We start from the raw sequence: 57671 nt of genomic DNA, 5'->3' as shown, positions 1-57671 counted from the left end.
GATCTTTTTCATCGGCTACTTTATTTTCGAGGTGCCATCGAATCTGTTGATGACGCGTGTCGGCGCGCGCCGCTGGATCGCCCGCATCATGATCAGCTGGGGGCTGATCTCGGCGGCGCTGATGTTCACCAACGGCGCCCTTGGTTTCTATGTGCTGCGCTTCCTGCTGGGGGTGGCCGAGGCTGGCTTCTTCCCCGGCATCATCCTGTACCTGACCTACTGGTATCCGGCGCGGCGGCGTGCGCGCATGGTGGCGCTGTTCATGAGCGGCGTGGCGGTGGCTGGCGTGATCGGCGGTCCGCTATCGGGCTGGATCATGAAGAGCTTCGCTGGCGTGTATGGGTGGAATGGCTGGCAATGGCTGTTCCTGCTGGAGGGCTTGCCGTCGGTGGCGATAGGCGTATGGACCTTGTTCTACCTGGATGACGGCATCCGCAGCGCGCGCTGGCTCAGCGAGGCGGACAAACAGCTGCTGGAACGTGACATCGCCGCCGATGTACGCCAGCATCAGCACCTACCGCTGGCGCAGGTTTTCCGCAGCGGTAAAGTGTGGCTGCTGGCGCTGGTGTACTTCCTGTGCGTGATGGGTTTGTATGGCGTCAGCTTCTGGCTGCCGCAGCTGATCAAAAACAGCGGCGTCAGCGATGTGTTCGATATCGGCCTGCTGTCGGCGGTGCCGTATTGCGTGGCGGCAGTGACCATGGTGCTGGCGGCGCGCCATTCCGACCGCAGCGGCGAGCGTCGCTGGCATATCGCGGTGGCGGCGCTGGCCGGCGCGCTGGGCCTGCTGCTGGCCACGCTATACAGCGATAACACCGTGATCGCGCTGGCGGCGCTGAGTGTCGCCACGGCGGGCATCCTCAGCACTTTTCCGATTTTCTGGAGCCTGCCGACCGCCATGCTGGGCGGCGCGGCGGCGGCGGCCGGGATTGCGATGATCAACTCAATCGGCAACCTGGCCGGTTTTGTCGCGCCCTACCTGGTGGGGGCGATCCGCGACGCCACCTATAGTACCGCCGCCGGCATGGCGCTGATTGCTGCCAGCCTGCTGGCCGGCGCGGTGCTGGTGGTGAGTGCGGTCAGGCTGCGCTAGCGCGGTGGCGGCAGCGCGTCGAGGATGTCGCGCGTGCCGTCGTGGAACAGCCGCTGGGCGATGTCGGCGCCGAGGTAGCGTTCGTAGAATCTCTGCATGGTCCCGTCGAGCACGATCGAGCGCAGCGCGTCCGCATAGCGCTGCACTGTTTCCGGCGGTACTTGCCTGGACACATACAGTCCCACCATCGCGCGCGGCGATTCGGTCACCGTGACCGCGCGCATGCGGGCGCTCATGCCGAAGCGGCGCTGGTTCAGCAGGTGAATGGTGGGTGGCGCGAACGTGCCGTCGGCGCGTCCCGCCTGGATCTTGCGGAACACCACGCCGTAATCGTTGACGTATTCCAGCCGCCCCTGCTGTTGCAGCCGGTCCAGCTGCGCCTGCGCTTCCGGCGTGTAGGAGACACCACGGGTGATGTTCAGGCGTGCATTGCTGCGCTCGACGAACTCGGCCAGGCTACGGAAATTGCCGGCATGCTGGTTCAGCAGCACCAGCTCAAAATGGGTATAGGTGTAGGGCAACCAGGTGCCGTAGCGGTCGCGTTCGGCGGTGCGCAGCGAGGCGCCGGTCATCGCCAGTTCCTTGCTGAAGAATTGCGCGTACAGGCGGCTGCGCGGATACCAGCGGATATGCAGCGGACAGCCGCTGCGCTTTTCGATCTCTTCCAGCACATCGACATTGCTGCCACGGATGGTGGTGCCGTCCAGATAGGATGAGTAGCCCAGGTCGCTGACGCCGACCGTGACCGGCGCGCACGCGGGCTGGCGTTCTGTCGCTTGCGCAACCGCAAGCGACAGCCACGATGCCAGCAAGATGGTGGTCAGACGCAGGCTCATGCAGCCAGTGTACACCCGGACCTTGCGCGATGGCGGCTTTCCATGGATACTGTGTTTATTTACAGTATCCCGCCGTGCCCATGGCTGACACCGCTCGTCGCATTGCCCATATCGACATGGATGCCTTTTTCGCATCGGTCGAGCTGCTGAGCTACCCGCAGCTGCGCGGGCAGCCGGTGGTGATTGGCGGGCGCGGCTATGCGCCCGAGCAGCGCGCCGATGGTTCCTATGTATTCAAGCGCTTGCGTGATTATGTCGGGCGTGGCGTGATTACCACAGCCACCTATGAAGCGCGCGCCTTCGGCGTCGGTTCGGCGATGGGCATGATGAAGGCGGCCAAACTGGCGCCAGACGCCATCCTGCTGCCAGCCAATTTCGACGCCTACCGGCATTACTCGCGGCTGTTCAAGGAGGCGGTGGCCAGCATCGTGCCGGACATCGAAGACCGGGGCATCGATGAAATCTTTGCCGACCTGAGCCATATCGACGGCGACACGCGCGAACTCGGCGCGCGCATCAAGCGGGCGGTGCGCGACGCCACCGGGCTGACCTGCTCGGTCGGCATCACGCCCAACAAGCTGCTGTCAAAAATCTGCTCCGACCTGGAAAAGCCCGACGGCCTGACCGTGCTGGGCTTTGACGATATCCCGGCGCGCATCTGGCCGCTGAATGTGCGCAAGGTGAACGGCATCGGTCCCAAGGCCACCGCCAAGCTGGCGGCGCTGGGCATCGAAACCATCGGCCAACTGGCGCAGGCGGACCAGGGACTGTTGCAGGATTATTTTGGCGCGCATTACGCGGCGTGGCTGGCGCGGGCATCGCACGGTGTCGACGAGCGGGAAATTTCCACCAGCCGCGAGAGCAAGTCGATCAGCCGCGAAACCACCTTTGAGCGCGACTTGCACGCGCGCCAGGACCGGGGCACGCTGTCCGGCATCCTGACCACGCTGTGCGAGCGGCTGGCCGAGGATTTGCGGCGCAAGGGCTACGTCAGCCGCACCATCAGTATCAAACTGCGCTATGACGATTTTCAGATCGTCAGCCGCAACGTGACATTGCCGCAGCCGGTGGCCGAGCCGGCCGCAATCCTGCAAGCGGCGCGCGAATGTCTGAAACGGGTGCCGCTGCAACGCAAGCTGCGCCTGCTGGGCGTGCGCGCCAGCACGCTCGAACCGCCCGGCGCCATGGCGCGCGCGCGACAACCGGTGCAAGGTGATCTGTTTGCCTGAGACCGCGCGTTGCGCAGCGTGTAAAATGGCGCTCCTTTTGAATATTTTCCGAAACAAGGCCTGTCAACTTTATGTGGTTCAAGAATCTACAGATTTACCGTCTGCCGGCCCCTTGGGCCTACACTCCCGAACAACTGGAAACCGCGCTGGCGGGTAACGAATTCTCGCCGGCCAGCAGCAATGAGCTGCTGCGCCAGGGCTGGGACAAGCCGCGTCCGAACGGCGGTCTGGTGCACGTGGTCAACAAGCAAATGCTGATCCTGCTGGGCACCGAGAAAAAACTGCTGCCGAATTCGGTCATCAACCAGGTCGCCAAGGCGCGCGCTGCTGAAATGGAAGAAGCCCAGGGTTTCGCACCGGGCAAGAAAGCCATGAAGGAACTGAAGGAACGCGTGGCCGACGAACTGCTGCCGCGCGCCTTCTCGATCCGTGGCAATGTCTGGACCTGGATCGATCCGGTCAACGGTTGGCTGGTGGTGGACGCCGCTTCGCCTGCCAAGGCCGATGAAGTGATCAAGCTGCTGTTGAAGGCGGTCGACCGCATGCCGCTGGAAAGCCTGCGCGTGCAGCGCTCGCCGGTTGGCGTGATGACCGAGTGGCTGCAAACCGACGAAGCGCCGGCCGGCTTCACGGTCGACATGGACACCGAGCTGCGCGCCACTGGCGAGAGCAAGGCTGCGGTGCGCTATGTCAAGCACTCGCTGGACCCGGAAGAAGTGCGCCGCCACATCGCTGCCGGCAAGCAGTGCACCCGTCTGGCTATGACCTGGGACAGCAAGATCTCCTTCGTGCTGACCGAATCGCTGGCGATCAAGGGCATCAAACCGCTGGACGTGCTGGACGAAAAAGACGCCGGCGTGCGCAACGACGACGAACGCTTCGACGGCGACTTCATGCTGATGACCGGCGAGCTGGCCAAGCTGATGGCCGACGTAGTAGAAGCCCTCGGCGGCGAAGCCAAGGCCTAAAACCGGATTGGGTTACAGCGGCTGGAAGACGCCGGCCGCTTTGTTTTTCTGGACGTTGTCCCAGGCGAAGATTTTGCCGTTCATGGCGACGTAGACGCCCGGCGGCAGGGTCTGCGCCACGCCAGCGGCGAAGCCGAGGTTGAACATGGCGTCGGAGTTGGCGATCGAATACGGAATCATGGCGCCGGTCAGCACGATGGTTTTGCCCAGGTTGGCCGGGCCCAGCACTTGGGCCGTCTGCGGCATGGTGTCGGTGCCGTGGATGATGACGATGGCTTTTTCGGTAGCCGCCTGGCATGAGGCCAGGATGCGCGCGCGGTCGGCGTCCACCATGTCCAGCGAATCCATCAGCGGCAGCTGCTCCAGCGCCACATCGATGGTCAGACGGCAACGTTTCAGCAGGTCCGGCACATGGCTGTCGGCGAAGCCCAGGGTGCCGTTGAGTTCGTTGTAGTGTTTGTCGAAAGTGCCGCCGGTGGCCAGGATGCGCAGGGTCATGGTAAAAATCCAAGCTATCTAAAAGATCCGCATCATAACCTATACGCCGGACTGGAAACTTGGCCGGACTATGTCTACACTGGTTTCTTTGTTCGTTTGCAGACTATGAAGGCGCTCGCTCCCGGCACTGTTATTTTCCACCGCCACCGTGGCTACGGCGTGATCACGACGGTCAATCTGTTGACCGGCTGGATCTCCGCCCGCTTCGGCAGCGAGTCGCGCACGCTCGATCTGAATCTGTCCTCCGATGAGGTGCAGTTCGCCGACGGCGAGGCGATTCTGTTCCGCCGCGCCCCGCCCGACCGCATGCCGCACGCGCGGCTGATGGCGCTGGTGCGCGCGCTGCACCAGGCCGGCTATCAAAAGCTTTACCTGTATTCCTGGCCTAAGCCGTCCGGCCTGCACTGGCGCTGGCATTTGTTCGCCGGCCAGCGCGACTGGATGCAGCGCCCGTGGCGCGAAGGCTGGTATGGCTCCGGCGCCGATTACAACAGCAATCCGGTGATGGGCTGGGGCGATACGCCCGGCGCCACCACCGAGGAGCTGATCCACGCGCTGGCCAGGTTCGATCCGCAGGGACTGGCGCAGGCGCTGGGCCGCGATGAGGATCACACCGCCTGGTTCGCCAGCGTCTGCGACGCCTTGCTGCCAGGCTATATGTACAGCCTGGACATGCAGCGTCCCAATGGCGGCCCGCTGACCGAGATGCCGCCGGTGCCGGTGATACCGGTGCGCGCCACGCTGCCGCCCTACGCCGGCCCGGACATCACCTGGCCGCCCGGCTGGGCCGGCCTGTGGAGCAAGGTGCATGTGATGCCGGCACCGCGCATCAATCTCACTGGCGTGCCTGACGAGCGTAGTCTGGATTATTGATATTACTCGGCTGGCCGTTGGCAAAGTTCACCACGTTCTGGAACGCATGCTGGAAGTACAGCTCGTAGCTGTCCCGCTCGACGTAGCCCAGGTGCGGCGTCGCCAGCACGGTCGGGATGCGCAGCAGCGCTGAATCGGCCGCCAGCGGTTCCGAGGGGAATACATCCAGCGCCGCATAGCCCGGCCGTCCCTTTTGCAGCGCCTGTTCCAAGGCATCCGGCTGCACCAGCTCGGCGCGGCTGGTGTTGACGAACAACGCGTCCGGCCGCATGCGCGCCAGGTCATCGGCGGCGACGATGCCACGGGTGGCGTCGTTCAGGCGCAAGTGCAGACTCAGCACGTCGGCTTGCGTGAAGAAAGCTTCGCGCGAAGGCGCCGCCTGATAGCCGTCGGCCAGTGCCTTGTCGCGGCTGGCCTGGCTGCCCCACACCATCACGTTCATGCCGAAGGCGCGGCCGTAGCCGGCCACGGTCTGGCCGATCTTGCCATAGCCCCAGATGCACAGCGTACGGCCCTTGAGCACGAAACCCAGTCCGTTCAGTTCCGGGTTGATGGAGGCGGTCTGCCACAGGCCATCCTTGAGGTTGTTTGCGTACGGCACGATTTTGCGCGCCGCCGCCATGATCAGCGCCCAGGTCAGCTCGGACGGTGCGGTCGGCGAGCCGACACCCTCGGCAATCGCAATGCCCAGTTCGGTCGCCGCAGCCACATCGACGTGGCCGGCCAGCTTGCCGGTTTGCGAAATCAGCTTCAGATTCGGCAGCTTGGACAGCAAGGCACGGTTGAATGCGGTGCGCTCGCGGATCAGCACCAGCGCGTCATAAGGCGCCAGCCGGATGGCCAATTGGCCGAGGCCTCGCGTTGTGCTATTGAAAACTTTTACTTCGTGGCCAGCCAATAACTCAACGCATTTCAGGCTTTGAGTTGCATTTTGGTAATCATCGAGAACAGCAATTTTCATGGAAGTTAAACGATCTTTCAAGAAATTTCGTAGGGAAATAACAGTCTGGGCGACAAGCTTAATAGCTTACTACTTTGCTCAAGTATTCTCCTACATTTTTGTATGGAACACCTGTTGAGGGGTGTACAATCGGCCGACTAAAACAGGGCCCGGCGACCACATCCGGGCCGCGCCACGACCGCCGTAACGCACGCCGACCCATTTCGAATGGACCTCTGAGCGTCTAGCCATAAGCTGACGACGATCTGCCGCCGCCGAATTCTTTATTAGCATTGGAGGTATCATGAATCAGCCCGTGATGGGTGGCGTTGCACCATTGAACGCCCCAGCTTACATCAAACAGCAAAAGCTCATCAATTGGGTGGCGGAAATCGCCGCCCTGACCAAGCCGGACCGCATCTACTGGTGCGACGGTTCGCAGGAAGAATACGACCGCCTGTGCGCGGAAATGGTTGCCGCCGGCACCATGAAGAAGCTGAACCAGGAAAAGCGTCCTAACTCCTACCTGGCCTGTTCGGATCCGACCGACGTTGCGCGCGTCGAAGACCGCACCTTCATCTGCTCGAAAACCAAGGAAGAAGCCGGCCCGACCAATAACTGGATGGACCCGGCCGACATGCGCGCCACGCTGCATCCGCTGTTCGACGGCTGCATGGTCGGCCGCACCATGTATGTGGTGCCGTTCTCGATGGGCCCGCTGGGTTCGCCGATCGCCCACATCGGCGTGGAACTGTCGGACTCGCCATACGTGGCAGTGAATATGCGCATCATGACCCGTATGGGCAAGGCCGTTTACGACGTGCTGGGCACCGATGGCGAGTTCGTGCCATGCGTGCACACCGTCGGCGCGCCGCTGAAAGCCGGCCAGAAAGACGTGGCATGGCCATGCAACAGCACCAAGTACATCGTTCACTACCCTGAGACGCGCGAAATCTGGTCCTTCGGTTCGGGCTACGGCGGTAATGCGCTGCTGGGCAAGAAGTGCTTTGCGCTGCGCATCGCTTCCAATATGGGCTTCCAGGAAGCGCAAGGCGGCAAGGGTAACGAAACCGGCTGGCTGGCTGAACACATGCTGATCCTGGGCGTAGAATCGCCGGAAGGCAAGAAGCACTATGTGGCAGCGGCCTTCCCATCGGCTTGCGGCAAGACCAACTTCGCCATGCTGATTCCGCCGGAAAGCTTCAACGGCTGGAAAATCACCACCATCGGCGACGATATCGCCTGGATCAAGCCGGGCGCCGACGGCCGCCTGTACGCGATCAATCCGGAAGCCGGCTACTTCGGCGTGGCTCCTGGCACCAACGAAAAAACCAATTACAACTGCATGGCCTCGCTGCGCGAGAACACCATCTTCACCAACGTCGCGCTGACCGATGACGGCGATGTGTGGTGGGAAGGTCTGAGCAAGCCGGCGCCGCAGCACCTGATCGACTGGCAGGGCAAGGACTGGACGCCGGAGTCGACCGGCAAGGCGGCGCACCCGAATGCCCGCTTCACCGTGGCCGCCACGCAGAATCCGGTAATCGATCCGGCCTGGGATGATCCAGCCGGTGTGCCGATCTCGGCCTTCATCTTCGGCGGTCGCCGTTCGACCACTGTGCCGCTGGTGACCGAAGCGCGCAACTGGGTGGAAGGCGTCTATATGGCTGCCACCATGGGTTCGGAAACCACCGCAGCAGCAGCGGGCCAGATGGGTGTGGTGCGCCGCGATCCATTCGCCATGCTGCCGTTCATTGGCTACAACATGAGCGACTACTTCCAGCACTGGCTGAACCTGGGCGAGAAAGTTGGCAAGATCGACGGCGCCACGCTGCCGAAAATCTTCTGCGTCAACTGGTTCCGCACCGACGAGCAGGGCCACTTCGTCTGGCCTGGCTTCGGCGACAATATGCGCGTGCTGAAGTGGATGCTGGAACGTATCGAAGGCGATGCCGGCGGTATCGAGAACATCTTCGGCACCACCCCGCGCTTTGGCGACCTGAAATGGGACGGCATTCCGTTCTCGCCGGAAGAGTTCGAAACCATCACCTCGATCGACAAGGATGCATGGCGCGAAGAGCTGAAGCTGCACGAGGAACTGTTCACCAAGCTGGCTTACCACCTGCCAGAAGAACTCAAGGCGGTGAAAGCCGACCTGGAGAAACGTTTGGCACGATAAAAAATACAGGCCAGACTTGAGGAGCGAAAACGGCGCATAGCACTATGCGCCGTTTTTTTTGCTTGTGGTTTCGCACAGGTGTGCTAAAGTTCCATCCATGGACACCTTGACCGCCAAAAGCGAAGCCACTTACGCCGCCATTCTGGAAGCCGCCCTCGACATGGCGGCCACCGATGGCATCGGCAAGCTGTCGCTGGGCGAGCTGGCCAAGCGCACCGGCGTCAGCAAGAGCGGTGTGTTTTCGCGCGTCGGCTCGCTGGAGGCCTTGCAGGACGCGGTGCTGGACGAGTACGACCGCCGCTTTGCCGCAGAAATCTTCCTACCCTCGCTGCAACAGCCCAAGGGCCTGCCGCGCCTGATCGCCCAGGTCAACGCCTGGTCGCGCCGCGCCGCCGATGAGGGCATGCGCAATTCCTGTCTTTACAGCGCTGGCGCGTTTGAATTTGATGACCAGCAAGGCCCGCTGCGCGACCGCTTGCAGCAAGGCGCTGAAGCCTGGCGCGCCTCGCTGCGCAAGACCATCCTGCAGGCGATGGCGCTGGGCCAGCTGCGGCCGGATACCGACGCAGGACAGCTGGTCTACGAAATCTACAGCCTGATCGTGGGGCTGATCCACGACACCCGTTTCCTGCGCGATGAACAGGCCCAGCGGCATATGCAGCGCGCCTTCAGCCGCCTTATCTCGACCTACAAGAGCTTTAACGATCTGGAGTAAGCGGGCGCCGCGGCACGCGGCGCTTTTTATTTACCATATTTCGCACACATGTGCGAAAAAGGAGTTAGCCATGAAGACTTTTTTGCTGTTCGTGCTTGTTCTGCTGCTTTGCCTGCTGTGGCCGAAGTTGGGCCGCACCCTGCGCTCGCTGCCCAACCATAACGACGACTTCATGCTGTATTAACGGTACTGCGCGCGCTCGCCCAAAATAGCTTTCGGCTCCAGATAGGCATCAAGTCCGTAAGGCCCGAATTCACGGCCGATGCCGGATTGTTTGAAGCCGCCAAACGGCGCGATCAGGTCATCATGGATGCCGTTGATGTGGACCCGGCCCGCCACCAGCCGGTCCGCCACGCGGTTGGCGCGTGCCAGGTCGCTGGAGCTGACGTAGGCTTGCAGGCCGTAGGGCGTGTCGTTGGCGATGGTGATTGCTTCTTCTTCCGTTGCATAGGTCAGGATAGATAGCACCGGGCCGAAGATTTCTTCTTTGGCGATGGTCATTGCGGGCGTCACCCCGGCAAACACGGTCGGCTTGACGAAGTAGCCTGCATCCAGGCCGTGCGGCTTGCCCAGGCCACCGGTCAGCAGTTGCGCGCCCTCCTCAATGCCGATGGCGATATAGCGCTGCACGCGCTCGTACTGTTTTTGCGTGACGATGGGGCCGAGCGATACCGCCGCATCGTGGGGATCGCCAACCACCACTGCTTCCGCCGCTGCCTTGGCCAGCGCCTTGACTTCCTCCAGCCGATGCGCCGGCACCAGCAAACGCGTGCCGGCGATGCAGGCCTGGCCATTGTTCATGAAGCAGGCTTGTATCGCCATCGGAATCGCCTTGGCGAAATCAGCGTCATCAAGAATGACATTGGCGCTTTTCCCGCCCAGCTCCAGCGTCACCCGCTTCATGGTATCAACGCCAAGGCGGGCGATCTGCTTGCCGACCGGCGTCGAGCCGGTGAAGGAAATCTTGGTGATGTCCGGATGCGTGCTGAACTCCTCACCCACCACATCACCCCGGCCATTGACGATGTTGACCACGCCAGGCGGCAGCGCGGCCGCATGGAAGGCTTCGGCCAGTATCTGGTTCTGGCGCGCGCTTAATTCGCTGGGCTTGACCACCACCGTGCAGCCGGCGGCGATGGCGGTGGCGACCTTGTTGGCGATGAACCAGGCGCTGGAATTCCACGGCGTGATAATGCCGACCACGCCCACCGGCTCCAGCTTGACCTTGGATTTGTTGACGGTCTTGACGAAGGCGTGTTCCTCCATGACGCGCTTTACGTCCAGGAACATATTCGCCGTGTAGCGCGAGCGGCTGATGCTGGTGTTGAGCGGGCCGCCGTATTCTTCCACCAGCGCGCTGGCGGCATCGTCGGCCCGCGCCAGCACTGCATCGTGCAAGCGTTGCAGCATGCCGCCACGTTCAGCTTTGCTGGTGCGCGAGAAAGCCGGGAAGGCGGCTTTGGCGGCGGCGATGGCGCGGCGTGCGTCTTCGGCGTCGCCCAGGCGCACCTGGCCGGCCAGTTGTCCGGTGCTTGGATTGACCAGGGCGAATATCTCGTTGCCGTGCGGTGTGACGAACTGGCCGTTGATGTAGATGTGATCGATGCTGTACATGGCTGCTCCCGAAGTGAAAGTGGATGCGGCCATTCTAGGAATTTGCGCGCCGCCGCATCAGTGGGATTCCTGCCGCATGGTTGCCTGATTCTGCATTCCATGCCGGTGTTTGCTCATTTCGTCACAATTGCCGTGCCCGCGCCTGGGGTTGACGCTACAGTGCACGCTCACCCTCTTTACCTTAGGCCGACATGACAACGATGAAAAATATCGGCGCCGCGAGCGCCCTGTTGTTTTCCCTGATCCTGGGCGTGGCCCATGCCGACAACGCCGCTCCCGACCTGGAAGCGCGCCGCGCCGCACTTAATAGCCTGCTGAAAGAACAGTGGGACTACACCATGCGTACCAGCCCGGAATGGGCTTCGCTGATTGGCGATAAGCGCTTCAACGACAAGTGGTCCGACTTTTCGCAGGCCGGCATCGAAGCCGACATCAAGGCCAGCGGCGAATTCCTGAAGCGCTTTGAAGCCGTAGACACCACCGGCTTCCCTCTGCAGGAACAGCTGAACCGCGAGCTGATGCTGCGCCAGCTGCGCCAGAATGTCGATGGCGCGCGCTTCAAGGATTGGGAGATGCCGCTGGCGCAGAATTCCGGCGTGCATATCGATACGCCGATGATCATCTCGGCGCTGTCGTTTGAAACCGTCAAGGATTACGAGGACTACATCAAGCGTCTGCGCGCCTTGCCCAAGCTGTTTGAGCAAACCCGCGTGCAGATGGCAAACGGCGTGCGCGACAAGCTGATGCCGCCGCAATTCCTGATCCCGAAAATCGTCAAGCAGTGCGAGGACGTGGCGGCCATGAAGCCGGCCGATTCGCCTTACGCAGAGCCGCTGAAGAAATTCCCGAAAGCGTTTTCCGCCGCCGACAAGGCGCGCCTGAGCAAGGAAATTCTGGCAGCGGTGAAGAACGACGTGGCGCCCGCCTACAAGAAGCTGGCGGTCTACACCAAGACCCACTACCTGCCGTACGGCCGCAAGGATGTGGGCATGTGGTCGCTGCCGGATGGCGCGGCGCGCTATACCTTCAAGGCCAGGTCGTCGACCACCACCGAGATGACGCCGGAAGCGATCCACCAGCTGGGCTTGTCCGAAGTGGCGCGCATCGAGGCGCAGATGCTGGAGACGGCGAAGAAGCTGGGCTATAACGATCTGAAGACCTTCAACAAGGCGCTGGCCGATAAGCCGGAACTGCATCCCAAGTCGCGCCAGGAGATCATCGATCTGTACCAGAAATACACCGATCAGATGTACCTCCAGCTGCCGGCGCAATTCGGCGTGCTGCCGAAGGGGAAAGTGGAAATCACTCAGGTGGAGCAGTTCCGCGAGAAGGGCGCATCCGCAGCCGCTTACATGCCGGGTTCACCGGACGGCAAGCGTCCTGGCCGGGTGATGGTCAACACCGGTGATTTCGCCAACCGGTCCACCATCAGCATCGAAACCACGGCGCTGCACGAAGGCGTGCCTGGCCACCATATGCAGCTGACCATCGCGCAGGAGATTCAAGGGCTGCCGGACTTCCGCCAGCAGGGCAATTACACGGCCTATGCCGAGGGCTGGGCGCTGTACTCGGAACGCCTGGGCGAGGAGCTGGGCTTCTTCAAGGATCCTTATAGCTACTATGGCCATTTGCAGGATGAGATGCTGCGCGCGATCCGGCTGGTGGTGGACACGGGACTGCATTACAAGCAGTGGAGCCGCCAGCAGGTGGTGGACTTCTTCCACGACCACTCGGGCATCGAGGAGGTGGACGTGCAGAGTGAGACTGACCGCTACATCGTCTGGCCCGGCCAGGCGCTGGGCTACAAGATCGGCCAGCTGAAGATCCTCGAACTGCGCGACTACGCCCGCACGGAACTGGGCGAACGCTTCGACATCCGCGCCTTCCACGACCAGGTGCTGGGCGCAGGCGCGCTGCCGATGGATGTGCTGGAAACCCATATCAAGGAGTGGGTGGCCGGCCAGAAGAAAGCCTGATGCGGATTAGCGCCGCAGGTCTATCCTGGTCACCCACCATGCGCGATTGCGGAAGGTGAAGTCCAGCGCGCCGATGGCGACTACCTTGCCGTCGGCGGCCTGGATGTCGCCGGACTTCGGCAGCGTGGCCAGGTCCGCGTTGCGGTCGGCCAGCACGTCCAGTGCGTGCAGCAGGCGCGGATCGTCGCGCTTGATGGCAACGCAAACGCTGTATTGGTCGCACACCTGCACCGGGAAGTCGATGAAGCGCACGGCGCGGTCCAGCATGTCCTCGTTGCCCAGATAGTTGAACACCCAGCCGGCGGTGTCCGCCAGGTCACGGGCGCGCGCCAGCACGGCCTCGTTTTCCTGCTGTAGCTCCTCGCGCATCGAACGTCCTTGCGCGAACTGCATGTCGTCGACGCGCCAGCCTTTGTCCTCTTCAAACACCAGCGAATAGCGGATCTGGCGCTCGTAGGCTGCGCCCATGTCGGGATACACGTTGAAGGTCGCCTCTACCGTGTTCTCGCCGACGCGTTCCACCTTGAAGCCGGCGCGCTCGAAGTCCAGGCTGGGCGACACCTCCTGCGCGTCGAGGAAAACGTCGCCGTCGGCGCCGTAGCCGCAGATGTCGTCGCCACGCGACAGCGCGTAGCACAGCTGGTTGTTGGCGTCGACCAGCGCCTCCAGCTCCTTCGAATAGAAGGCACCCGGCGCTACCTGGCTGGCCTGCCGCTGGTCCGGCCGCGACAGGTGGTCCTTATAGAATTCCGTAATCAGGTCGATCTGCTGCTGCTGCTCCGACCACTGCTTGTCCGCCATCAGCGCCACCATGGCGAAGGCAAACAGGCATACGCCGAACGGCAGCAGGCGTTTCTTATTGAATTTCATGGCGTGGCCCGAAGTTTTTTGATGTCTTGCATAGGTGGCGCACCAAACAGGCGGCGGTATTCGCGGCTGAACTGCGAGGCGCTTTCGTAGCCGACCTTGTAGGCGGCGGTGGCGGCGTCGAGGTCGCCGTTCAGCAGCAAGGTGCGCGCCTGCTGCAAGCGCAGCTGCTTCTGATACTGCATCGGCCCCATCGTGGTCACCGCCTTGAAGCGATGGTGCAGGCTGGAGACGCTCATATTGGTGGCTTGCGCCAGGTCTTCAACGCGCACCACCTGGTCATAATGATCCTTGAGCCAGGCGATGGCCTTGCTGATGCCGCGATCCTGCTGGTCCAGCACCACGTTCTGATATAGCTGGCGGCCGTAAGGTCCGTTCAGCATGCGGTAGATGATCTCGCGCTTCAGGCCCACCGCCAGGAAAGATGCTTCTGCGGCTGGCGCTTGCAGCAGGCGCACCAGCTGGTACAAGCTCTCCTGCAAGGTGTCATCCGTCTTGCCGACAAAGGCGCCGCGCACCGGCTGCTCCGAGTCGATGGCGATTTGCGCTTCCAGCACAATCGCCGCAATCTCCGCCGGATCGAGTTCGATGTTCAGTAGCAGATAAGGTTTGTCCGGCGTGGCATTGACGATGTGACCGGAGGCCGGCATGTCCACCGACACCACCAGATATTCGCCGGGGCCGTAATCGAGGATCTCGCCGGCCAGATGCACGCGCTTCTGGCCTTGCAGGATCACGCAGCAGGAGGGCTTGAGCACGCCCTTGCTGACCGGTGTCGGATGCGAGGAGCGCAGCAGCGACAGGAAAGGGATCGCCGTTGCCACCCGTTGCCCGTCCAGCACGTGCTGCTGGACGATGTCGATCATGTGATCGAGCCGGTTGGGGGCGCGCAGTATGCCGATATCCCGCTTCATGCCTATGCTTACTTCAACAGCGGCACCAGATATTTGCCGGTGACGCTGGCGGCGTTGGCAGCCACCTCTTCCGGCGAACCGCTGGCGATGATCTTGCCGCCGCCAGCACCGCCTTCCGGACCCAGATCGACGATCCAGTCGGCGGTCTTGATCACATCGAGATTGTGCTCGATGATGACCAAGGTGTTGCCCTGATCGCGCAGGCGGTGGATCACCTTCAGCAGCAGGTCGATATCGTGGAAGTGCAGACCGGTGGTCGGCTCATCCAGGATGTACAGCGTGCGGCCGGTGTCGCGCTTGGACAGCTCCAGCGACAGCTTGACGCGCTGCGCCTCGCCGCCCGACAGCGTGGTCGCGCTCTGTCCCAGCTTGATGTAGCCCAGGCCCACGTCCAGCAGCGTATGCAGCTTGCGCGCGATCAGCGGAACCGGTTTGAAGAACTCGTGCGCGTCCTCGACCGTCATGTCGAGGATCTCGGTGATGTTCTTGCCCTTGTACTGCACTTCCAGCGTTTCGCGGTTATAGCGCTTGCCGTGGCAAACGTCGCATGGTACGTACACGTCCGGCAGGAAGTGCATCTCGACCTTGATCACGCCATCGCCCTGGCAGGCTTCGCAGCGGCCGCCCTTGACGTTGAACGAGAAACGGCCGGCGCTGTAGCCGCGCTCTTTCGCGGTCGGCACGGTGGAGAACAAATCGCGGATCGGCGTGAACAAACCGGTGTAGGTCGCAGGATTCGAACGCGGCGTGCGGCCGATTGGCGCCTGGTCGACCGAGATCACCTTGTCGAAATGTTCCAGACCGCTGATGCTGTCGTGCGGCGCTGGCTCGGTCTGCGAACCGTACAGGTGGCGCGATAGCGCCGGGAACAGCGTGTCGTTCACCAGCGTCGACTTGCCTGAGCCGGAAACCCCAGTCACGCAGGTCATCAGGCCGACCGGCAGCGTCAGATTGACCTTCTTCAGGTTATTGCCGGTGGCGCCGGTGATCGTCAACTGCTTGTCCGGATCGGCGACGTGGCGCTGCTTCGGTACCTCAATCTTGCGCGCGCCGCTCAGGTACTGCGCGGTCAGCGATTTCTTGTTTTTCAGGATGTCCTTCAGCGAACCTGCGGCGATGACTTCGCCGCCATGCACGCCGGCGCCCGGACCCATGTCGACCACATAGTCGGCGGTGCGGATCGCGTCTTCGTCGTGTTCCACCACCAGCACGCTGTTGCCGATGTCGCGCAGGTGCTTCAGCGTGTCGATCAGGCGGTCGTTATCGCGCTGGTGCAGGCCGATCGACGGCTCGTCCAGCACATACATCACGCCGGTCAGGCCGGAGCCGATCTGCGACGCCAGGCGGATACGCTGCGCTTCGCCGCCCGACAGCGTATCGGCGCTGCGGTCCAGCGACAGGTAGTCGAGGCCGACGTTGTTGAGGAATTGCAGGCGCGAGATGATCTCTTTCACCACGCGGTCGGCGATTTCCTTCTTCGCGCCTTTCAGCTTCAGCTGCTCAAAGAAAGACAGCGTTTCGCGCAGCGGCTTCTCGGCGATCTCATAGATCGCGCGTTCCTGCTTGCCGCTGCCGACTTTGACGTAGCGCGCTTCCACGCGCAGGCGCGCGCCTTCGCACGATGGACATTTTTTCTCGTTGATGAACTTGGCCAGTTCCTCTTTCACCGCCATCGAATCGGTTTCGCGGTAGCGGCGCGCCAGATTGTTGACCACACCTTCAAAAGTGTGTTCCTTGACCACGGTGCGGCCGCGCTCATTGATGTAGGTGAACGGGATCGTGGTCTTGCCGGAGCCGTTCAGCACCGCTTCCTGCGCTGCCTTCGGCAGTTTTTCGAACGGCAGGTCCAGGTCGAACTCGTAGAACGCCGCCAGGTTGGACAGCATCGAGAAGTAGAACTGGTTGCGGCGGTCCCACCCTTTCACCGCGCCGGAAGCCAGCGACAGATTCGGGAAGGCGACAATCCGTTTCGGATCGAAGAATTCGATGTGACCCAGGCCGTCGCACTCAGGGCACGCGCCCATCGGGTTATTGAACGAGAACAGGCGCGGCTCCAGCTCCTGCAGCGAATAGCCGCAGGTATTGCAGGCGAACTTGTTGGAGTAGACGTGTGCCACGCCGCTATCCATTTCCAGCGCCACGGCGCGGCCATCGGCCAGGCGCAGCGCAGTTTCGAAGCTTTCGGCCAGGCGCTGCTTGATTTCGGGGCTGACTTTGACACGGTCGATCACCACGTCGATGGTGTGCTTCTCGGTTTTCTTCAGCTTCGGCAGGTCTTCCACTTCATAGATCTTGGCGTCGTGCGTGCCGCTCTGCACGCGGAAGCGGATGAAGCCCTGCGCCTGCATGGCTTCGAACAAATCGACGTGCTCGCCCTTACGGTTGGCCACCACCGGCGCCAGTATCATCAGCTTGGTGTCGGCCGGCAGGGCCAGCACCGCGTCGACCATCTGCGAGACGGTTTGCGCGGCCAGCGCCTGGTCCGGGTGGTTGATGCAGTAAGGCGTGCCGACGCGCGCGTACAGCAGCCGCAGATAATCGTGGATCTCGGTCACGGTGCCGACCGTCGAACGCGGGTTGTGCGAGGTGGCTTTCTGCTCAATCGAAATCGCCGGCGACAGGCCTTCGATCAGGTCGACGTCCGGCTTTTCCATCAGTTGCAGGAACTGGCGGGCGTAAGCCGACAGCGACTCCACATAGCGGCGCTGGCCTTCGGCGTACAGCGTATCGAACGCCAGCGACGATTTGCCGGAACCGGACAAGCCGGTAATCACGATCAGCTTGTTGCGTGGCAGGTCAAGATTGATGTTTTTCAGGTTATGCGTGCGTGCGCCGCGAATGCGGATCTGTTCCATGGGATTTTTGGCCTTTAGAGTCAACCCGACACTATAGCCGGGTTTGAATTCCCGCGCCGGGCGGTGGGATGGATCGTGCTGGCGGCGCGCTACACTGTATATAATACCAGTATTTTCTTGCGTCGTTTCAACTTGGCTGATGGTCGCGTTGTTGCAGCGCTTCACCGATCATTACCAGCACTGGGCCGTGGGCGTCGTCCAGCCCTTTGGCCAGGCCGGTCAGCGTCAGGCGCGCGATGCGCTGGTCGGCGCGGCTGCAATTTTCCACCACCACCACCGGCAGATCCGGGCGGCGGCCTTCGGCCAGCAGGCGCGCGGCGGTGGCGGCGGCTTCGCGTCCGCCCATGTACTGCACCAGGGTGTCGGTTTCCGGTAGCGCCGGGTGATCCGGTTCGCCGGGCGCGGTGCTGGAGGTGAAGAAGGCCACGCTGCGGGCCACGCCGCGGCGCGTCAGCGGCTGCTTGGTGGCTGCGGCTGCCGCCAGCGCGGTGGTGATGCCGGGGATGACTTCCACCTCGATGCCTTCGGCTTCCAGCGCGCGCAACTCCTCGTCGGCGCGGCCGAACAGCATCGGGTCGCCGCCCTTGAGGCGGACAATGGTGTGGTAGCGCTGCGCACACTCGACCAGCTGCTGATTGATGGCGGTTTGCGCGGTCGAGCGCTGGCCGGAGCGTTTGCCGACCGAGATCAGCTCGGCTTGCGCGCACAGCGCCAGCATCTCCTGCGTGACCAGCGCGTCGTACAGCACCACGTCGGCCTGCGCCAGCAGGCGCGCGCCGCGCACGGTGATCAAATCCGCCGCGCCCGGCCCCGCGCCGATCAAATAGACTTTCCCCTCTGCTGCCATATGCATCCTCGGTTGCGTTCCAGGCCTATCATACCGGCTGCGCACGGCTTGCTGTAAGATGCGGCGCTTCATTTAGGAAAATATGAGCGAACCCGTTGTTAAGCCGAAAATCGGCTACTACCATCGTCACCTGCTGGTGTGCACCGGCCCGCGTTGCAACGCCGAGGGCGTGCCGCAGGCGCTGTTCGACAGCCTGGGCGGCAAGCTCAAGGCGGCCGGGCTGGATGCGGGCGACCTGCGCGTCAAGCGCAGCCGGGTCGGTTGTTTTGCCGCCTGCAAAGGCGGCCCCATTGTCTGCGTGCAGCCGGACGGTACCTGGTACTACAACGTCACGCCGGAGAACATGGATCGCATCATCGAGCAGCATTTGCGGCAGGGCCAGCGTGTTGATGAGCTGGTGTTCCACCAGGCCGGCGCGCCGGACATTGAGACATAGCAAATAGGGCACAGAGAAATAGGGGCCTATCGCAAAAGTGAGCTAAACTTCTACTTTCGCCGATCACATTGGAGTTTTAATAAAATGGCATCAGTCAACAAAGTCATCATCGTCGGCAATCTGGGTCGCGATCCGGAAATTCGCTACATGCCTAGCGGTGATGCGATCGCCAACATCGCCGTGGCGACCTCGTACAAATCGAAAGACCGCAACACCGGTGAGCAGAAAGAGCTGACCGAATGGCACCGCATCTCGTTCTTCGGCCGCCTGGCGGAAATCGTCGGCCAGTACCTGAAAAAAGGTTCGTCGGTCTACGTTGAAGGCCGTCTGCAGACCCGTAAGTACACCGACAAAGACGGCGTCGAAAAATACGCCACCGACATCATCGCTGAAAATATGCAGATGCTGGGCGGCCGTTCCGGCATGGGCGGCGACGCTGGTGGTGACGACAGCTACGGCGGCGGCGGTTACGAAGCCCCGGCTCCGCGCCAGGCTCCGGCCCCTCGCCCACAAATGGCGCCACCGGCCCCGGCACCACGTCCAGCACCACGTCCAGCGCCGAACTTCTCGGACATGGATGACGACATTCCGTTCTAAGGCATTGCCGCTGAACTGAAATAAAAGCCCGTACACTTTGACGTGACGGGCTTTTTTGTTGGCTGTACCTTTGTGTAAATTCAATTCGATAAATCGCCAGTGATCTCAAGCCTACTACTATTTCTTTTCAGCGCACTGGGAGCGGTGAATGGCATTTTGCTGGCGCTGTATCTCTTCAGCCGCCGCTCGCACCGTTTGGCGAACACGCTACTGGGTGCTTTATTGCTGGCGATCGGCTTTCGCACCGCTAAATCGACCTTCTATTATTTTAATCCGGACCTGGCGCCGGTATTTCTTCAGTTAGGTTTATCGGCCTGTCTGCTTATCGGACCGCTGACTTATCTGTATGTGCATTGTTATCTTGCCGATCTGGCGCAACGTCCGCCTGATAAATATTGGCACGGACATCTTCTTGTGGGATGTTTACTGATCACGATGGGTGTAGTTTTTCCATATATCGATCATGCCAGCACCCGATATTATGTGATCTGTGGCATACATGCGTATTGGTTTTTATACCTATTGTTGGCGGGAAAACAGCTTTGGATGTCGCGTGCTCTATTGGCTGCTGAGGACAGGCGGCGAAGCTTGCTGTTATTAAGCGTCTACTTCGGTAGTTTCCTTATACTCCTTGCCTATGTCAGTACCCCGTTTACATCGTATATCGTGGGCGCGCTCTCATTTACTTTCTCTATACATATTACGATCCTGTCTTATCTTTTGCAAAACGAAGTCGTAGCTGATCCAGAGAAAAAAGAGAAATACCAGAATCGCAAACTGGCGCAGAAAGATGCCATTGCATTGCTGGAGTCGCTCAACAAGATGATGCATGAACAGCAGCTCTATCTGAATCCGATGTTAAGTCTGGCAATGCTGGCCAAGAAAATGGGCAGCCTGCAAACCACAATTTCTCAGGTGATCAATGAGAACTCTGGGAAAAGCTTTAATGCATATATTAACGAGTTCCGCATTGAGTACGCCAAAGACTTGCTGGTTCAAGAGTCACATTTGAATATGGAGCTTGTTGCCGAGCGTAGCGGTTTCAATTCCGATTCTACTTTTTTTGCCGCTTTCAAGAAGATCACTGGGCAAACCCCTGCCAGCTACCGGGCCGCATTTGCGGCCAAGCCAACTTCCCCTCCGGCGGCGCAAGACTGCCAAGTCTCAATCTAAGTCGCGCTCACGCCTGCGTGGGTGCCATCCCATCCTTTGAAATCATGTATCCGGAGTCCGAAATTATGGTCCATGACCACGGACGCCACTATCCAGCCTAAGTTCGCATTTGGCTAGCCGATTCCTTCACGGTGGCTGAACCACCGTATTTACCTTCGGTAAACAGGTACTTGTGTCACTCCAGGCGAATGTATGCGTCCATCTATTTTTTTACGCACCCTTATCGGTGTCAGTCTTCTATTTTGCATGCTGAGGGGAGCCGTGGGCTCACCCGTTCCCAATGCGATGGGTACGAGCAAAACCGACAGGGAACAAATCACCGAAACGCTGCTTGATTACATCGTCGGGACAGCCAATGGTGAGCCAGCCAGGCTACAAAAAGCTTTTCATCCCGACTTTAAGCTCTACGCGGTGAATGACGCAAAAGAATTACTGGTTCGTTCGGGCGCACAATACATCGCCGATATAAAGCCGGGTGAAAAGAACAGCCGCATTGGACGCATCTTGTCCATCGACGTTGAAAATGATGTGGCTACAGCCAAAGCAGAAATACTGATACCAAACTTCAGGATCTACACAGATTACTTCATGCTGGTGAAGTATCAAAACAATTGGAAGATTGTCCAAAAAAGCTACACCTGGAAAGAAATTCCAAAACATAAAAATAAGGTGTTGTTTGTCACATCCAATCAGCATACCTATGGAAATACCACGATTAACACCGCCAACCACTTTCAGGAAATCGTCATTGCCTATGATGTTTTCATAAAAAATGGCTATACCGTGGATTTTGTCAGTCCCACTGGCGGTGCGATTCCTTTAGGCTACATCGAAACCTCGGATAAAACCCAGAAAGAGTATTTATACAACGCTGAATTCATGCATAGGCTGAAGAGCACGCTTTCGCCTTCGATGATTAATCCGGGCGACTATCAAGCCATCTACTACAGCGGAGGCGGCTCAGCCATGTTCGGCATTGCCGAGCACAGCAATATCCAGGCTATCGCTGGCAAGATATATGAGCAGGGTGGCGTTATTTCAGCGATCTGCCACGGCACGGCCGGCATTGCCAATCTGAAGAATAAAGAGGGCGCCTTCATCGTCGCCAATAAGAAAATCACTGGCTTCCCTGATATGTTTGAAGATACCCAGGCCGAGTACTACAAGACCTTCCCCTTTTCCATAGACAAGCAAATCACTAAAAATGGTGGCAGCTTTGTCTACGAAAAATCGTGGGCAAGTCAATTTTATGTTGCGGACGGCAACATCATCACGGGACAGGACCCGTCGGCGACGGCGTCGGTAGCCCAGAAAGTGATCGACACGCTGAAGGGGAAATCTCAATGAATACGCTCAAGAAGATCATTGCCGGGCACCTGATGTTGTGGGCCGCTATGGCGCATGCGGATGTCGAGGTGACGCCGGCTACCGTGCAAGCTTTTGACCAGGTCTTCCGCGAACTGGACTCGCCGGACAAGCCGGCAGTAGCGGTGGCTTTATTTAAAAAAGATAAGCTGATTTATCAGAAAGTCTTCGGCAGCACCAACCTGGAATACAAGGTTGGCGCGACGGTCGAGACGAAATTTCAGATCGATACGCTGGCGTGGGAATTCATCGCTTACGCCACACTCATGCTGGAGAGCCAGGGCAAACTGGCGCTCAATGACGACATCAAAAAATATCTCCCCGAGCTGCCTGAATTTGCCGACAAGGTCACGATCAATCACTTGCTGAGTTCGACGGATGGCGTCTATGGCTACAAGGTGCTGAAAGCGTTGGCTGGATGGGAGCCGTCCGGCGCAGACCAGCAGCAGAACGTCATTGCGCTGATAAAACGCCAGAAAGACTTGAGTTTCAGACCCGGTACGATGTTCTCACCGGGCAGCGATACCAGGCTCATATTGCTGGCGAAAATCGTGGAGTCTATCTCCGGCCAAACATTTGATGCGTTTTGCAGGGAGCATATTTTCGCTCCGCTGGGTATGTCGAACACGGTATTCCTTTCCGACAGCGGCACGCTGCTGGAAAACACGGCGACACCCTATCGAGATATGGGCAAGGGCTGGTACAAGACGGACTATGGCAGCCGCAGTGTTCCCGGTCCGGTGAATCTCTATACCTCAATACGCGATTTCTCGACCTGGCGCTCAGCCATTTTATCTCCCAAGGGGAGTATGACCTCACCGGCCAGAAAGCTTGGCTTGCCGATCAAGCTGGATAACGGCGACATCATCAAAGACATATCCAGCATCTCAATCTACGGACAGCAGCATGCCGGCAAAGAGCGCGGCATCCCCAAAATCTACCAGCTGGGAAGTCATGGTGGCTATGCGAGTTCGATCTTCCGTTTTCCTCAGCAGGATATTACGGTGATGGTACTCAGCTCAGGCCTGGCCTATAACGGGAGTTATGCGATGCGGACAGCATCCATTCTCTTGAAAGACGACTTTACTGAAGCGGAAACCATCGACTACAGCAACATCAAAAGTGTGCCGCTCAGTACAGAGCAGCTACAGAAATTTGCGGGAAATTATTGGAGCCCAACGCGGGCGCTTGCCGCCAAAGTGTATGTCAGGGACGGCGCTTTATATTACAGCCGGCTGGAGGGAACCGAGCGCGCCCTGATACCTTTGAGTGCATCGCTGTTTCAAATGAAAATAGATGGCGACGATGAATATCATATTCAATTCAAGGGCCAAGCCATGCACTTCTCGATGGCCGGCAGCGATCCTGTGATCTTCGAGCCATACACCGCTGCATCCTATACACCAGCCGAGCTGGCACAGTTTTCAGGCGTCTTTTATAGCGAAGAAATCAATGCTTCGTTTGTGGTCGATGCGAGCAGCGGTACGCTCACAGCACAGAGCCTACAGGCAGGCAACGTGATGCTGAAGCCGGTGAAAGCGGATGTATTTTATGGGAACAAAAGCTTCATGGCAGGCATCACATTTGAGCGGGGCAAGAATAACGAGATTGTTGGATTCCATGTGACCGTCGATGAGGTCAGGCATCTGAAATTCAAGAAACTGCGTTAGCGGGTAATCCCGCAACGTTACTACGTTGCGGGGATTTTTTATTGCCGTGCTTATTTCAGGTTGACCGCGACCAGCGCATCGGGACTCTGGATGTAGAGGATGCCGTTCTGGCTGATGGCCAGGTATCCCGGCGCCGGATAGCTCCACACGGGCTGGTGGGTTTTCAGGTCGATCGCGTAGGTGTTCAGATTGGTGCTGACGAACAGCAGGTTTTTCGTCACCACCGGCGACGCCTGGAAGGTGACTTCACCGCTCAATGGTGGCGTCCACGACCACAGCAGCTTGCCGTCAGTCTCGGCGCGCGCTTCCACGCGGTAGGGATTGAAGTTGGGCGCGTACAGCACCCCGTCCGAGTACGCCGGGGTGACGCGGTAGACGCCCGGTACGCGCCAGTCGAGGAAGCCTTTCAGCGTGTCGAAGCGCGTCAGAGCATTGCCGATGCCGCCGCCATTGAGATAGCCGTTGGTATAGGCCGCCGCGTAGACGCCCCCATTGGCGCCGATCACAGCGGCACCGCCCACCTGATAGACGTAATTGCTGAACGTCGTGTCTTTGATACTGGCCAGCACTGATCCGGTTTTTGGCTCGAACATGGTCAGCGCATCACCGGTGTAGGCGTAGATGGCGCGCGCGTCACCGGCCGGTGACCACATCGCGGTTTGCGACAGCGCACCAGTGAACAGGCGCTCCCCGCTCAGGGCGAAAGCATAGAGGCCGCCATACGAGCCGGCATTGGTGTACACCGCGCCATTCTGTACGATCGGCGGCAGATAGTGTTCCCACTGCGAACTCATGGCGGATTTCATGCGCACGCTGCCGGTGGCGGCGTCGAAGGCCATCATATAGGTCGAACTCTGCTGACCGGCCGCCATGTAGACCACGCCATTGTCGACGGCGGGCGGATTGACGGACGGGTAGGTCAGGCCGCTGGTGTCGTAGCTCCACGCGGCGCTGCCGTCGCTTTCCTGGTAGGCGGTGAGCTTGTTGTTGCCGCTGGCGAAGAAGCGTCCATTTGACGTCACCAGCGTCGAGATGACGGCGTTGTAGCCAACGTTGCTGTTGTTGAGCGCGCCGCGCTTCCAGCGCAGCGAAATCTGATCCGGCTTGACCTCCATCGGCACGTAGCCGGTGTGGGCGTTATTGCCCTGGAAGGTGGCCCAGTCCGCCACGCCGCTGACGGCGGACAAGGCGGTGAGCTTGTCGCCAGGCCAGGCACTGTCGCTGGTCTGTACGGTCACGTCGAACGGCACGGTGATTGATGGAATGGCCTGTGCAGTGGTGCACGCCTGGTCGCTGCACAGCTTGATGGTCAGGTTGCCGGTGTAGCGGCCGCCCGGCTTGGTGGGCAGCGTGTCGAGTGCGAAGGTGTAGCTGCCGCCGCCGTTCGAGGTCACCGTGACGGGGCCTTGCACCAGACTGGCGCCGTCGCCGGCGCTGGCATACAGCGTGCCGGTGGGTGTGAAGTTGGCGGCCTGTGCCGTCACCTCGATGTGGATGCTGGTGTCCTTGGCGATCATCCGTGCGATGCCGCCTTGCACGACGATGGATGGCGCCGGCGGCGTGGTGGGCTGCGTGCTGCTGCCGCCGCCGCCGCATCCCGCCAGCGCCGCTCCCGCTACCACCAGGCCCGCCCAGTTAGTCCAGATCATCAGCATTCTCCAAGTTAGTAAAAAAGCACAATGGCCGGCGTGCAATTTATAACAACAAGAAATAAATGGCAAATAGCGATGCAAATATTGGATGTTCGAATATTTCGATGATAAGGCGGAAATTTTTCCGCTTTTTGTTTTATGTCTGACCGGGCATACTTCATTCCATCGACGCAGCAACAATGAAAGCAGCGTCAAACACTAAATCGAAATTATTGAATATTCCAAGGAGAATGAACATGCCAACCGCCATCGCCAAACCAGGTCAAACCCTGCTGAGCCCAAGCAACCACACCCTGATCATGATCGATCACCAGTCGCAGATGTCGTTTGCCACCAAGTCGATCGATCCTGTCCAATTGCGCAACAACGTGGCGCTGGTGTCGAAAGCCGCCAAGGAATTCAAAGTGCCGACCATCCTGACGACGGTGGCGGAAAAATCGTTCTCGGGTCCGATCTTCAACGAGATCAAGGACGTGTTCCCGGACGAAGTCGCGATCGACCGCACCACCATGAACACCTGGGAAGATCCGCGTATCGCCGAGCGAGTGAATGCCATCGGCAAAGAGAAAATCGTGCTGGCCGGCCTGTGGACTTCGGTATGCATCGTAGGCCCGGCACTGTCGGCACTCGATCAAGGCTTTGAAGTCTATGTCATCACCGATGCCAGCGGCGACGTCTCCGATGAAGCCCACGAACGCGCCGTGCAGCGCATGGTGCAGGCAGGCGCCCGTCCCATGACCTCGCTGCAATATCTGCTCGAACTGCAGCGCGACTGGGCACGCGGCGAGACCTACGACGAAACTGTGGCCACTTCGATCGCACACGGCGGCGGCTACGGTCTGGGCCTGATCTACGCTAAAACCATGTTCAACGCTTCCGAAGCGCACTAAGCCGAGTCGTTTTGTGCACGAGAGATCTTAGCGCTTCGGCGGCAAGATCTCCTTGCGGAACCACTTGTCGAGCATTTGCTTTTCGTAGCCGTAAAGGTCTTGCTGGTAGGTGTTGACGCCCATCTGGTAGTTGGGATCGGACAGCTTGGCCTCGCCACTGCGGATGGCCTTGCCGTCTTGCTCGATGCTGTAGCGCAGGTGCATGCGTGGCCAGTCTGCCTGGCCTTTGGTGACGCGGATGTCGCGCACCGGGACGCGCGGGAACACGTCGCCCGCCAGGTCGATATCCAGAAACGCCACTTTCAGCACCTGCCCCGCCGGTAGCTGTTCGGACAATTGCTTGAGGTGCTGCGTGAAGTTGAACTCCATCGTCTCCAGGTCTTTATGGTGGCGTGGAACGTCGGTCATCTCAGTCGCGTTGATGTAGCTGACGTCCGCTTCGGCGGCGGCGCTAGCGGAAGCGGCTGCGAAGATGATCGCGGCAGCGGTTTTCAATGAGGGCGTTTTCATAGGCAGTCTCTCGTGTAAAAGTATTTTTGAAGAGACTATACGCCTTTTGTGTCAACGCCCCGCCCCGCCGCGCGGCGTGCACGGGCGTGGGCAGGGTGCGGCATGGCGACTCAGGCGCGGGCTTGCAGCAGCTCGACCTGGCGGTCCGCCAGCAAGGGCAGGGCGTGGCCGATCACCAGCGACTGGTAGTGTTCGGACTGCCGGTGCGCTTCCAGTGCGGCTTCGTCACGATAGTGTTCAAGTAGCAGCAGATTGTGCGGGCTGTCGATGCCACGGTAGATTTCGTAGCCCAGGCAGCCCGGTTCCGCCAGCGTCTTGGGGCGCATTTCCGCCAGTACGGCCAGCACTTCGCCGAGCTTGCCGTCTACCGGTTGCCAGCGTGCGACCACGGTGATCACGCCGGCGCTCATGCTGCTTCTCCTTGCAAGGCTTTGACGATTTCTTTTGCCAGCGGGCCGCCGGAAGCAGGGTTCTGGCCGGTCATCAGGCGGCCATCAACCACCACCTTCTCTTGCCAGACATCTGCCGACGAGTAAATCGCGCCTTCTTCGCGTAACGCGGTTTCCAAGTTGAACGGCACGTCGGCCTGTGCGTAGCCCGCTTCTTCGTCATTGGAGAACGAAGTCAGCTTGCGGCCGTGGACCAGCGGCGTGCCGTCTTCGAGTTTGACGCCGAGGAAGGCGGCGGGGCCATGGCAGACGGCGGCGACGATCTTGCCGGCTTCCCAGGCGCTGACCACGGCGCGTTTCACGTCCAGGTCATGGGCGATGTCGACCATCGGGCCCAGGCCGCCAGGGAAGAAGATGGCGTCATAGTCGCGTACATCGACTTCGGACAGCTTGCGGCTGTGGTTCAGGCGGCGGATCGCGGCGCTGTTGCGGAAGGCCAGTTGCGCGGGATCGCTTTCGTCGTAGCCGTCTTCGGGAATGGCGCCGCCCAATGGCGAAGCGTATTCGACGGCGATGCCGGCGTGATCGAACACCTCAAACGGGTGTGCGACTTCGGGGAAGAAATAACCGGTGGGACGGTTGTTCGGACCGATCTCAGCAGCGTTTGTCAAAATAAACAGCACGTGTTTGATACTCATCATAAGCTCCTGTGATTTGAGAAAATCCCGTAATGTCGGGGGGTGAGGTAACTATAGGAGGATCGGCCGGTCGTCGGTAGATACTGCTATGCTGACGCAATGTCAAATTAATTGAGCCAATCATGAGCGATCCTTCACTGATATTGGATGAGCTGCGGGCCATGGCCATCTTCGCCACTGTGGTGCGCAGCGGCAGTTTTGCCGCCGGCGCGCGCGCGCTGGGGCTGACGCGCGCCGTGGTCAGCCATCACATCCGCGCGCTGGAAGCCAAGCTGGGTGTGCCGCTGGCGCAGCGCAGCACCCGCAGCTTCAGCCTGACACCGGCTGGCGAGGCGTTTCGCGTGCATTGCGAACGCCTGCTGGACGAAGCCAACGACGGCATACGTGGCATGGAATTGCTGCGGGCCGAGCCGCGTGGCGAGGTGCGCATCACCTGCTCACATCACTTTGGCAGCAAGCGCATCATGCCGGCGCTGCTGGAATTCCGACGGCGCTACCCGGCCATTCGCGTGCACGTGGCGATGAACGATGCCAATGTCGATCTGGTACAGCAGGGCATCGAGCTGGCGGTGCGCGCCGGCCCGCTGGCCGATTCTTCTCTGGTAGCGCGGCGGCTGGTGCGCGAGCCGACCATGCTATGCGCGGCGCCTGCCTATCTGCGCCGCTACCGCGTGCCAGCAACGGTGCAGGAATTGGCGCAGCACCGCTGGGTGATCTATCCGCCGACGCAACGCGCCGCCACCGTGCGCGAGGATGGCAAGGAGGTGCAGATTCCGGTCAAGGGCGATGTAGTCACCGACAGCGCCGCCGCGCGGCTGGCCTTTGTGCTGGCAGGCGAAGGCATCGCGCGCCTGCCAGCCTACGATGCCGCATCGCTGCTGGCAACGGGCGATCTGATCCACATACTGCCGGAAGCGCAGACCGCGCCATTGGAAATCTACCTGGTGCATTCACAACGCATCGGCCCCAGCGCCCGCCTGCTGCGCGATTTCCTGCTGGATGCTGCGGAAGCATAAGCTTTCTGAGCTGGCACAACACAGCCTTTCTCCGGCCATTCCGCTATCCCGCTTAAGTACGAGGCCTTGCCTGACCCTCTGCGGGTAGGCGAGGCGCTGTCATTCTCGCTACATTCTTGCTATAGTCTCGCCGAAATTGGTCTGACCAATTGTTACGTGGTCAGACCATATATTTATCAATGAATAGTTTGACGATGTAATAAATGTGCTTTAAACTGTTTTCAGTTTTTGCGCTATATCAAGTTTTACTGCCCGCTGCAGCCTCATGCCAACGGGTGATTTCCTCCCCAAAACTCACAATTCGCTACCTATGTCCTCAGGCAAATTCAGTCCCTCGCGACGGACTATTCTCATGGCCACTGCAGCGGCCGTCCCTATCGCATCGATCCCGCTGGTCCGTCAGGCGCACGCCGACGGCCTGGAAGGTGTCTCCCTCAACCAGTACCAGCCGGTGTTCTTCTCGGCGCCGGAATGGCAGTTCATCCTGGCCGCCTGTGACCGCCTGATCCCGGCCGAAGGCCGCGGCCCTGGCGCGCTGGAAACCAATGTGCCGGTGTTCATCGACCAGCAACTGCACAACGGCCTCGGCGATGATGTCTACATGGATGGCCCGCACCCGGAAAATCCGGCGCCCACGCTGGGCTTCCAGGGCACGCTGACGCCGCAGCAGAGCTACCGCGCCGGCATCAAGTTGTCGCAGCAGTACGCCAAGCAGAAGCACGGCAAGCAGTTCGAGCAACTGCCGGACGCCGACAAGGACGCCATGCTGACCGCGCTGCAAAAGAACGAGATCAGCTTCGCCGAATTGGGCGAACCGGCGCTGAAGGCGTCGTCGTTCTTCAACCAGCTGCTGGGCGATGCCAAGAACGGCTACCTGGCCGATCCTATGTACGGCGGCAACAAGGACATGAAGGCATGGGTGGCGATCGGCTTCCCAGGCGCCCGCGCCGCTTTCACCGAATGGGTGGACATGCACAACGTGAAGTATCCGTTGGGTCCGGTCAGCGTCAGCGGTAAACGTGCTTAACCGCCGCGCTCAAGAAAAGAAAGAACATCATGGCAAACATTACTAACGACGAAGTCGACGTTGTCATCGTCGGCCTCGGCTGGGCCGGCTCGATCATGGCCATCGAACTGGCCAAGGAAGGTCTGAAAGTGCGCGCGCTGGAACGCGGCCCGGACCGTCCACCGGAAGATTTCGCCTACCCGAAACCAGCCGACCAATACGCTTACGCGATCCGCAACAAAGTCTTCGCCACCCCGCGCGACGCCGCGCTGACCGTGCGCTACAACGATAGCGAAACCGCACTGCCAACCCGCAAGTGGGGCGCGTTCGCGCCTGGCACCGGCGTCGGTGGCTCCGGCCTGCACTGGACCGGTGTGCTGATCCGTCCGACCACCACCGACATCAAGCTCAAGACCTACGCCGACCACGCCTACAAGCGCGGCACGCTCGATCCGGAAATGCGCATCAAGGACTTCCCGTTCAGCTGGGACGAGATCGAACCGTACTTCGACAAGTTCGACAAAATCTGCGGCCTGTCCGGCAACACCGGCAACCTGAACGGCGTGATCCAGCCGGGCGGCGATCCGTTTGAGGGCCCACGCTCCAGCCCATACCCGCTGCCGGCACTGCACGACACCTACAACAGCTCGCTGTTCGCCGAGACCGCGAAGAAGATGGGCTACCACCCGTTCCCGAACCCATCGGCCAATGTGTCGCAGGCGTGGACTAACCCGTACGGTGCGCAGCTGGCGCCGTGCAACTACTGCGGCTATTGCTCCAAGTATCCATGCCTGAACTACTCCAAGGCCTCGCCGCAGACGACCATCCTGGACGTGGTGAAACGCATGCCGAACTTCAGCATGCGCACCAACGCCAACGTCATCCGCGTGGACCTGCACGCCGACAAGAAGACCGCCAAAGGCGTTACTTATGTCGACGAAAACAAGAACGAAGTGTTCCAGCCGGCCAGGATCGTCATCCTGTCCAGCTTCCAGTTCGCCAACGTACGCCTGATGATGTTGTCGGGCATCGGCCAGATCTACAACCCGCTGACCGAAACCGGCACCATCGGCCGCAACTACGCCTTCCTGAGTAATGGCGACGCCACCCTGTTCTTCAAGGACAAGCACTTCAACCCCTTCGCTACCGCTGGCGCTACCGGCGAAATGTTCAACGACATCTCGCCAGGTAACTTTGAAGACGGGATCAAGATGGGCTTCATCGGCGGCGCCAAGATTCACAGCTCGCAAGCGACCGGTGCGCCGATCGGCACCGCGCTGCCGAAGGGCACGCCAGGCTGGGGCAAGGGCTGGAAAGAAGGCATGGTCGACTGGTATGGCCGCTCGATGAAGATCGGCATCACCACCACCTGCATGTCGTATCGCGGCCACCATCTGGACCTTGATCCGAACTATAAAGACCCATGGGGCCAGCCGCTGCTGCGCATGACTTTCGACTGGCGCCAGAACGAGCTGAAGCTGCAACGCTATCTGCGCGACATGGTGCTCGGCATTGCCAAGGAACTGGGACCGGATCACATCAACGAAAACTTCCTGTCGCTGGATTCGCACTGGGACATCACCAAGTACGTATCGACCCACAATGTGGGCGGCGCGATCATGGGCGATTCGCCGCGCGACTCGGCGCTGAACCGCTACCTGCAATCGTGGGACGTGCACAACGTGTTCGTACCGGGCGGTAACGCCTTCCCGCAGAACTTCCAGGCCAATCCGACCGCGACCATCGGCGCCATCACACTGTTTGCCGCCGAAGCGATCAAAAAACAATACCTGAAAAACCCTGGCCCGCTGGTGCAAGTATGATGAACAAAATGACGCAATTCCTCACCACGGCGGTGCTGGCGCTGGCCGGCGCCGCCGCACATGCCGCCCCTGACCAGGCGCTGATCCAGCGCGGCGAATACCTGGCGCGCGCCGGCGACTGCATCGCCTGCCACAGCGCGCCTGGCAAGCCGGCGTTTGCCGGTGGTTTGGCTATCGATAGTGGTCACGGCATCATCTACTCGACCAACATCACGCCGGACAAGCAAAAGGGTATCGGCACGTATACCGAGCAGCAATTCTCGGACGCCGTGCGCAAAGGCGTAAAGCCGGATGGCACGCACCTGTATCCGGCCATGCCGTACACCAGCTACGCCAAGGTCAGCGATGCGGACATGAAGGCGCTGTATGCCTTCTTCCAGTCGGGCGTGAAAACGTCGAACTACGAACCGCCGGCGACCAAGATGAGCTTCCCGTTCAATATGCGCTGGGGCATGGGCGTATGGAACTACTTCTTCGCCGACAGCAGACCATTTGTGGCGCAAGCTGGCTGGAGCGACAAGGTCAAGCAGGGCGCGTATCTGGTGGAAGGCCTGGGGCACTGCTCCAGCTGCCATACGCCGCGCGGCTTCGCGATGAACGAGAAGGCCAGCAACAGCGGCCAGGCCAGCTTCCTCGCCGGTGGCGAGCTGAACGACTGGCCAGTGCCATCGCTGCGCGGCATGCCGCGCTGGAACGAAGCGCAAATCGTCGACTACCTGCAGACCGGCCGCAACCACGGTTCGGCAGTGGCCGGTGAAATGACCGCCGTGGTCGAGCACAGCACCTCGCATCTGCGTGAAGACGACCTGAGCGCGATTGCTGCCTACCTGAAGGCCTTGCCGCCAGTGCCGCCACGCGGTCCTGCGGTCAAGCCGCAAGGCAAGGACGAAACCGCGCGCAAGCTGACCGCTGCTGTCAACTTGAATCTGGGTGAGCGCCTGTACCTCGACAACTGCTCGGCCTGTCACTTCGTCAACGGCAAAGGCGCATCGCGCGTCTTCCCTGAGCTGGATGGCGCCACGGTGATCAACGCCGACAATCCGACCGCGCTGATCAACGTCATCCTGCACGGTGCGCGTACGCCATCGACCGAGAAAGCGCCGTCTATCCTGGTCATGCCAGGCTTCTCGCGCCGTCTCAGCGACGCCGAAGTCGCGACGTTGGCGACCTTCCTGCGCCAGGGCTGGACCAACACCGCCGCCAGCGTCTCCGAACGCGAAGTCGCCAAAGTCCGCGCCAAAGCACACTAAAATCCGGGGTCAGTTCGGGTCCGGGGTCAGAACTGACCCCGGATTTGGCTTATAAGTTTTTCGCCTTTGTGAAGTTGTTTTTATTCGTTTTGTTTGCGTTTGACGAAACGTATGCTGGCGTCTATCGCCATCAACGCACAAAGGTTACCCATGTCGGACGCAGTACTCGATCTGCCGCAGCAACTGGCGGATATCAAATCCCAGGCTGAAGCCTCGGGCCTGTCGTATGCCGGCGGCGTGCCGCCTGCCGTTGCATGGGAGTTGTTCTCCAGCGGCCAGGCGCTGCTGGTTGATGTGCGCACCGCCGAGGAGCGCAAGTTTGTCGGCCACGTCCCCGATAGTCTGCATGTGGCCTGGGCCACCGGCACCGCGCTGACCCGCAATCCCCGTTTCCCCCGTGAGCTGGAAGCCAAGATCGGCGGCAAGGACACCGTCGCGCTGCTGCTATGCCGCAGCGGCAAGCGCTCGGTGCTGGCTGCCGAAGCAGCGGCCAAGGCCGGCCTGAGCAATGTCTTCAATGTGCTGGAGGGTTTTGAAGGCGAGATCGACGATCAACAGCAGCGTGGCAAAGCCGACGGCTGGCGTTTCCACAGTCTGCCCTGGGTACAGGACTGATTGCCATGGCGACCTTCGACATCACCGGCGTCGTGCAGTCGCTGCACCAGGCGCGCCACAGCTGGCGGCAGACGCAACGTCGTAATAGCGAAGCGGGCAACCGCGCGTTCCCTTCGCGCGATGCGCTATCTTCCATCATCGACTGCCTCAAGGGCGTGCTGTTTCCGATGCGCCTCGGCCCGCCCGATCTGCGCCAGGAGAGCGAAGATTTCCACGTCGCCCACGCGCTCGATGCGTCGCTGCACGCGCTGCTGCATCAGGTAAAACGCGAGCTGGCCTACAACGCCAATCTGCGCGGCGAAGGCCACCCGGTGGATGAGGAAGCGCTGGCCGCCGTGCGCAGTTTTGCCGCCGCCTTGCCGGCCATCCGCACGCTGCTCGATAGCGATGTGCTGGCCGCCTACCAGGGCGATCCGGCCGCGCGCAGTGTCGATGAGGTGCTGCTGTGCTATCCGGGCGTGCTGGCAATGATTCATTACCGTCTGGCGCACCATCTATACACACTGGGCCTGCCGCTGCTGGCGCGCATCGTGTCCGAACTGGCGCATAGCGCCACCGGCATCGACATCCATCCGGGCGCGCAAATCGGCGCCGGCTTCTTTATCGACCATGGCACCGGCGTGGTGATCGGCGAGACCGCCGTCATCGGCCAGCGCGTGCGCGTCTATCAGGCTGTAACCTTGGGCGCCAAGCGCTTTCCGACCGATGCCGAAGGCAATCTGCAAAAAGGCCTGCCGCGCCATCCTGTCGTGGAAGATGACGTGGTGATCTACGCCGGCGCCACCATCCTTGGCCGCATCACGCTGGGCAAGGGCGCTGTCATCGGCGGCAATGTGTGGCTGACGCACGACGTGCCGGCCGGCGGCCGCGTGGCGCAGGCTGAATCGCGCGAAGGCGCGCAAGCCAACGGCATCGGTGCGTCATGAGCTCGGCAGGCGTGTCGAGCGCGCTGGTGCAAAGCTTCGGCATCGGCGTGCGGCAATTGCGCGAGGCGCAGGGCTGGTCGCAGGAGCGGCTGGCGGAGAACTCCAACCTGAACCGCTCCTATATCGGCGAGATAGAACGTGGCGTGGTGATTGCTTCGCTGCTCACCGTCGAGAAGCTGGCGGGAGCGCTGCAATTGACGCCGGCCGAGCTGCTCACGCACGGCGCGGCGCAACGCCCGCCAACTTGATGGCTATAGCCTGTTGAGTAAACGTTATGCAAACAGCAAACTAGCTTATTCGTTTTTCTTATTAACCATTCTGGATTGGAGTCACGATGTCGGCAACAGTAGGTGGGACCACGGCGCTGGGCGATAACGCCGCACGGCAATTAGCAAACGCAACCAAAACCGCACCGCAGCTATCGACCATCAGCCCGCGCTGGCTGACGCATTTGCTGCAATGGGTGCCGGTGGAGGCGGGTATCTATCGCTTGAACAAGGTGAAGAATCCGGAAGCGATCAAGGTTACCTGCACCGCGCGCGAAGAAGAGAACCAGCTGCCGCGCACCTATGTCGACTATGAAGAAAATCCGCGCGAATTTTTCCTGAACGCGGTATCGACGATACTGGATGTGCATACCCGCGTGTCCGACCTGTATAGCAGCCCGCATGACCAGATCAAGGAACAGCTGCGCCTGACCATCGAAACCATCAAGGAAAACCAGGAATCCGAGCTGATCAACAACCCGGATTACGGCCTGCTGGCGCAAGTGACCGATGAGCAGCGCATCTTCCCGCTGACCGGCGCGCCGACGCCGGACGATCTGGACGAGCTGCTGACCAAGGTGTGGAAAGAGCCAGCCTTCTTCCTGACGCACCCGCTGGCGATTGCCGCCTTTGGCCGCGAAGCGACCCGCCGTGGCACGCCGCCGCCGACCATCAGCCTGTTTGGTTCGCAGTTCATCACCTGGCGCGGTATTCCGCTGATCCCGTCGGACAAGGTGCCGGTGGCGGATGGCAAGTCGAAGATCATCCTGCTGCGCGTGGGCGACAAGCGCCAGGGCGTGGTCGGCCTGTTCCAGCCTGGCCTGCCGGGCGAGCAGAGTCCAGGCCTGTCGGTGCGCTTCATGGGCATTAACAACCACGCGATTTCGTCCTATCTGATTTCGCTGTATTGCTCGCTGGCGGTGCTGACGCCGGATGCGCTGGCCGTGCTCGATGATGTGGAAATCGGCAAATACCACGACTATCCAGATACCTATAAATAAGGCGCGCCGTGAGCCATCCATCTCCTTCTCTGCCGGCGGCGTCAGAGCCGGCTGGTGCGCCGTTCGATCCGGCGGCGCTGGCGCGGCTGGCCAATGCGCTGTTCCAGGCTGGTCCTGGCGCCGGTTCGTCGGGCGCTCTCGGCCCGGCTGGTGCGCATGCACCCGCTGCGGCCAATACGCCGGCGCCTGCTGTTGCGCCATTCGGCACGCCGCTGGGCGTACACGGCGTGCAGGCGCCGGCGAATATCGCGCCGCCCGGTTCCCCGCTGGCCAGTCCGGCCGGCCTGGGGCCCAACGTGCCAGGCACGCCGATACCGCAAGGCCAGGCGCCCGGCACCAATCTGATACCCGCCTCGCCGACGCAAGTACTCTCGCTGGGCAACCGCGCGCCCGCGCTGGCGCCGGTCGCTCCGGCTGGCAATGGCGTGCCGGACAAGGTCTATAGCACCTTGCCTGGCTACGAGCCGCGCAGCGGCAGCACCGTGCTAGGCGTGCCTGAAGCTGCTGCGGCCGATGCGCCATCGCATGGCGGCTCGTCGCCGTTCTACTTCCTCAATGAGCGTTACGGTCATCCAGGCACCGCTGGCGGAGCCGGCCATCCCGGCACCGTGTTGGCGGACAGCGAAGCTGCGTCCGCGTATCCGCCGGTGGCCAGCCTGTACCCAGCGCCGCCGCTCGTATTACGCGACCTGAGCGCACCGCCGGCGACCGGGCTGCCGGGTGCCTCGTCGCCGGTCGCCGGCCCGTCGGCCTCCGACCGTCCACAATATTATTTTGTCGACGCCGTTGTCCTGCCAAGCGGCTACGTCACGCCCGCCAAACCACATCCACACGGCAGCGTGCCGCTGGCTGGCGGCGACCGCCATCCGCCGTTCGACGTGCAGGCAATCCGCCGCGACTTCCCGATCCTGCAAGAACGCGTGAATGGCCGCCAACTGGTCTGGTTCGACAACGCCGCCACCACGCACAAGCCGCAATCGGTGATCGACCGCATCAGCTACTTCTACGAGCACGAAAACTCCAACATCCACCGCGCCGCGCACGAGCTGGCGGCGCGCGCGACCGATGCGTACGAAGGCGCCCGCGAACGCGTCAAGCGCTTCATCAACGCGCCGGAGGTGAATGAAGTCATCTTCGTGCGCGGCACCACCGAGGCGATCAATCTGGTGGCGAAAAGCTGGGGCGCGCAGCACATCGGCGAGGGCGATGAAATCATCGTCTCCAATCTGGAGCACCACGCCAACATCGTCCCATGGCAGCAGCTGGCCGCGGCCAAGGGCGCCAAGCTGCGCGTGATCCCGGTCGATGACAGCGGCCAGATCCTGCTCGACGAATACCGCAAGCTGCTCAACGACCGTACCAAGCTGGTGGCCGTGACGCAGGTATCGAACGCGCTGGGCACGGTTACGCCGATCAAGGAAATCGTCGAACTGGCGCACCGTGCCGGCGCCAAGGCGCTGGTGGATGGCGCGCAATCGATCTCGCACATGCGGGTGGATGTGCAGGACCTGGGCGCCGACTTCTTCGTCTTCTCCGGCCATAAAGTATTCGGCCCGACCGGCATCGGCGTCGTATGGGGCAAGCGCGAAGTGCTGGAAGACATGCCGCCATGGCAGGGCGGCGGCAATATGATTGCCGACGTGACGTTCGAGAAAACCGTGTTCCAGCCTATCCCCAACAAGTTCGAAGCGGGCACCGGCAACATCGCTGACGCCGTGGGCCTGGGTGCGGCAATCGACTATGTCAACCGGGTGGGCATCGAAAACATCGCCCGCTACGAACACGACTTGCTGGTGTACGGCACCGAACAGCTACGCAGCATCAAAGGCGTGCGCCTGATCGGCACGGCGGCCGACAAAGCCAGCGTGATGTCCTTCGTACTGGCCGGCTACAGCACCGAAGAAGTGGGCAAGGCACTCAATGACGAAGGCATCGCCGTGCGTACCGGCCACCACTGCGCACAGCCCATCCTGCGCCGCTTCGGCGTCGAAACCACGGTGCGCCCGTCGCTGGCCTTCTACAACACCTACGACGAAATCGACCGGCTGGCGACAGTGATACGCCGCCTCGCCGGCCAACGCTAAACCATAACTCCCCGGAGTTTTAGTGGCCCATCGGGATGGGGTTTTCTTTGATCGATTGGTTGAAGGCGTTCACCAAGGCGTGTTCGCCGGAGCCGGGGTTGTCGCGCAGGGCGGCGATGGCTTCGACGATCACTTCGTCTTTGCCGGCTGCCAGGCCGCGCATCGTTTCTTCGATGAAGGCCGGCAGCGGCATGGCGCGCTCGTCACCGCTCTTGTAGATCAGGTCGGTGTCGACCCATGGCGGGGCGATTTCGACCACGCGCACGCCGCTGTCGGCCAGCATGAAGCGCTGCGACAGCGCGTACGAATGGATCGCCGCCTTGGTGGCCGAGTACACCGCCGTATTCGCCAGCGGGATGAAGGCCAGCACCGAGGAATTGTGGATCACCACCGCGTCTTTTTGCTGCTTCAGGTGCGGCAGCAGCGCCGCGGTCATGCGCACCGGGCCAAGGAAGTTGGTGGCCACCGTTGCGAGCGCCACCGCATCGTCGATGGCGCCGGCGGCGTCGTCAAACGGCATGATGCCGGCGTTGTTGAACAATACGTTCAGCGATGGGAAGTCGCGCGTCAGCTTGGCCGCCGCCGCTTCGATCTGCACCGGCGACTGGATGTCCAGTTCGATGCTGGCCATGCCGGGATTGGCCGCCGTCACTTCGTCCAGCAAGGCCTTGCGGCGGCCGCTGATGATGACCTGATTGCCCTGCTTGTGGAAGGCTTCCGCGATGCCACGGCCAATGCCCGATGCGCCGCCGGTGATGAAGATGGTATTGCCGCTGGTTTTCATGATGTCTTCCTTTCAGTTGAGTGGATGAATGACATTCTGCCGTCCGCTGATCTGTCCGTTATGACCAATAACACGCATTTCCGGACATGGCGTAAAATACGCGTTATCTACCTCAACGGACATGCTCATGAAACGTATCGGCCTGGTGATTTACCCCGGTTTTCAGGCGCTGGACATGGCGGCGCTGACCGTCTTCGAGTTCGCCAACACGCTGCTGCCCGAACCGCTGTACGAGCTGGCGACGGTGTCGGTGGACGGCGGACCGGTCCGCAGTTCGGCCGGCGTGGCGCTGGAGAGCACGGCGCTGGCAGGCGCCCGCTACGACACTTTGCTGGTCGGCGGCGCCATCCACGAGCCGCAACGCCAGCCGGCGCTGGAGGCGGCCCTGGGTGCGGTGGCGGACAGCACGCGCCGCATGGCCAGCATCTGCACCGGCGCGTTTATCCTGGCGGCCGCCGGGCTGATGGACGGCAAGCGCGTGACCACGCACTGGATTTTTGGCCGTCGCCTGCAGGAGCGCCATCCACGGCTGCTGGTCGATGAGGACAAGATCTTCGTCAAGGATGGCGCGATATGGTCATCGGCCGGCGTGACTGCCTGTATCGATATGGCGCTGGCGATGGTCGAGGGCGACCTCGGTGTCGATATCGCCCGCCAGGTGGCGCGCGCGATGGTGGTGTATCACCGCCGCACCGGTGGCCAGTCGCAGTTCTCCGCCATGGCCGAGATCGAACCGAGCTCGGACCGCGTCAAGCACGCTCTGCTGTATGCGCGCGATAATCTGCACAAGGCCTTGAGCGTGGAGGAACTGGCGGCGCAGGTGCACTGGAGTCCACGCCATTTCAGCCGCATGTTCCAGGCGCAGACTGGCATGGCGCCGGCCAAGGCGATCGAGAAGTTGCGGGTGGAGGCGGCGCAGGCGATGATCGACCAGGGACACTCATCGGTCGGCCGCATCGCCGCGATGACCGGCTTCGGCGACGAGGAACGCCTGCGCCGCGCCTTCCTGCGCGCCTTCGGCCAGCCGCCCAAGGTGTTTGTGCACCAGGCGCGGCGCCGCAACGATCACGTTTATTTGTCCTGATCCTTTTTCGGGGGACGGTTGCGGATGGCGGTGATTTGCTTGAGTTCTTTGTCGCTGGCGTTGGCCAGCAGTGCTTCGTGGGCTTTGCCGAGTTCGACGTAGTGGGCTTGTTCTGGCGTGAGTGCTTTGCCGCTTAGCGCCCAGCTGGTGAGCACGCCGGTCGCCAGGCAGCATAGCAATACCAGCACGGTGTAGACGGCGATCCAGCCGCCGGTTTTGAATTGCAGGATGTTCAGCGAAAGGCTGGTCTTGCGCGCCGCTTCGGTGGCTTGCTGTAGCTGGCTGAGCATGCCGGTCACAGCTGCCTGCGTGGCGGCAGTGGCGGCGGCGCTGGCTTGCGCGCCGGCCTCGTTGGCCACGTGCTGCGCCGCGCTGCTGATGCGCACCGCTTCGGCGATCTTGCCGTCGATCTGGCTCAGGCCGGCGTTGGCCAGCCTGACCAGCTTGTCGCAGTTGGCGATCTGCCGCGTGACGTTTGCCACCTCGCCATGAAAGCGTTCCACTTCCTTGGCGTGGGCGTCGAGCTTGTCGTTGAAAAGATCGAGTTCAGCTTGATTCATGGCGCGGCCGGCGATTAGACGATGTTGCCATCATACATCGCTGCCGCGCCTTTGTATCGCTTAGCCCAGGGTCAGGGTCAGGCCGGTGGCGCTGTAGTTCGCCGTCACCGTGCTGAAGCCATCCACGGTGATGGTGTTGAACTTGCCTTTCAGGCTGCCAGCGGTGATGAGGTTCAGCACGTCGCCTGCTTTCGGCTTGTAGCCGTTGGCGAACTTGATGCGCAGCGTGCCGCCGGCGATGGTGGCGGCGCCGCCCACCGTCAGCGTGCCCTGGCTGCCAGCTGCGGCTGCGCCGATGTCCAGTTCCAGCGTGGTGCTGCCGGCCAGCTGCGTGTACTTGCCGGCCAGTTTCAGCGCCGACGGTGCATTCGCCACCAGCGTGCCGCCGCTGTTGTAGACGTCGCCGGCGCCGAAGGCCGCCACCGAGTCGCCTTGCAGCGTACCGGCGCTCAGTTCGGTGCCGCCGGTCCAGCTGTTGGCGCCCGCCAGTTTCAGCGTGCCCGAGCCTTGCTTGACCAGTTTGCCCGCGCCGCTGATGTCGTTGCGCCAGCGGTCCACCGCGTTGAAGCCGCCCTTGGCCGCATCCATGACGATGGTGACGTTGCCGCTGAACGAGGCATAGCCGTCCGCCGCTGCGAACAGGTTCAGGCGGCCCCAGCCTTCAGCATCGTCCATCACCGGATAGCCGGACGCCATGGCGGTGGTTTTCAGCACCACGCGGCGTTGCGCGTCGCTCAGGTAAGGCTGGCGGGTTTCCAGCAGTACCTCGGCGCCTTTCGGTACGACGGCGGCGGCGTTGGTGGCGGCGATCTGCGCGAAGCCGTAGGTGCTGCGGCGCAGGTAGTTGGCCTTGTTGGTGGCGTAGTCGGAGAAGCGGTCATTGGCCTTGGTGCCGGATTGCGCATAGGCGGCAAAGGTGTCGGCGGTGGTGCCGGTGGCGGCCATCAGCGCGGTGCGCGCCTGCGTGACGGCGGCGGTTTTCTTGGCGGCATTGGCTGGATCAGCCAGGTTGGCGGCGGCGCTGGCCTGGCCGAGAATGCGGCCGCTGACCACGTCCAGCGGCGAGTGCATGCCAGCCAGGATGCGCATTTCGCCCAGCTCCATGCCACGGCTTAGCATTTCCTGGTAGCGCTCCGGCACGGCGTAGGCCATGGCCACTGCATCGCGCACTGCTTCGGCGGTGTGGCCGCTGGTGAAGCCGCCGTCGGTGGCCGGGGTGGTGCTCTTGGCCGGGACCAGCGCTGGCAGCAGCACCACATTGCTGCTCCAGCGGTAAGGACGGGCGTATTTGTAGAAGCGCTTGGCTGGCTCGGTGGAGGCGTTGTTGCCGACCAGGTTGACCAGGTCCACCACGCTGCCGAAGCTGGCATTGGCGCTGCCGCCGACGCCGGTGTTGTTGCCGCTGTCGTTGTACAGCTTGGTGGTAGCGTCGGCCGCCACTTCGGTGATGGAGGTGGTCTGCTGCGCGGCGGCGCGGTAGGCGGCGGTCAGCGGGCCCATGCCGTCGGTGATGCTGTAGCCCTTGCCGCGACGGTCGTCCAGGTAGGCCTGGGTAGCCTGCTCGGCGGTGCGGTTGGTGGTGGCCTTGATCACGTAGTCGATATTGGCCTGGTGCACGGCGGCGTTGAGCACGGTGCCGCCTGGGGTGCCGTCATTCGGCACGCCGGTCCAGGCCGAGGCGACGATGGCCGGGAAGCCGTTGGCCGCGTCCGCCGTCACGCCGGCGTCAACGATTTCGGTCAGCGGTTTCCAGATATTCAGCATGCCGCCCAGCACGCGCACGCCGGCATTGGTGGCCAGCGTCGCATAGCGCGCGTCGCCGCGCTGGTTGGTGGCGATGGTGTCGACAAAAGCGGTGGCGGACGGTACGGCCACCACTTCCGCCGCGCCCTGGTCGGCTGGCGCGGCCGGGATGACCAGCGGTTCGTCGTGGTTGGAACCGCCGCAGGCGCTCAGCGCGGCGGCAATGCTCAGGGCCAGGATCAGGGGGCGTGCGGGGAGAAGTTGCATGTCAGTATCCGTTGGGTGAGTTGGAAAAAGGCCACAGGGTAATGAGCGGATATGACAGGGTTGTTACGTGGCGGCGATGGGATCGCTTCCATATAAAAATATTATGTATCGATAACATTTACAACTTGCAGTTGTTTCAGTATCCCCAAAGGCTAGTGTCATTCGGCGTACATACCTCGCTATAGTGAAGTTTTGACACGGGGGAGACGTTGATGATCAAGCTGACGATCAATGGCAAGCCACGCACGTTCGACGTGCCGGGTGACATGCCGCTGCTGTGGGTGCTGCGCGACGAAGCGCATATGACCGGCACCAAATTCGGTTGCGGCATGGCGCTGTGCGGCGCCTGCACCGTGCATGTGGATGGCGAGGCCACCCGCTCCTGTGTGCTGCCGGTATCGGCGGTGGCCGGCAAGAAAATCACCACCATCGAAGGCATAGCCGCGACGCCGGCCGGCAAGGCGACGCAGGCGGCGTGGCTGAAAGTGGAGGTGGTGCAGTGCGGTTACTGCCAGTCCGGGCAGATCATGTCGGCCTGCGCGCTGATCGCCAAGAACCGCCAGCCCACCGACGCCGAGATCGACGACGCCATGGCCGGCAATATCTGCCGATGTGGCACCTACAGCCGCATCCGCGAGGCGATCAAGGACGCCGCCGCGTCGCCGTTGCTGAAAGGAGCGTGAGCATGAATACGCCATACGCACCGGGTGCGGTATCGCGCCGCAGCTTCCTGAAAGTGGCCGCCGCTGCCGGCGGCAGCCTGCTGGTTGGCTACTGGCCAGGCGAGAGCACTGCAGCCAGCACAGGCGCCGCCGCGTCGGCCGAGCTGAATGCCTTCATCGCCATCGGCGCTGACGACAGCATCGTGCTGACCATGCCGAAAGTGGAAATGGGCCAGGGCACTTACACCTCTATTCCAATGCTGATCGCCGAGGAGCTGGAAGTGGACATGGAGCAGATCCAGCTGCGCCACGCGCCGCCCGACGCCAAGCTGTATGGCGCACCGTTCGGCGACCAGTTCACCGGCGGCTCGCTGACCATCCGCCTGCTGTATGAGCCGATGCGCCAGACCGGCGCCGCCGCGCGCATGCTGCTGGTGCAGGCCGCAGCCAATGAATGGAAAGTGACGGCCGACAGCTGCCGTGCCGAACACGGCGAGGTGGTGCACGCCGCCAGTGGCCGCCGCATCAAGTACGGCAAGCTGGTAGCCGCCGCCAGCCAGTTGCCGGCGCCAGAAAAGATCGCGCTGAAAGATCCCAAGGATTTCAAACTGGTCGGCAAGCCAGCCAAGCGCCTAGACGCAAAGGGCAAGACTGACGGCAGCGCGCTGTTCGGCATCGATGCGCAGGTCAAGGGGCTGAAGGTGGCGGTGGTGGCGGCCAGCCCGGTCATTGGCGGCAAGCTCAAATCCGTCAAGGACGCCAAGGCGCGCAAGCTGCGCGGCGTGCGCCAGGTGGTACGTCTGGAGAACGCGGTAGCGGTGGTGGCCGATAACTACTGGTACGCCAAGCAGGGCCTGGCTGCGCTGGACATCGTCTGGGACGAAGGCCAGTACGCCAAGCTGTCCACCGGCGATGTGCGCCAGCTGATGGTGGCCGCGCTGCAGCAGCCCGGCCATATCGCCCGCAACGACGGCGATGCCTTGAAGGCGCTGGCGGCCGACGGCAAGCGGGTGGAGGCGCTGTACATCAATCCGATGCTGGCGCATGCGACCATGGAGCCGATGAATTGCACCGTGCATGTGAAAGGCGACGGCACAGCGGAAATCTGGACCGGCTCGCAAGTGCCGGCCCGTGCGCGCGACGATGCGGCCAAGGTGCTGGGACTGGCGCCGGAAAAAGTCACGCTGCATAACCATTACATCGGCGGTGGTTTCGGGCGGCGCCTGTACACCGACTATGTGGTGCAGGCGGCAGCGGTGGCCAAACAGGTCAAGGGGCCGGTCAAGCTGGTGTGGAGCCGCGAGGAAGATATCCAGCACTGCCTGTTCCGTGGGCTGTATGCGCATGCGGTATCGGCCTCGCTGGATGCGAACGGCAAGCCGGTGGCGTTCTCGCACAAGATCGCCGGGCCGTCCAACCTGGCGGCGTTCGCGCCGGGCTGGCTGAAAGACGGGCTGGATATCGACAATGTCGAAGGCTCGGACATCTTCTCGTATGACATCCCGAACATGCGCAGCGAGTACCGCCAGGAAGACGGTCCGGTGCCGAGCGCGTTCTGGCGCGGCGTCGGCCCGACCCGCAATATGACGGTGCTGGAAAGCTTTATGGACGAGCTGGCGCTGAAGGCCGGACAGGACCCGCTGGCGTATCGCCTGTCGCTGCTGGGCAAGCAGCCGCGCGCGGCCGCGGTATTGAAGCTGGCGGCGCAAAAGGCCGGCTGGGGCGAGCAGCTGCCGCCGCGCACCGGACGTGGCATCGCACTGATGCGCGCCTGGGGCACCTATCTGGCGCAGGTGGTGGATGTGGTGGTCAGCGATGAGGGTGAGGTGACGGTCAAGCGGGTGGTGTGCGCGGTCGACTGCGGCCAGGTGGTCAATCCGGACACGGTGGTGGCGCAGATCCAGAGCGGCATCAACTACGGCTTGACGGCCGGCCTGTTCGGCGCGATCACGCTGAAAGATGGCCGCGTGGAGCAGAGCAACTTCCACGACTATCCGATTCTGCGCATCAGCCAGGCGCCGAAGATCGATGTGGTGATCGTCAGCAGCAGCGAGGCACCGGGCGGCATCGGCGAGCCGGGCACCGCCGGTGTGGGCGCGGCGCTGACCAATGCGGTGTTTGCCGCCACCGGCGTGCGCGTGCGCGAGCTGCCGCTGCGCGCCGAGTTGTTGAAAAAAGCGTAAAAAGCACGGTCGGCGGCAGGCTGCTACAATAGGCTGGTGAAAAAACTATTGCTCATTCTGCTGCTGACCATCCTGCCGATCCAGTATTCCTGGTCGATGGCGGCCGTGTATTGCCAGCATGAGTCGAGCAAGGTCACGCACTTCGGCCACCATGGACATCAGCACCAGGCGCAAGCCGGTGACGATGCGGACAGCGGCAAGCTGTCCAAGCATGGCGATTGCGAAGTATGCCATCACGCGGTACAGGCGTCCGTGCCGGTTGCCGATACTGTGCTGGCAGCGGCGCCGGCCGTTGCGTATGCGCAGCCGGGTGCGCTGCACTACCATTCCTATATCGCCGACGGGCCGCCACGGCCCAACTGGCTCTCCCTCGCCTGACGCGGCGAGGCCTGATCTCTCTTCCCTTTCACGTCTCGTCGAATTCCTTTGCTGTTAATCGGAGAATTCGATGTACAAATTATTATTGCCGCTATGGCTAGCGGCTTGGCCTGCGTGCGCGCTGGCCGTTGTTGAGCCGTCTGCGCCGCTGACGCTGTCCGCAGCGCTGGTGCTGGCGGATGACGCCCATCCCGAGCTGGCGGCGGCCCGCCACGATCTGCTGGCCGAAGACGGCATGGTGCAGCAAGCCGGCCTGCTGCCCAATCCTTCGCTGATGATGGAGCGGGTTGATACGCGCCGTGATACGCGCGAAACCACCATCCAATTAAGTCAGCCTCTGGAACTGGGCGGCAAGCGTTCGGCCCGTGTGCAGGCTGCGCAGCGCGGCCGCGAAGGCGTGGCGGCAGCGTTGGCGCAGCGCCGCGCCGAAGTGCGCGCCGAGACGGCTGCCGCGTGGTTTGCAGTGCTGGCGGCGCAGGAGCAGCTGCGATTGGCGCAGCAGGCGTCGGAACTGGCGCTGCGCGCAGCCAGCGCGACCGGCCGCCGGGTGGTGGCTGGCAAGGTGTCGCCGGTGGAGGAAACGCGGGCGAAAGTGGCCGCGTCCACGGTGAAGCTGGACTTGATCAAGGCGCATAGTACGCTGGTGACGGCGCGCGCGCGGCTGGCGTCCCTGTGGGGCAATCCGTCGCCGCGTTTTGAACTGGTGGCGGGCGAGATCGCCGCGCTGCCGGAGCTGCCGTCGCTGCTGGCGCAACGCGCCTTGCTGGCGCAAGCGCCGGCGATGCAGGTAGCGCGCGCCGAGCTGGAACATCGCCAGGCCTTGGCCAGGGTGGAGCTGTCGCGCCGCACGCCGGACGTGGCGCTGAATATCGGCAGCAAGCGTTCGGAGGAGTTGGGGCGCACGCAGGCGGTGTTTGGACTGTCGGTGCCGTTGCCGCTGTTTGACCGCAATCAGGGTGCTGTGCTGGCGGCAGCGCGTCAGGTGGACAAGGCGCGCGATGGCATGGCTGCTGCTGCGTCTCGGCTGGAGGCGGAGCTGGTGGCTGCGCGCGAGGAGTATGCATCGGCGCGGGCGCAGGCGATGGCCTTGCAGAGCGAGATTCTGCCGGGTGCGCAGAGCGCCTACGAGGCGGCCAGCACCGGTTTTGAGTATGGCAAGTTCGGCTTCCTCGACGTGCTCGATGCGCAGCGCACCTTGCTGCAGGCGCAGTCCCACTATCTCACCACGCTGGCCGATGCGCACCGCGCGCAGGCTGCGATCTCCCGCATTCTCGGAGCAGAACATGAATAAGCAACAGAAAATCACCATCGCCGTCATGGCGCTTATTGCGCTGCTGCTGGCGGCGCTCATCCTCAAGCCGCGCGGCGACACGCATGACGAGGAGGGACACGCGCACGGCGAAAGCACCGGCCGTGCATCGGACGCTGGTGGCGCCACGCATGCGGCGGCGCTGGAAGCGGTCACGCTGGACGAAGCACAGATCAAGTCGGCCGGCATTGTGCTGGCGAAGGCCGGTCCGGCCGACATCAGCACCATCCTGACGCTGCCCGGCGAGATCCGCTTCAACGAAGACCGCACCGCCCACGTCGTGCCCAAGCTGGCCGGTGTGGTGGTGGCGGTGCACGCCGAACTGGGCGAAACCGTGAAGCGCGGGCAACTGCTGGCGGTGCTGGCCAGCAGCGCGCTGTCGGAACAGCGCAGCGAACTGCTGTCGGCGCAGCGCAGGCTGGCGCTGGCCAGCACCACGCTGGAGCGCGAACGCAAGCTGTGGCAGGATAAAATCTCCGCCGAACAGGACTACCTGCAAGCCAAACAGGCAATGAACGAAGCCGACATCGCGGTGCAAAACGCCAGGCAGAAACTCAGTGTGCTCGGCGCCGGCGCGGCAGCGGGCGCGCAGCTGAACCAACTGGAACTGCGCGCACCCTTCGATGGCGTGGTGATGGAGAAGCACCTCGCGCTGGGCGAAGCGATCAAGGAAGACGCCAATGTCTTCACCATCTCCGACCTGTCCACCGTGCTGGCCGACTTCGCCGTGCCGCCACAGGACCTGAACCGTGTGCGCGTCGGCGAAAGCGTCATCGTACGTGCGTCCGCGTTTGAATCGCAGGCCAGCGGCAAGATCATCTACGTCGGCTCGCTGCTGGGTGAACAGACGCGCACCGCCAACGCCCGCGTGGCCTTGCCCAATCCGCAGCGCGCCTGGCGTCCCGGCCTGTTCGTCAATGTCGACGTGCAGTCCGGCCTGAGTTCAGCCGCTGTCACTGTGGCCGCCGACGCGGTGCAGACCGTCGATGGCCAGCCGGCCGTCTTCGTGCGCAACGCGCAGGGCTTTGTGGCGCAGCCGGTGTCGCTGGGCCGCAGCGACGGCAAGCTGACCGAAATCCTGCAAGGCTTGCAGGCCGGCGCCACCTACGCCGCCGCCAACAGCTTCGTGCTGAAGGCGGAGCTGGGCAAGGGCAGCGCAGAGCATGCGCACTGAGACGGGAGACAGCCATGTTTGAACGTATCATCCGCTATGCCATCGACCAGCGCTGGCTGGTCATGCTGCTGGTGGCGGCCATGGCGGCGCTGGGCGTGGTCAGCTACAACAAGCTGCCCATCGACGCGGTGCCGGACATCACCAACGTGCAGGTGCAGATCAATACCTCGGCACCAGGCTACTCGCCGCTGGAAACCGAGCAGCGCGTGACCTTCCCGCTGGAGACGGTACTGGCCGGCCTGCCGCGCCTGGAGCAGACACGTTCGCTGTCGCGCTACGGGCTGTCGCAGATCACCGTGGTGTTCAAGGACGGCACCGACATCTACTTCGCGCGCCAGATGGTCAGCGAACGGTTGCAGGAAGCGCGCGCACAGCTACCTGCTGGCGTGACGCCGTCGATGGGGCCAATCTCCACCGGCCTGGGCGAAATCTATCTGTGGACGGTGGAGGCCAGGCCGGATGCGAAGAAGGCCGACGGCACGCCATATACGCCGACCGACCTGCGCGAAATCCAGGACTGGATCGTCAAGCCGCAGCTGCGCAATGTACCGGGCGTTACCGAGATCAATTCCATCGGCGGCTACGCCAAGGAATACCAGGTGGCGCCGCAGCCGCAGCGTCTCGCCTCATATGGGCTGACATTGCAGGACGTGGTAACGGCGCTGGACCGCAACAACGGCAACGCCGGCGCGGGATATATCGAAAAGCGCGGCGAACAGTTGCTGGTACGCGCGCCGGGCCAGGTGCGCACGCTGGAAGATATCCGCAACATCGTGCTGCGCACCGTAGACGGTGTGCCGGTGCGCGTGCGTGACGTGGCCGATGTCGATATCGGCCGCGAACTGCGCACCGGTGCGGCTACCGAGAACGGCCGCGAGGTGGTGCTGGGCACTGTCTTCATGCTGATCGGCCAGAACAGCCGCGCTGTGTCGCAGGCGGTGGACAAGCAGATGGCCGTCATCAACCGCAGCCTGCCGCCGGGAGTGGAGGCGATTACCGTGTACGACCGCACCACGCTGGTGGACAAGGCAATCCGCACTGTCAAGAAAAATCTGCTGGAAGGTGCGGTGCTGGTGATTGCGGTGCTGTTCCTGTTCCTCGGCAACCTGCGTGCGGCGTTGATCACCGCAATGGTGATCCCGCTGGCCATGCTGTTCACCTTCAGCGGCATGGTGGCGTACAAGGTCAGCGCCAACCTGTTGAGTCTTGGCGCGCTGGACTTCGGCATCATCGTCGATGGCGCGGTGGTCATCGTGGAAAGCTGCGTGCGCCGGCTGGCGCATGCGCAGGCGGTGCTGGGAAGGCCGCTGACCCGTGCCGAAAAATTCGACGAGGTGTTCGCCGCCGCCCAAGAGTCGCGCCGTCCGCTGCTGTTCGGCCAGCTGATCATCATGGTGGTCTACCTGCCGATCTTCGCGCTGAGCGGCGTTGAAGGCCGCATGTTCCACCCGATGGCGCTGACGGTGGTAATGGCGCTGGCTGGTGCGATGATCCTGTCGGTGACCTTCATTCCCGCCGCCGTGGCGCTGTTTATCGGCGATCATGTAGTGGAGAAGGAAACGCCGCGCATCCATGGCTGGTATGGCGCGCTGCTGGAGCGCGCGCTGGCGAATACGCCGGTGGTGCTGAGCTTTGCCGGCATCACGGTGGTGTTGTCGCTGCTGCTGGCCACCCGCATGGGCAGCGAATTCGTGCCGTCGCTGAACGAGGGCGACCTGGCGATGCAAGCCTTGCGCATTCCCGGCACCAGCCTGACGCAATCGGTGGAAATGCAGAAGCAGATCGAGCTGACGCTGATGCGCAAGTTCCCCGAGATCGAGCGCGTATTCGCACGCACCGGTACGGCGGAAATCGCCTCCGACCCGATGCCGCCGAATATCTCGGACGGCTACATCATGTTGAAACCGGAAGCGCAGTGGCCCAAGCCGAAGAAGACCCGCGCCGCATTGATCGCGGCGATCCAGCAGACGGTCAATCAGTTGCCGGGCAATGCGTATGAGTTCTCGCAGCCGATCCAGCTGCGCTTCAATGAACTGATCTCCGGCGTGCGCAGCGACGTCGCCGTCAAACTGTTTGGCGACGACGACGCGGTGCTGAACGCCACGGCGGCGCGCATCGCGGCGATGCTCTCCGCCGTCGATGGCGCGCAGGAGGTCAAGGTCGAGCAGACCAGCGGCCTGCCGGTGCTGACGGTCGATATCGACCGCGCCAAAACGGCGCGCTATGGCCTCAACGTCATCGACGTGCAGGACGTGGTGGCGACCGCCGTGGGCGGCAAGGAGGCCGGGACCATGTTCGAGGGCGACCGCCGTTTCGACATCGTCGTGCGCCTGCCTGAGACGCTGCGCGGCGACCTGGAAGCGCTGCGCCGGCTGCCGTTGCCGCTACCGGGCGGCAAGCACTTCATCCCGCTGGGCGAGGTGGCCAGCTTCAATGTCGCGCCGGGGCCGAACCAGATCAGCCGCGAGAATGGCAAGCGGCGCGTGGTCATCAGCGCCAATGTGCGCGGGCGTGATATCGGTTCGTTTGTCGCCGAGGCGGAGCAGCGGCTGCAAGGCGTCAAGATCCCGGCCGGCTACTGGACCGCGTGGGGCGGCCAGTTCGAGCAGCTGCAATCGGCCTCGCAGCGCTTGCAGCTTGTGGTGCCGGCGGCATTGGCGCTGGTGATGCTGCTGCTGTTCGCCATGTTCGGCAACCTGAAGGACGGCCTGCTGGTGTTCAGCGGGATTCCGTTCGCGCTGACCGGCGGACTGGCGGCGCTGGCCTTGCGCGGGATTCCGTTGTCGATTTCGGCGGCGGTCGGCTTCATCGCCTTGTCCGGGGTGGCGGTGCTGAACGGGCTGGTGCTGATTTCGGCGATTCGCAAGCTGCGCGAGGACGGCCGCAGCGTCGAGCAGGCGATCCGCGAGGGCGCGCTGGCGCGGCTGCGGCCGGTGCTGATGACGGCGCTGGTGGCATCGCTGGGCTTTGTGCCGATGGCCATCGCTACCGGCACCGGCGCCGAAGTCCAGCGGCCGCTGGCGACGGTGGTCATCGGCGGCATCCTGTCATCGACTGCGTTGACGCTGCTGGTGCTGCCGCTGCTGTACCGTTTCATCCGGCGTTAGCAAATCTGTCATAGAATGCGGATTCCATTGCTTTAAAGAATTACGAATGAAATCCAAGTTGATGATTGCGGCCGTGGTGGCCGCATTGGCCGCATTGGCCGGCGGCGGCGTGTATGTCGCGCTGCGCGGCAAGCCGGATGCCGCGCCGGCGCCGGCCAGCACCGCTGCCGTGCCCGCCGTGCAGCCCGAATTGCAGGCGCTGCTGGCCAATTACCGCAAGATTATCGTGCTGCTGGCCGATGAAAAAACGCTGGGCGACAGCGAGCGTAAGGCCGCCAACCAGGTTGGCCAGTCGCTATTCCATGAAAATCTTGAACGCCTGGCGCGTCTGCAGCCGCTGCTGGCGCAAACCCAGGCGCTGCCGCCGGCCCAACGCGACGCCGCTGTCGATGCGCTGCTGTCGTATATCGAATCTGCGCCCGACCTGTATGACGCCGACCGACTGGCTTTCCGCGAAGTGCTGCTGGCGCTGCAAAAGCTGGCCGCCGCCGACCAGACGCTGCCAGCCATCAAGCTGCACAAGCGCGTCAGCGAAGACCTGGCCGCGCTGGAAGATATCGAGAAGCAGTACGACAAGGAAATCAGCGGCATCTTTTCGCGCTTCGAGGCGCGCGCCATCACGCCCAAGCGCGAGCGCTGGGACGACTACATCGCCCACTTGCGCAAGCTGTACAGCCGCGAGCAGATCCTGAAGGACTACGGCGTCATCGTGCCGTATCCGGAGCCACCGGCCGCCGCGCCGGCCAAGGAAATCTTCGGCAACGCGCTGCCGCCGAAAACCGTGGTGCTGACCTTTGACGATGGCCCGCATGGCAGCTATACCGAGGAAATCGCCGCCATCCTCAAACAATACAATGTGCCGGGCGTGTTCTTTGAAGTGGGCCAGAACGTCAGCCGCTACAAGGGCGAGAGCAAGCGCCTGATCGACGCCGGCCACACCGTCGGCAACCACAGCTACAGCCACGCGCTGCTGTCCAAGCAAACCGGCGACAAGCTGTACGGCGAAATCGCCAATGCCGACAACGCGCTCAAGGCGGCCGATGAACGCCGCTCGCCACTGTTCCGCTTCCCGTATGGCGCGCGCAACGCCGAAGGCATGGCGGTGCTGTCCAAGCTGGGCCTGCGCTCGGTGATGTGGAATGTGGATTCGATGGACTGGGCCGATCCTGTGCCGAGCTCGATCGCCAACCGCGTGCTGACCACGCTGAACAAGGAACAGCGCGGCATCATTCTGTTCCACGACATCCACGACCGCAGCGTCAAGGCGTTGCCGATGGTGCTGGACAAGCTGATTGCCGACGGCTACAGCTTTGCCGGCTGGGATGGCCAGGATTTCAAGGTGGCCAAGGGTGCAAAGCAGCCGGAGCCTGAGAAGATCGCGGTCAGCACCGGCTACGCCAACAGCTATGCGGTGGTGATCGGCATCAACGATTACCAGAAATGGCCGAAGCTGCAATACGCGGTGCAGGACGCCAAGGCGATCCGCGAAACGCTGGTCGGCAAATTCGGCTTCGACAGCGAGCGCGTGTTCACGCTGACCAATGGCGAGGCGACCCGCAACAACATCCTGGCGCTATTCCACGACAAGCTGGCCGAAGCCAGGCTGAAGAAGGACGACCGCATCTTTGTGTTCTTCGCCGGACATGGCGCCACGCGTCAGCTGTCGTCCGGGCGCAATCTTGGCTACATTATCCCGGCTGACTCCGATCCGCAGCAGGTCAGCGTCGACGCGATTCCGATGACCGATTTGCAAAACATCGCCGAAAGCCTCAATGCCAAGCATGTGTTCTTCGTGATGGACGCCTGTTACAGCGGCCTGGGCCTGACGCGCGGCGGCGGCAGCAACGCCTTCCTGCGCGACAATGCGCGCCGCATCGGCCGGCAAATGCTGACTGCCGGCGGCGCCGACCAGATGGTGGCTGATGGCGGGCCGGGCGGCCACTCGGTGTTCACCTGGACGCTGCTGCAGGCGCTGAACGGCAAGGCCGACCTCAACGGTGATGGGCTGATCACCGCCACCGAACTGGCGGCGTATGTGGCGCCGGCGGTGTCCAGCGTGTCGCAGCAGACGCCGGCGTTCGGCAGCTTGCCGGGTTCGGAGGGCGGCGAGTTTGTGTTCCAGCTGCCGGCCGAGGCGGAATTCCTCAGCGCGCAGTCGGCGCAGTTGCCGGCCGATGCGATTGCCCTCAACAGCAAGCTCGACACCGGTCGCAGCCAGCAGGCCGAGGGCAACACGGTGGTGATCAAAAACTTGCAGGGCGGCGAGCAGAAGATTGCCGCGCCGAAGCCGGTGGATGTCTCGGCGCGCCAGCTGGCGCAGCGCGCTAATGATCGCGGCTTGCAGCTGTATAAAGAGAAGCAGTATGCGCAGGCGGAAGCGGCGTTCACCGAAGCGTTGAAGTACCGTCCCGATTTCGGGCTGGCGGCCAACAACCTCGGCTTCGTTTATTACAGACAGGAGAAATATGCGGAAGCGGCGCGCTGGTTTGAGAACACGGTGCAGATCGACGCCTCGCGCGCGATTGCCTACTTAAATCTGGGCGATGCGCGTATGAAGCTCGGCGATGGCGACAAGGCGCGTAAAGCCTACGCCAGCTTCCTGGAACTGGCGCCCAACCACCCCAGCGCCACCTACGCCCGCGACCAGCTGAAAAAGCTGTAACCCCATCCGGGGTTAGTCGCGCCAGTGGTATTCCATCTGCCGGGCGGTGCGTTCGGCCAGCGCGCGGCCGACCAGGCGTTCGACCAGGTGCAGCGACATGTCGATGCCGGCCGAGATTCCGCCCGAGGTGATGACGCGGCCGTTATCGATCCAGCGGCGGCCGGCTTGCACCTCCACCTGCGGCCAGCCGGCGCGTAATTCTTCCAGGTCTTCCGAGTGGGTCGTTGCCGGCAAGCCGTCCAGCAGTCCGGCTTCGGCCAGCAGCAGGGCACCGGTGCAGACTGAGGCGACCAGCTCGCATGTACGCGCCTGCGCGGCGATCCAGCGGATGACTTCCGGCCGCGCCAGCTCGGCGCCGACCACGCCGCCCGGCACAATCAGCAGGTCGAACGAGCCGGCGTCGGCAAAGGTGGTTTCCGGATGCAGTACCAGCCCGGCGCGGGCGCGTACCGGGGCATTGCTGGCGCCGACGGTGCGCACAGAGAACGGCGCGTCGCCGGCCACCCGCGCAGCGCAGGTGAAGACTTCGTATGGCCCGGCAAAATCCAAAACTTCAACATTGTCGAAAATGTAAATACCTACGTTGCATGTCATGCTGTCCTCCTGTGATGGTGACGACATGCTCCCACACCAGCGATTGACACAAATGACATCAGTGGTGGAATATCTGCCACATGAAGCCCATCGATATCTGGCTGCTGGTCTATCCTGGCTTTTTGCTGCTGGACGCCACCGGCCCCGCCCAAGTGTTTTCCTCCGCCAATGACGAGGCGCGCGGCGCCGGCCTGGTGCCGTCTTATCAAATCCACATGATTTCCGTCGCAGGCGGCCTGATCACTTCCAGCGCTGGCGTGGCGCTGCACACCGAGCCCTTCCCGCCGCTGTCCGCGCTGGAGGGCGGAACCTTGATGGTGGCCGGCGGCAGCGGGCTGGAAACCGGGGCCAGTCCGGCCCTGGCGCCGCAACTGGTGGCGTGGGTTGGACAGGCCGCCGCGCGGCTGGCGCGCTGCTGCGCGGTGTGCACCGGGGCTTTCGTGCTGGCGCGCGCCGGCCTGCTGGACGGCCGCCGCGCTGTCACCCACTGGCTGGACGCCGCCGCGCTGCAAGCCCAGCATCCGCAGATCACGGTGCAGGAAGACGCTATCTATATTAGAGACGGCAGCCTGTACACCTCGGCCGGCATCGCCGCCGGCATGGATCTGGCGCTGGCGCTGGTGGAAGAAGACCTGGGCCGCGCCGCCAGCCTGGCAGTGGCCAAACGGCTGGTGGTGTTCTACAAGCGTCCGGGCGGCCAGCGCCAGTTCAGTTCGGAGCTGCTGGCGCAGGCTGATCCGCAAGGCTTGCACGGCCAGTTGACCGACTGGCTGCGTGCGCGCCTGCAACAGCAGCTGGATGTGGAGCAGATGGCGGCGGCGTTCGCGATGTCGGTACGCACCCTGCATCGCCGGCTGCAACAGCAGGCCGGCATGTCGCCGGCCCAGTTGCTGCTGCGGCTGCGCATGGAAGCCGCTTGCGCGCTGCTGGAACAGCCCGGCATGTCGGTCAAGCGCGCCGCCCGCCAGAGCGGCTTCGGCAGCGAGTACAATCTGCGGCGCGCATTTGCCGCGCAGCTGGGCGTGGCGCCCAGCGATTATCAATCACGTTTTGGATGACGCCGATGCTGGGATTGGAGAAATGGCTGGCCAGGGTGCTGCTTTTAAATAGCGCGCTGACGCTGGCCGTCTGTCTGGGGCTGCTGGGCGAGGTGCAGGACGGCAGCCGGCGCATGCTGATGTTCGGCATGGCCTTGCTGGGTTTCCTGGCGGCGGTGCTGGCGCTGAAACGCCACGTCGCTGGCCTGTGGGGTGGGATGTTGTATTATTTGCCACAGGTTCTGAGCTATTATCGTTTCGACCAGAGCTGGCAGTTCAGCGTGAAAGCTGGTGTCAGCATCGGCTTGTCACTGCGCTTCGCCGATGGCGTCCTGATTCTCAATCTGCTGGCGCTCACCCTGCTGGGGGCGACAGCCAGTATTCTCTACTGGCGCCGGCAATCTGCCTGAACTTTCATTGTCATGCTGCTGTCATCTGCGGGCGGCATTATGGCATTGGGAAAAAAATTCCTCTTGGAAATTGTCAAAAAAGAATGTAATTGCAAATAGGAATCTCTTTTTGCTTAATGGTAAATCTACTGGCACCCACCCCTGCCTGAAAAAATGCGGCTTCCAGCCCTGAAATATTGCTTGGAAATCAGGTTGCGGTAGTGATACAGCTAGAATAAAAAGTTCCTTTGGGCAATTTGTTTAAGATATACTTGTCTTCCGCCTGTCGTTTTTTTAATGCCAACGGGCGGCCAGCGGGGCCTTGAACTTAATTTCCTCTGGTAAACAAGTTTACTTAATGAAAGCCCGCTGGCGGTCGCTTATTACACAAGCGCTCCCGGTTGGCTTTTGATGCGTGTGACCGCAGTGCGTGTTGGACTAGAACAAGCTTTGTAACTTTAGATGCCTAAAGTAAACGCGTCTGTTGTCGTTAAGAATTGAACATAGTCAGTTTTCAGCAGCAGCTTCAAGAACAAAAATAGCAGAACGGCATGCCGCCTGCGAGCGCAAACCTGGGGTGGTCCCGTTGGTTGCGTTGCCCAAAACAGAATTCAGGTAATACCCCTCAGGAGAGTAAAAATGAGTCTCGTAACCAGTTTAACCACCGAACAGATAGCAGCCCTGTCCACCAATACCATCGCTGCCCTGGTGACAGCTGATATCGCGGGACTTAGCTCGGACCAGTTCCGTGCACTGACCACGGAGCAGATCGCCGCGTTCACTTCGCGCCAGATCCCTGCGTTCACCACTGCGCAACTGGCGCTGGGGCTGAGCACCAATCAGGCAGTCGCTTTGACCATCAACCAGGCGGCTCAGCTGAACTCGGCACAGGTCGGCGCGCTGTCGACCAATGCCCTGAAGGCTTTGGATACTGAAGACTTTGCTGCCCTGAAAACCTCGGCCATCGCTGGCCTGAGCAGCGATCAGATCAAAGTGCTGACCACCGAGCAAGGCCAGGCTTTCACCACCGCACAAGCTGCGGCGCTGAACAGCGTCCAGGTAGGCGCCCTCAGCACCAATGTGCTGGCGAACCTGGAAACCGCTGACCTGGTCGCACTGAAAACCGCCAATATCGCTGTCCTGAGCTCCGATCAAGTGGCGAAACTGACTTCGGAACACATCGGCGTACTGACCACCGCGCAAGTCACCGCACTGAGCACCACCGCTATCGCCAAGGGCCTGACCACTGAACAAGTGTCGGCCCTGAAGTCGTCGCAGTTCGGCGCCCTGAGCACCGCGCAATTCAGCGCGCTGTCGACCGAGAACGTGGCCGCCATCAGCGCCGCCAACGTGGTCGGCCTGAAAACCGCCATCATCGCTTCCATGAGCAGCGAACAGCTGAAAGCGCTGGGCACCGAGCAGGTGCAGTCGCTGACCAGTGCCCAGGTGAGCGCTATTTCGAGCGCCTCGATTTCGGCACTGACCACCAATCAAATCGTTGCACTGGGCACCAACCAGGCTATCGTGCTGACCTCGGCCCAGGTGGGTGCGCTGAGCACCAACCAGCTGAAAGCGCTGGAGTCGGCTGACTTCGCCGTACTGAAGACCTCCGCGATTGCGGGTTTGAGCAGCGATCAGGTCAAGGTACTGACCACCGAGCAACTGGTCGCCCTGACCACCGCCCAGGCAGCCGCCCTGAGCAGCACCCAAGTGCTGGGCCTGAGCACCGAGCAGATCGCCCATCTGGAAACCGCCGACGTCGCTGTCCTGAAAACCTCGGTGATCGCCGCGCTGACCAGCAACCAGATCGGCGCGCTGACCACCGAAGACGTGGTCGCCATGAAGAGCGCGCAGTTTGCCGCGATGAATTCGAACCAGCTGACCGGCCTGACCACCGAGCAGATCGTCGCGATGAACTCGACCCACTTCGGCGCGCTCAACTCGACCCAGTTCAACGCGCTGTCGAC

Annotated in this window: 48 protein-coding genes and 1 pseudogene (1 of these 49 running past the window's edge); 33 read left to right on the top strand and 16 right to left on the bottom strand. The window is 62.1% G+C overall.

Going from position 1 to position 57671, the window contains the following annotated elements; translation table 11 throughout:
* Window positions 1-1093, top strand: the 3' portion of a protein-coding gene (locus tag KW842_RS20095) for an MFS transporter (protein ID WP_218305902.1). 170 nt of this gene lie to the left of the window's left edge; only the last 1093 of its 1263 coding nucleotides appear in the window; its start codon lies beyond the left edge, outside the window; it ends in the stop codon at window positions 1091-1093.
* Here the strand turns inward: KW842_RS20095 and KW842_RS20090 are convergent.
* Complete coding sequence (locus KW842_RS20090) at window positions 1090-1929, bottom strand: ABC transporter substrate-binding protein (RefSeq protein WP_218305901.1); 840 nt, start codon at window positions 1927-1929, stop codon at window positions 1090-1092. The two genes, KW842_RS20095 and KW842_RS20090, sit on opposite strands and share 4 nt — an antisense overlap.
* A gap of 80 nt (window positions 1930-2009) precedes the next feature.
* Between KW842_RS20090 and dinB the strand changes: the two genes are divergently transcribed.
* Window positions 2010-3158 (top strand): DNA polymerase IV, encoded by a 1149-nt coding sequence (gene dinB, locus KW842_RS20085; RefSeq protein WP_218305900.1) that lies wholly within the window; start codon window positions 2010-2012, stop codon window positions 3156-3158.
* 71 nt (window positions 3159-3229) lie between these two features.
* Window positions 3230-4126 carry a recombination-associated protein RdgC gene (locus KW842_RS20080; protein WP_218305899.1) on the top strand — a complete coding sequence of 299 codons (897 nt, stop codon included), beginning with the start codon at window positions 3230-3232 and terminating at the stop codon, window positions 4124-4126.
* A 12-nt stretch (window positions 4127-4138) separates the two neighbouring features.
* Here the strand turns inward: KW842_RS20080 and KW842_RS20075 are convergent, their stop codons facing one another.
* Window positions 4139-4624: an asparaginase domain-containing protein gene (locus KW842_RS20075; RefSeq protein ID WP_218305898.1), complete on the bottom strand. Its 486-nt coding sequence runs from the start codon at window positions 4622-4624 to the stop codon at window positions 4139-4141.
* Window positions 4625-4729: 105 nt separating this feature from the next.
* Here KW842_RS20075 and KW842_RS20070 point away from each other — a divergent pair, with 105 nt between their 5' ends.
* Window positions 4730-5497 carry an L-asparaginase gene (locus tag KW842_RS20070; protein WP_218305897.1) on the top strand — a complete coding sequence of 256 codons (768 nt, stop codon included), beginning with the start codon at window positions 4730-4732 and terminating at the stop codon, window positions 5495-5497.
* Here KW842_RS20070 and KW842_RS20065 read toward each other — a convergent pair.
* Complete coding sequence (locus tag KW842_RS20065; protein ID WP_218305896.1) at window positions 5460-6458, bottom strand: D-2-hydroxyacid dehydrogenase family protein; 999 nt, start codon at window positions 6456-6458, stop codon at window positions 5460-5462. The two genes, KW842_RS20070 and KW842_RS20065, sit on opposite strands and share 38 nt — an antisense overlap.
* Before the next feature lie 283 nt (window positions 6459-6741).
* On the opposite strand from KW842_RS20065, the gene KW842_RS20060 reads away from it, so the two are divergent.
* Window positions 6742-8616 (top strand): phosphoenolpyruvate carboxykinase (GTP), encoded by a 1875-nt coding sequence (locus KW842_RS20060; protein ID WP_218305895.1) that lies wholly within the window; start codon window positions 6742-6744, stop codon window positions 8614-8616.
* A 97-nt stretch (window positions 8617-8713) separates the two neighbouring features.
* A complete protein-coding gene (locus KW842_RS20055) occupies window positions 8714-9331 on the top strand; it encodes a TetR/AcrR family transcriptional regulator (protein ID WP_218305894.1) in 618 nt (205 codons plus the stop codon).
* Between the two features lie 180 nt (window positions 9332-9511).
* Here KW842_RS20055 and KW842_RS20050 read toward each other — a convergent pair whose 3' ends face one another.
* Complete coding sequence (locus KW842_RS20050; protein ID WP_218305893.1) at window positions 9512-10945, bottom strand: aldehyde dehydrogenase family protein; 1434 nt, start codon at window positions 10943-10945, stop codon at window positions 9512-9514.
* Between the two features lie 191 nt (window positions 10946-11136).
* Between KW842_RS20050 and KW842_RS20045 the strand changes: the two genes are divergently transcribed.
* Entirely contained in the window at window positions 11137-12921 is a 1785-nt protein-coding gene (locus KW842_RS20045; protein ID WP_218305892.1) for a DUF885 family protein, read from the top strand.
* A 6-nt stretch (window positions 12922-12927) separates the two neighbouring features.
* On the opposite strand, the gene KW842_RS20040 is transcribed toward KW842_RS20045, so the two are convergent.
* The 4 genes from KW842_RS20040 to cobA all read right to left on the bottom strand — a co-directional run bounded on the left by KW842_RS20040 (window position 12928) and on the right by cobA (window position 18404).
* Window positions 12928-13791: a hypothetical protein gene (locus KW842_RS20040; protein WP_218305891.1), complete on the bottom strand. Its 864-nt coding sequence runs from the start codon at window positions 13789-13791 to the stop codon at window positions 12928-12930.
* The gene (locus KW842_RS20035) at window positions 13788-14702 is read right to left on the bottom strand and encodes an AraC family transcriptional regulator (protein ID WP_218305890.1); all 915 of its coding nucleotides are present in this window, start codon (window positions 14700-14702) and stop codon (window positions 13788-13790) included. Before KW842_RS20035 ends, KW842_RS20040 begins: the two co-directional genes overlap by 4 nt.
* An 8-nt stretch (window positions 14703-14710) precedes the next feature.
* Window positions 14711-17557, bottom strand: a complete 2847-nt coding sequence (gene uvrA / locus KW842_RS20030) for an excinuclease ABC subunit UvrA (RefSeq protein ID WP_218305889.1) — start codon at window positions 17555-17557, stop codon at window positions 14711-14713.
* A 127-nt stretch (window positions 17558-17684) separates the two neighbouring features.
* Window positions 17685-18404: a uroporphyrinogen-III C-methyltransferase gene (cobA, locus tag KW842_RS20025; protein WP_218305888.1), complete on the bottom strand. Its 720-nt coding sequence runs from the start codon at window positions 18402-18404 to the stop codon at window positions 17685-17687.
* Between the two features lie 82 nt (window positions 18405-18486).
* On the opposite strand from cobA, the gene KW842_RS20020 reads away from it, so the two are divergent.
* The 5 genes from KW842_RS20020 to KW842_RS20000 all read left to right on the top strand — a co-directional run bounded on the left by KW842_RS20020 (window position 18487) and on the right by KW842_RS20000 (window position 23645).
* Window positions 18487-18840 (top strand): ferredoxin, encoded by a 354-nt coding sequence (locus tag KW842_RS20020; protein WP_218305887.1) that lies wholly within the window; start codon window positions 18487-18489, stop codon window positions 18838-18840.
* An 84-nt stretch (window positions 18841-18924) separates the two neighbouring features.
* Complete coding sequence (ssb, locus tag KW842_RS20015; RefSeq protein ID WP_218305886.1) at window positions 18925-19437, top strand: single-stranded DNA-binding protein; 513 nt, start codon at window positions 18925-18927, stop codon at window positions 19435-19437.
* 144 nt (window positions 19438-19581) lie between these two features.
* Window positions 19582-20610: a helix-turn-helix domain-containing protein gene (locus tag KW842_RS27780; RefSeq protein ID WP_218305885.1), complete on the top strand. Its 1029-nt coding sequence runs from the start codon at window positions 19582-19584 to the stop codon at window positions 20608-20610.
* 192 nt (window positions 20611-20802) lie between these two features.
* A complete protein-coding gene (locus tag KW842_RS20005) occupies window positions 20803-21957 on the top strand; it encodes a nuclear transport factor 2 family protein (protein WP_218305884.1) in 1155 nt (384 codons plus the stop codon).
* Window positions 21954-23645 (top strand): serine hydrolase, encoded by a 1692-nt coding sequence (locus KW842_RS20000; RefSeq protein ID WP_218305883.1) that lies wholly within the window; start codon window positions 21954-21956, stop codon window positions 23643-23645. Before KW842_RS20005 ends, KW842_RS20000 begins: the two co-directional genes overlap by 4 nt.
* Before the next feature lie 50 nt (window positions 23646-23695).
* On the opposite strand, the gene KW842_RS19995 is transcribed toward KW842_RS20000, so the two are convergent.
* Window positions 23696-25294 carry a PQQ-binding-like beta-propeller repeat protein gene (locus KW842_RS19995; RefSeq protein ID WP_218305882.1) on the bottom strand — a complete coding sequence of 533 codons (1599 nt, stop codon included), beginning with the start codon at window positions 25292-25294 and terminating at the stop codon, window positions 23696-23698.
* A gap of 239 nt (window positions 25295-25533) precedes the next feature.
* Between KW842_RS19995 and KW842_RS19990 the strand changes: the two genes are divergently transcribed.
* Window positions 25534-26187 carry a hydrolase gene (locus KW842_RS19990; RefSeq protein WP_218305881.1) on the top strand — a complete coding sequence of 218 codons (654 nt, stop codon included), beginning with the start codon at window positions 25534-25536 and terminating at the stop codon, window positions 26185-26187.
* Window positions 26188-26214: 27 nt separating this feature from the next.
* Here the strand turns inward: KW842_RS19990 and KW842_RS19985 are convergent, their stop codons facing one another.
* From KW842_RS19985 to KW842_RS19975, 3 genes are all read right to left on the bottom strand, one after another.
* Window positions 26215-26697 (bottom strand): DUF3016 domain-containing protein, encoded by a 483-nt coding sequence (locus KW842_RS19985; RefSeq protein WP_218305880.1) that lies wholly within the window; start codon window positions 26695-26697, stop codon window positions 26215-26217.
* A 110-nt stretch (window positions 26698-26807) separates the two neighbouring features.
* Window positions 26808-27107, bottom strand: coding sequence for a putative quinol monooxygenase (locus tag KW842_RS19980; protein WP_218305879.1), 300 nt, complete (start codon window positions 27105-27107; stop codon window positions 26808-26810).
* Window positions 27104-27787: a type 1 glutamine amidotransferase domain-containing protein gene (locus KW842_RS19975; RefSeq protein ID WP_229223811.1), complete on the bottom strand. Its 684-nt coding sequence runs from the start codon at window positions 27785-27787 to the stop codon at window positions 27104-27106. The genes KW842_RS19980 and KW842_RS19975 overlap by 4 nt, the downstream gene beginning before the upstream one ends.
* A 119-nt stretch (window positions 27788-27906) precedes the next feature.
* Between KW842_RS19975 and KW842_RS19970 the strand changes: the two genes are divergently transcribed.
* The 9 genes from KW842_RS19970 to KW842_RS19930 all read left to right on the top strand — a co-directional run bounded on the left by KW842_RS19970 (window position 27907) and on the right by KW842_RS19930 (window position 37771).
* Window positions 27907-28800, top strand: coding sequence for a LysR family transcriptional regulator (locus KW842_RS19970; RefSeq protein WP_229223810.1), 894 nt, complete (start codon window positions 27907-27909; stop codon window positions 28798-28800).
* Window positions 28801-29152: 352 nt separating this feature from the next.
* A complete protein-coding gene (locus tag KW842_RS19965; protein ID WP_373925214.1) occupies window positions 29153-29827 on the top strand; it encodes a gluconate 2-dehydrogenase subunit 3 family protein in 675 nt (224 codons plus the stop codon).
* 29 nt (window positions 29828-29856) lie between these two features.
* Complete coding sequence (locus KW842_RS19960) at window positions 29857-31629, top strand: GMC family oxidoreductase (RefSeq protein WP_218305877.1); 1773 nt, start codon at window positions 29857-29859, stop codon at window positions 31627-31629.
* 8 nt (window positions 31630-31637) lie between these two features.
* Entirely contained in the window at window positions 31638-32879 is a 1242-nt protein-coding gene (locus KW842_RS19955) for a cytochrome c (protein WP_229223809.1), read from the top strand.
* 150 nt (window positions 32880-33029) lie between these two features.
* Entirely contained in the window at window positions 33030-33494 is a 465-nt protein-coding gene (locus tag KW842_RS19950; protein ID WP_218305876.1) for a rhodanese-like domain-containing protein, read from the top strand.
* A 5-nt stretch (window positions 33495-33499) separates the two neighbouring features.
* Complete coding sequence (epsC, locus tag KW842_RS19945; protein ID WP_218305875.1) at window positions 33500-34420, top strand: serine O-acetyltransferase EpsC; 921 nt, start codon at window positions 33500-33502, stop codon at window positions 34418-34420.
* Entirely contained in the window at window positions 34417-34668 is a 252-nt protein-coding gene (locus KW842_RS19940; protein ID WP_218305874.1) for a helix-turn-helix domain-containing protein, read from the top strand. The genes epsC and KW842_RS19940 overlap by 4 nt, the downstream gene beginning before the upstream one ends.
* Window positions 34669-34754: 86 nt before the next feature.
* On the top strand, window positions 34755-35687 hold the full coding sequence (locus KW842_RS19935) for a family 2A encapsulin nanocompartment shell protein (protein WP_218305873.1): 933 nt from the start codon (window positions 34755-34757) through the stop codon (window positions 35685-35687).
* A gap of 8 nt (window positions 35688-35695) precedes the next feature.
* Window positions 35696-37771 carry a family 2A encapsulin nanocompartment cargo protein cysteine desulfurase gene (locus KW842_RS19930; RefSeq protein ID WP_373925213.1) on the top strand — a complete coding sequence of 692 codons (2076 nt, stop codon included), beginning with the start codon at window positions 35696-35698 and terminating at the stop codon, window positions 37769-37771.
* A 19-nt stretch (window positions 37772-37790) separates the two neighbouring features.
* Here KW842_RS19930 and KW842_RS19925 read toward each other — a convergent pair whose 3' ends face one another.
* Window positions 37791-38555: an SDR family oxidoreductase gene (locus KW842_RS19925; RefSeq protein ID WP_218305872.1), complete on the bottom strand. Its 765-nt coding sequence runs from the start codon at window positions 38553-38555 to the stop codon at window positions 37791-37793.
* Between the two features lie 127 nt (window positions 38556-38682).
* Between KW842_RS19925 and KW842_RS19920 the strand changes: the two genes are divergently transcribed.
* Window positions 38683-39639, top strand: coding sequence for a GlxA family transcriptional regulator (locus KW842_RS19920; RefSeq protein WP_218305871.1), 957 nt, complete (start codon window positions 38683-38685; stop codon window positions 39637-39639).
* Here KW842_RS19920 and KW842_RS19915 read toward each other — a convergent pair.
* Both KW842_RS19915 and KW842_RS19910 read right to left on the bottom strand, forming a co-directional pair.
* Complete coding sequence (locus KW842_RS19915) at window positions 39627-40199, bottom strand: hypothetical protein (protein ID WP_218305870.1); 573 nt, start codon at window positions 40197-40199, stop codon at window positions 39627-39629. The genes KW842_RS19920 and KW842_RS19915 overlap by 13 nt on opposite strands.
* A gap of 60 nt (window positions 40200-40259) precedes the next feature.
* Complete coding sequence (locus tag KW842_RS19910; RefSeq protein ID WP_218305869.1) at window positions 40260-42209, bottom strand: phosphatase PAP2 family protein; 1950 nt, start codon at window positions 42207-42209, stop codon at window positions 40260-40262.
* A gap of 212 nt (window positions 42210-42421) precedes the next feature.
* Between KW842_RS19910 and KW842_RS19905 the strand changes: the two genes are divergently transcribed.
* From KW842_RS19905 to KW842_RS19875, 7 genes are all read left to right on the top strand, one after another.
* Window positions 42422-42892: a (2Fe-2S)-binding protein gene (locus KW842_RS19905; RefSeq protein WP_218305868.1), complete on the top strand. Its 471-nt coding sequence runs from the start codon at window positions 42422-42424 to the stop codon at window positions 42890-42892.
* 2 nt (window positions 42893-42894) lie between these two features.
* A complete protein-coding gene (locus KW842_RS19900) occupies window positions 42895-45054 on the top strand; it encodes a xanthine dehydrogenase family protein molybdopterin-binding subunit (protein WP_218305867.1) in 2160 nt (719 codons plus the stop codon).
* 36 nt (window positions 45055-45090) lie between these two features.
* Window positions 45091-45432: a DUF2946 family protein gene (locus KW842_RS19895; protein WP_218305866.1), complete on the top strand. Its 342-nt coding sequence runs from the start codon at window positions 45091-45093 to the stop codon at window positions 45430-45432.
* A 70-nt stretch (window positions 45433-45502) separates the two neighbouring features.
* Window positions 45503-46723, top strand: a complete 1221-nt coding sequence (locus tag KW842_RS19890) for a TolC family protein (RefSeq protein WP_218305865.1) — start codon at window positions 45503-45505, stop codon at window positions 46721-46723.
* A complete protein-coding gene (locus KW842_RS19885; RefSeq protein ID WP_218305864.1) occupies window positions 46716-47915 on the top strand; it encodes an efflux RND transporter periplasmic adaptor subunit in 1200 nt (399 codons plus the stop codon). Before KW842_RS19890 ends, KW842_RS19885 begins: the two co-directional genes overlap by 8 nt.
* A 14-nt stretch (window positions 47916-47929) precedes the next feature.
* On the top strand, window positions 47930-51022 hold the full coding sequence (locus tag KW842_RS19880) for a CusA/CzcA family heavy metal efflux RND transporter (protein ID WP_218305863.1): 3093 nt from the start codon (window positions 47930-47932) through the stop codon (window positions 51020-51022).
* Window positions 51023-51068: 46 nt separating this feature from the next.
* Entirely contained in the window at window positions 51069-53684 is a 2616-nt protein-coding gene (locus KW842_RS19875) for a polysaccharide deacetylase family protein (protein ID WP_218305862.1), read from the top strand.
* 12 nt (window positions 53685-53696) lie between these two features.
* On the opposite strand, the gene KW842_RS19870 is transcribed toward KW842_RS19875, so the two are convergent.
* A complete protein-coding gene (locus KW842_RS19870; protein WP_218305861.1) occupies window positions 53697-54278 on the bottom strand; it encodes a DJ-1/PfpI family protein in 582 nt (193 codons plus the stop codon).
* Between the two features lie 80 nt (window positions 54279-54358).
* Between KW842_RS19870 and KW842_RS19865 the strand changes: the two genes are divergently transcribed.
* The 3 genes and pseudogenes from KW842_RS19865 to KW842_RS19855 form a co-directional block, all read left to right on the top strand.
* The gene (locus KW842_RS19865) at window positions 54359-55336 is read left to right on the top strand and encodes a GlxA family transcriptional regulator (RefSeq protein WP_218305860.1); all 978 of its coding nucleotides are present in this window, start codon (window positions 54359-54361) and stop codon (window positions 55334-55336) included.
* A 5-nt stretch (window positions 55337-55341) separates the two neighbouring features.
* Window positions 55342-55725 carry a hypothetical protein gene (locus KW842_RS19860; RefSeq protein WP_218305859.1) on the top strand — a complete coding sequence of 128 codons (384 nt, stop codon included), beginning with the start codon at window positions 55342-55344 and terminating at the stop codon, window positions 55723-55725.
* A gap of 618 nt (window positions 55726-56343) precedes the next feature.
* A pseudogene (locus KW842_RS19855) lies at window positions 56344-57671 on the top strand (heme utilization protein); the annotation flags it as partial.

This window comes from Duganella sp. sic0402, assembly GCF_019219065.1.
GTDB lineage: Bacteria > Pseudomonadota > Gammaproteobacteria > Burkholderiales > Burkholderiaceae_D > Rugamonas.
The sequence above is the reverse complement of the archived record's forward strand: the minus strand, read 5'-3'. Positions and strand labels throughout refer to the sequence as shown.

Excerpts from the sequence above, each read along its gene's own strand:
- KW842_RS19980 (WP_218305879.1), bottom strand. The coding sequence starts at position 27,107 with ATGAGCGCCGGCGTGATCACCGTGGTCGCACGCTGGCAACCGGTAGAC.
- KW842_RS20005 (WP_218305884.1), top strand. The coding sequence starts at position 20,803 with ATGCGTCCATCTATTTTTTTACGCACCCTTATCGGTGTCAGTCTTCTA.
- KW842_RS19960 (WP_218305877.1), top strand. The coding sequence starts at position 29,857 with ATGGCAAACATTACTAACGACGAAGTCGACGTTGTCATCGTCGGCCTC.
- KW842_RS19905 (WP_218305868.1), top strand. The coding sequence starts at position 42,422 with ATGATCAAGCTGACGATCAATGGCAAGCCACGCACGTTCGACGTGCCG.
- dinB (WP_218305900.1), top strand. The coding sequence starts at position 2,010 with ATGGCTGACACCGCTCGTCGCATTGCCCATATCGACATGGATGCCTTT.
- KW842_RS19860 (WP_218305859.1), top strand. The coding sequence starts at position 55,342 with ATGCTGGGATTGGAGAAATGGCTGGCCAGGGTGCTGCTTTTAAATAGC.
- KW842_RS19885 (WP_218305864.1), top strand. The coding sequence starts at position 46,716 with ATGAATAAGCAACAGAAAATCACCATCGCCGTCATGGCGCTTATTGCG.
- KW842_RS20075 (WP_218305898.1), bottom strand. The coding sequence starts at position 4,624 with ATGACCCTGCGCATCCTGGCCACCGGCGGCACTTTCGACAAACACTAC.
- KW842_RS19920 (WP_218305871.1), top strand. The coding sequence starts at position 38,683 with ATGAAACGTATCGGCCTGGTGATTTACCCCGGTTTTCAGGCGCTGGAC.
- KW842_RS19900 (WP_218305867.1), top strand. The coding sequence starts at position 42,895 with ATGAATACGCCATACGCACCGGGTGCGGTATCGCGCCGCAGCTTCCTG.
- KW842_RS19970 (WP_229223810.1), top strand. The coding sequence starts at position 27,907 with ATGAGCGATCCTTCACTGATATTGGATGAGCTGCGGGCCATGGCCATC.
- KW842_RS19910 (WP_218305869.1), bottom strand. The coding sequence starts at position 42,209 with ATGCAACTTCTCCCCGCACGCCCCCTGATCCTGGCCCTGAGCATTGCC.
- KW842_RS20045 (WP_218305892.1), top strand. The coding sequence starts at position 11,137 with ATGACAACGATGAAAAATATCGGCGCCGCGAGCGCCCTGTTGTTTTCC.
- KW842_RS20065 (WP_218305896.1), bottom strand. The coding sequence starts at position 6,458 with ATGAAAATTGCTGTTCTCGATGATTACCAAAATGCAACTCAAAGCCTG.
- KW842_RS19875 (WP_218305862.1), top strand. The coding sequence starts at position 51,069 with ATGAAATCCAAGTTGATGATTGCGGCCGTGGTGGCCGCATTGGCCGCA.
- KW842_RS20020 (WP_218305887.1), top strand. The coding sequence starts at position 18,487 with ATGAGCGAACCCGTTGTTAAGCCGAAAATCGGCTACTACCATCGTCAC.
- KW842_RS20070 (WP_218305897.1), top strand. The coding sequence starts at position 4,730 with ATGAAGGCGCTCGCTCCCGGCACTGTTATTTTCCACCGCCACCGTGGC.
- KW842_RS19880 (WP_218305863.1), top strand. The coding sequence starts at position 47,930 with ATGTTTGAACGTATCATCCGCTATGCCATCGACCAGCGCTGGCTGGTC.
- KW842_RS19990 (WP_218305881.1), top strand. The coding sequence starts at position 25,534 with ATGCCAACCGCCATCGCCAAACCAGGTCAAACCCTGCTGAGCCCAAGC.
- KW842_RS19985 (WP_218305880.1), bottom strand. The coding sequence starts at position 26,697 with ATGAAAACGCCCTCATTGAAAACCGCTGCCGCGATCATCTTCGCAGCC.
- KW842_RS20040 (WP_218305891.1), bottom strand. The coding sequence starts at position 13,791 with ATGAAATTCAATAAGAAACGCCTGCTGCCGTTCGGCGTATGCCTGTTT.
- ssb (WP_218305886.1), top strand. The coding sequence starts at position 18,925 with ATGGCATCAGTCAACAAAGTCATCATCGTCGGCAATCTGGGTCGCGAT.
- KW842_RS19935 (WP_218305873.1), top strand. The coding sequence starts at position 34,755 with ATGTCGGCAACAGTAGGTGGGACCACGGCGCTGGGCGATAACGCCGCA.
- epsC (WP_218305875.1), top strand. The coding sequence starts at position 33,500 with ATGGCGACCTTCGACATCACCGGCGTCGTGCAGTCGCTGCACCAGGCG.
- KW842_RS19865 (WP_218305860.1), top strand. The coding sequence starts at position 54,359 with ATGAAGCCCATCGATATCTGGCTGCTGGTCTATCCTGGCTTTTTGCTG.
- KW842_RS19870 (WP_218305861.1), bottom strand. The coding sequence starts at position 54,278 with ATGACATGCAACGTAGGTATTTACATTTTCGACAATGTTGAAGTTTTG.
- KW842_RS19950 (WP_218305876.1), top strand. The coding sequence starts at position 33,030 with ATGTCGGACGCAGTACTCGATCTGCCGCAGCAACTGGCGGATATCAAA.
- KW842_RS19915 (WP_218305870.1), bottom strand. The coding sequence starts at position 40,199 with ATGAATCAAGCTGAACTCGATCTTTTCAACGACAAGCTCGACGCCCAC.
- KW842_RS19925 (WP_218305872.1), bottom strand. The coding sequence starts at position 38,555 with ATGAAAACCAGCGGCAATACCATCTTCATCACCGGCGGCGCATCGGGC.
- KW842_RS20035 (WP_218305890.1), bottom strand. The coding sequence starts at position 14,702 with ATGAAGCGGGATATCGGCATACTGCGCGCCCCCAACCGGCTCGATCAC.
- cobA (WP_218305888.1), bottom strand. The coding sequence starts at position 18,404 with ATGGCAGCAGAGGGGAAAGTCTATTTGATCGGCGCGGGGCCGGGCGCG.
- KW842_RS19890 (WP_218305865.1), top strand. The coding sequence starts at position 45,503 with ATGTACAAATTATTATTGCCGCTATGGCTAGCGGCTTGGCCTGCGTGC.
- KW842_RS20000 (WP_218305883.1), top strand. The coding sequence starts at position 21,954 with ATGAATACGCTCAAGAAGATCATTGCCGGGCACCTGATGTTGTGGGCC.
- KW842_RS20080 (WP_218305899.1), top strand. The coding sequence starts at position 3,230 with ATGTGGTTCAAGAATCTACAGATTTACCGTCTGCCGGCCCCTTGGGCC.
- KW842_RS19995 (WP_218305882.1), bottom strand. The coding sequence starts at position 25,294 with ATGATCTGGACTAACTGGGCGGGCCTGGTGGTAGCGGGAGCGGCGCTG.
- KW842_RS20060 (WP_218305895.1), top strand. The coding sequence starts at position 6,742 with ATGAATCAGCCCGTGATGGGTGGCGTTGCACCATTGAACGCCCCAGCT.
- KW842_RS19955 (WP_229223809.1), top strand. The coding sequence starts at position 31,638 with ATGACGCAATTCCTCACCACGGCGGTGCTGGCGCTGGCCGGCGCCGCC.
- KW842_RS20050 (WP_218305893.1), bottom strand. The coding sequence starts at position 10,945 with ATGTACAGCATCGATCACATCTACATCAACGGCCAGTTCGTCACACCG.
- uvrA (WP_218305889.1), bottom strand. The coding sequence starts at position 17,557 with ATGGAACAGATCCGCATTCGCGGCGCACGCACGCATAACCTGAAAAAC.
- KW842_RS20090 (WP_218305901.1), bottom strand. The coding sequence starts at position 1,929 with ATGAGCCTGCGTCTGACCACCATCTTGCTGGCATCGTGGCTGTCGCTT.
- KW842_RS19965 (WP_373925214.1), top strand. The coding sequence starts at position 29,153 with ATGGCCACTGCAGCGGCCGTCCCTATCGCATCGATCCCGCTGGTCCGT.
- KW842_RS20055 (WP_218305894.1), top strand. The coding sequence starts at position 8,714 with ATGGACACCTTGACCGCCAAAAGCGAAGCCACTTACGCCGCCATTCTG.
- KW842_RS19940 (WP_218305874.1), top strand. The coding sequence starts at position 34,417 with ATGAGCTCGGCAGGCGTGTCGAGCGCGCTGGTGCAAAGCTTCGGCATC.
- KW842_RS19975 (WP_229223811.1), bottom strand. The coding sequence starts at position 27,787 with ATGATGAGTATCAAACACGTGCTGTTTATTTTGACAAACGCTGCTGAG.